General features: G+C 71.4%; 54 protein-coding genes and 1 tRNA gene (1 of these 55 cut by a window edge). 16 read left to right on the top strand and 39 right to left on the bottom strand.

What is annotated here, in order from left to right:
* Window positions 1-91 precede the first annotated feature (91 nt).
* Complete coding sequence (locus NMK44_RS14730) at window positions 92-727, bottom strand: ANTAR domain-containing response regulator (protein ID WP_254742934.1); 636 nt, start codon at window positions 725-727, stop codon at window positions 92-94.
* Between the two features lie 91 nt (window positions 728-818).
* Between NMK44_RS14730 and NMK44_RS14735 the strand changes: the two genes are divergently transcribed.
* Together NMK44_RS14735 and NMK44_RS14740 are read left to right on the top strand one after the other, a co-directional pair.
* Window positions 819-904, top strand: a tRNA-Leu gene (locus tag NMK44_RS14735).
* A 95-nt stretch (window positions 905-999) separates the two neighbouring features.
* Window positions 1000-1788: a helix-turn-helix domain-containing protein gene (locus tag NMK44_RS14740; protein ID WP_254742937.1), complete on the top strand. Its 789-nt coding sequence runs from the start codon at window positions 1000-1002 to the stop codon at window positions 1786-1788.
* Window positions 1789-1818: 30 nt separating this feature from the next.
* On the opposite strand, the gene pyk is transcribed toward NMK44_RS14740, so the two are convergent.
* From pyk to NMK44_RS14755, 3 genes are all read right to left on the bottom strand, one after another.
* Window positions 1819-3249, bottom strand: a complete 1431-nt coding sequence (gene pyk / locus NMK44_RS14745) for a pyruvate kinase (protein ID WP_254742940.1) — start codon at window positions 3247-3249, stop codon at window positions 1819-1821.
* 167 nt (window positions 3250-3416) lie between these two features.
* Window positions 3417-4118, bottom strand: a complete 702-nt coding sequence (locus tag NMK44_RS14750) for an SIMPL domain-containing protein (protein WP_254742941.1) — start codon at window positions 4116-4118, stop codon at window positions 3417-3419.
* A gap of 45 nt (window positions 4119-4163) precedes the next feature.
* A complete protein-coding gene (locus NMK44_RS14755; protein ID WP_254742942.1) occupies window positions 4164-4622 on the bottom strand; it encodes an NUDIX hydrolase in 459 nt (152 codons plus the stop codon).
* A 145-nt stretch (window positions 4623-4767) separates the two neighbouring features.
* On the opposite strand from NMK44_RS14755, the gene NMK44_RS14760 reads away from it, so the two are divergent.
* Both NMK44_RS14760 and NMK44_RS14765 read left to right on the top strand, forming a co-directional pair.
* Entirely contained in the window at window positions 4768-6579 is a 1812-nt protein-coding gene (locus NMK44_RS14760; protein WP_254742944.1) for a bifunctional metallophosphatase/5'-nucleotidase, read from the top strand.
* An 11-nt stretch (window positions 6580-6590) separates the two neighbouring features.
* Window positions 6591-7001: a hypothetical protein gene (locus tag NMK44_RS14765; protein ID WP_254742947.1), complete on the top strand. Its 411-nt coding sequence runs from the start codon at window positions 6591-6593 to the stop codon at window positions 6999-7001.
* On the opposite strand, the gene NMK44_RS14770 is transcribed toward NMK44_RS14765, so the two are convergent.
* From NMK44_RS14770 to NMK44_RS14785, 4 genes are all read right to left on the bottom strand, one after another.
* Window positions 6924-8399: a lysine N(6)-hydroxylase/L-ornithine N(5)-oxygenase family protein gene (locus NMK44_RS14770; protein WP_254742950.1), complete on the bottom strand. Its 1476-nt coding sequence runs from the start codon at window positions 8397-8399 to the stop codon at window positions 6924-6926. The genes NMK44_RS14765 and NMK44_RS14770 overlap by 78 nt on opposite strands.
* A complete protein-coding gene (locus tag NMK44_RS14775; protein ID WP_254742953.1) occupies window positions 8396-9835 on the bottom strand; it encodes a pyridoxal phosphate-dependent decarboxylase family protein in 1440 nt (479 codons plus the stop codon). The genes NMK44_RS14770 and NMK44_RS14775 overlap by 4 nt, the downstream gene beginning before the upstream one ends.
* Window positions 9836-10188: 353 nt before the next feature.
* Window positions 10189-12789, bottom strand: a complete 2601-nt coding sequence (gene pepN / locus NMK44_RS14780; RefSeq protein ID WP_254742956.1) for an aminopeptidase N — start codon at window positions 12787-12789, stop codon at window positions 10189-10191.
* 128 nt (window positions 12790-12917) lie between these two features.
* Window positions 12918-13208 carry a chorismate mutase gene (locus tag NMK44_RS14785; RefSeq protein WP_254743383.1) on the bottom strand — a complete coding sequence of 97 codons (291 nt, stop codon included), beginning with the start codon at window positions 13206-13208 and terminating at the stop codon, window positions 12918-12920.
* A 447-nt stretch (window positions 13209-13655) separates the two neighbouring features.
* On the opposite strand from NMK44_RS14785, the gene NMK44_RS14790 reads away from it, so the two are divergent.
* Window positions 13656-14033: a VOC family protein gene (locus NMK44_RS14790; protein ID WP_254742959.1), complete on the top strand. Its 378-nt coding sequence runs from the start codon at window positions 13656-13658 to the stop codon at window positions 14031-14033.
* A 102-nt stretch (window positions 14034-14135) separates the two neighbouring features.
* Here the strand turns inward: NMK44_RS14790 and NMK44_RS14795 are convergent, their stop codons facing one another.
* Window positions 14136-14933: a S1 family peptidase gene (locus NMK44_RS14795; protein ID WP_254742962.1), complete on the bottom strand. Its 798-nt coding sequence runs from the start codon at window positions 14931-14933 to the stop codon at window positions 14136-14138.
* A 241-nt stretch (window positions 14934-15174) separates the two neighbouring features.
* On the opposite strand from NMK44_RS14795, the gene NMK44_RS14800 reads away from it, so the two are divergent.
* Window positions 15175-16095 (top strand): hypothetical protein, encoded by a 921-nt coding sequence (locus NMK44_RS14800; RefSeq protein ID WP_254742965.1) that lies wholly within the window; start codon window positions 15175-15177, stop codon window positions 16093-16095.
* Window positions 16096-16155: 60 nt separating this feature from the next.
* A complete protein-coding gene (locus NMK44_RS14805) occupies window positions 16156-16638 on the top strand; it encodes a PPOX class F420-dependent oxidoreductase (RefSeq protein WP_254742968.1) in 483 nt (160 codons plus the stop codon).
* A 107-nt stretch (window positions 16639-16745) separates the two neighbouring features.
* Here the strand turns inward: NMK44_RS14805 and NMK44_RS14810 are convergent, their stop codons facing one another.
* The 14 genes from NMK44_RS14810 to hisI all read right to left on the bottom strand — a co-directional run bounded on the left by NMK44_RS14810 (window position 16746) and on the right by hisI (window position 32967).
* Window positions 16746-18206: a glutamate synthase subunit beta gene (locus tag NMK44_RS14810; protein ID WP_254742971.1), complete on the bottom strand. Its 1461-nt coding sequence runs from the start codon at window positions 18204-18206 to the stop codon at window positions 16746-16748.
* Complete coding sequence (gltB, locus tag NMK44_RS14815) at window positions 18199-22749, bottom strand: glutamate synthase large subunit (RefSeq protein WP_254742973.1); 4551 nt, start codon at window positions 22747-22749, stop codon at window positions 18199-18201. The genes NMK44_RS14810 and gltB overlap by 8 nt, the downstream gene beginning before the upstream one ends.
* 298 nt (window positions 22750-23047) lie before the next feature.
* Complete coding sequence (locus NMK44_RS14820; protein WP_254742975.1) at window positions 23048-23779, bottom strand: VIT1/CCC1 transporter family protein; 732 nt, start codon at window positions 23777-23779, stop codon at window positions 23048-23050.
* Between the two features lie 167 nt (window positions 23780-23946).
* Entirely contained in the window at window positions 23947-24939 is a 993-nt protein-coding gene (lgt, locus tag NMK44_RS14825) for a prolipoprotein diacylglyceryl transferase (RefSeq protein ID WP_254742977.1), read from the bottom strand.
* A gap of 72 nt (window positions 24940-25011) precedes the next feature.
* Complete coding sequence (locus tag NMK44_RS14830) at window positions 25012-25806, bottom strand: DsbA family protein (protein WP_254742979.1); 795 nt, start codon at window positions 25804-25806, stop codon at window positions 25012-25014.
* Window positions 25807-25863: 57 nt separating this feature from the next.
* Entirely contained in the window at window positions 25864-26679 is an 816-nt protein-coding gene (trpA, locus tag NMK44_RS14835) for a tryptophan synthase subunit alpha (protein ID WP_254742981.1), read from the bottom strand.
* Window positions 26679-27914 carry a tryptophan synthase subunit beta gene (trpB, locus tag NMK44_RS14840; RefSeq protein WP_254742983.1) on the bottom strand — a complete coding sequence of 412 codons (1236 nt, stop codon included), beginning with the start codon at window positions 27912-27914 and terminating at the stop codon, window positions 26679-26681. The genes trpA and trpB overlap by 1 nt, the downstream gene beginning before the upstream one ends.
* 195 nt (window positions 27915-28109) lie before the next feature.
* Window positions 28110-28262: a tryptophan biosynthesis modulator TrpM gene (gene trpM, locus NMK44_RS42690; protein ID WP_368661717.1), complete on the bottom strand. Its 153-nt coding sequence runs from the start codon at window positions 28260-28262 to the stop codon at window positions 28110-28112.
* Between the two features lie 6 nt (window positions 28263-28268).
* On the bottom strand, window positions 28269-29078 hold the full coding sequence (gene trpC, locus NMK44_RS14845; protein WP_254742985.1) for an indole-3-glycerol phosphate synthase TrpC: 810 nt from the start codon (window positions 29076-29078) through the stop codon (window positions 28269-28271).
* A gap of 157 nt (window positions 29079-29235) precedes the next feature.
* Window positions 29236-29718 carry a DUF2752 domain-containing protein gene (locus NMK44_RS14850; protein WP_374215272.1) on the bottom strand — a complete coding sequence of 161 codons (483 nt, stop codon included), beginning with the start codon at window positions 29716-29718 and terminating at the stop codon, window positions 29236-29238.
* Window positions 29719-29854: 136 nt separating this feature from the next.
* The gene (locus NMK44_RS14855) at window positions 29855-30109 is read right to left on the bottom strand and encodes an HGxxPAAW family protein (protein WP_254742987.1); all 255 of its coding nucleotides are present in this window, start codon (window positions 30107-30109) and stop codon (window positions 29855-29857) included.
* Window positions 30110-30227: 118 nt separating this feature from the next.
* The gene (locus tag NMK44_RS14860; RefSeq protein WP_254742989.1) at window positions 30228-30896 is read right to left on the bottom strand and encodes a TIGR02234 family membrane protein; all 669 of its coding nucleotides are present in this window, start codon (window positions 30894-30896) and stop codon (window positions 30228-30230) included.
* A 156-nt stretch (window positions 30897-31052) separates the two neighbouring features.
* Window positions 31053-32564, bottom strand: coding sequence for an anthranilate synthase component I (locus NMK44_RS14865; protein WP_302888214.1), 1512 nt, complete (start codon window positions 32562-32564; stop codon window positions 31053-31055).
* A gap of 37 nt (window positions 32565-32601) precedes the next feature.
* Window positions 32602-32967, bottom strand: coding sequence for a phosphoribosyl-AMP cyclohydrolase (gene hisI, locus NMK44_RS14870; RefSeq protein ID WP_254742992.1), 366 nt, complete (start codon window positions 32965-32967; stop codon window positions 32602-32604).
* A gap of 422 nt (window positions 32968-33389) precedes the next feature.
* Between hisI and NMK44_RS14875 the strand changes: the two genes are divergently transcribed.
* From NMK44_RS14875 to NMK44_RS14885, 3 genes are all read left to right on the top strand, one after another.
* Complete coding sequence (locus tag NMK44_RS14875; RefSeq protein ID WP_254742996.1) at window positions 33390-34397, top strand: hypothetical protein; 1008 nt, start codon at window positions 33390-33392, stop codon at window positions 34395-34397.
* A 78-nt stretch (window positions 34398-34475) separates the two neighbouring features.
* Window positions 34476-35108: a TIGR03085 family metal-binding protein gene (locus NMK44_RS14880; RefSeq protein ID WP_254742999.1), complete on the top strand. Its 633-nt coding sequence runs from the start codon at window positions 34476-34478 to the stop codon at window positions 35106-35108.
* A gap of 22 nt (window positions 35109-35130) precedes the next feature.
* Window positions 35131-35694 (top strand): GNAT family N-acetyltransferase, encoded by a 564-nt coding sequence (locus tag NMK44_RS14885; RefSeq protein ID WP_254743002.1) that lies wholly within the window; start codon window positions 35131-35133, stop codon window positions 35692-35694.
* Here the strand turns inward: NMK44_RS14885 and NMK44_RS14890 are convergent.
* Window positions 35667-36503, bottom strand: a complete 837-nt coding sequence (locus tag NMK44_RS14890; protein WP_254743004.1) for an endo alpha-1,4 polygalactosaminidase — start codon at window positions 36501-36503, stop codon at window positions 35667-35669. The two genes, NMK44_RS14885 and NMK44_RS14890, sit on opposite strands and share 28 nt — an antisense overlap.
* Before the next feature lie 226 nt (window positions 36504-36729).
* Between NMK44_RS14890 and NMK44_RS14895 the strand changes: the two genes are divergently transcribed.
* Complete coding sequence (locus NMK44_RS14895) at window positions 36730-37167, top strand: HIT family protein (protein WP_254743006.1); 438 nt, start codon at window positions 36730-36732, stop codon at window positions 37165-37167.
* Between the two features lie 30 nt (window positions 37168-37197).
* On the opposite strand, the gene NMK44_RS14900 is transcribed toward NMK44_RS14895, so the two are convergent.
* Genes NMK44_RS14900 through hisD form a run of 9 tightly spaced genes read right to left on the bottom strand, consistent with a single transcriptional unit; the run spans window position 37198 to window position 43468 of the window.
* On the bottom strand, window positions 37198-37653 hold the full coding sequence (locus tag NMK44_RS14900; RefSeq protein ID WP_254743009.1) for a hypothetical protein: 456 nt from the start codon (window positions 37651-37653) through the stop codon (window positions 37198-37200).
* Window positions 37654-37686: 33 nt separating this feature from the next.
* Window positions 37687-38475 carry an imidazole glycerol phosphate synthase subunit HisF gene (hisF, locus tag NMK44_RS14905; protein WP_254743012.1) on the bottom strand — a complete coding sequence of 263 codons (789 nt, stop codon included), beginning with the start codon at window positions 38473-38475 and terminating at the stop codon, window positions 37687-37689.
* Entirely contained in the window at window positions 38472-38882 is a 411-nt protein-coding gene (locus tag NMK44_RS14910; protein WP_254743015.1) for a Rid family hydrolase, read from the bottom strand. The genes hisF and NMK44_RS14910 overlap by 4 nt, the downstream gene beginning before the upstream one ends.
* Window positions 38879-39610, bottom strand: coding sequence for a bifunctional 1-(5-phosphoribosyl)-5-((5-phosphoribosylamino)methylideneamino)imidazole-4-carboxamide isomerase/phosphoribosylanthranilate isomerase PriA (priA, locus tag NMK44_RS14915; protein ID WP_254743018.1), 732 nt, complete (start codon window positions 39608-39610; stop codon window positions 38879-38881). The genes NMK44_RS14910 and priA overlap by 4 nt, the downstream gene beginning before the upstream one ends.
* 40 nt (window positions 39611-39650) lie before the next feature.
* Window positions 39651-40298, bottom strand: coding sequence for an imidazole glycerol phosphate synthase subunit HisH (hisH, locus tag NMK44_RS14920; RefSeq protein WP_254743389.1), 648 nt, complete (start codon window positions 40296-40298; stop codon window positions 39651-39653).
* Window positions 40289-40453 (bottom strand): CG2302 family histidine operon protein, encoded by a 165-nt coding sequence (locus tag NMK44_RS14925; RefSeq protein ID WP_254743391.1) that lies wholly within the window; start codon window positions 40451-40453, stop codon window positions 40289-40291. The genes hisH and NMK44_RS14925 overlap by 10 nt, the downstream gene beginning before the upstream one ends.
* The gene (hisB, locus tag NMK44_RS14930) at window positions 40450-41043 is read right to left on the bottom strand and encodes an imidazoleglycerol-phosphate dehydratase HisB (RefSeq protein ID WP_014059975.1); all 594 of its coding nucleotides are present in this window, start codon (window positions 41041-41043) and stop codon (window positions 40450-40452) included. The genes NMK44_RS14925 and hisB overlap by 4 nt, the downstream gene beginning before the upstream one ends.
* Entirely contained in the window at window positions 41040-42146 is a 1107-nt protein-coding gene (locus tag NMK44_RS14935) for a histidinol-phosphate transaminase (RefSeq protein ID WP_254743021.1), read from the bottom strand. The genes hisB and NMK44_RS14935 overlap by 4 nt, the downstream gene beginning before the upstream one ends.
* Window positions 42143-43468, bottom strand: a complete 1326-nt coding sequence (hisD, locus tag NMK44_RS14940; protein ID WP_254743024.1) for a histidinol dehydrogenase — start codon at window positions 43466-43468, stop codon at window positions 42143-42145. Before hisD ends, NMK44_RS14935 begins: the two co-directional genes overlap by 4 nt.
* A 155-nt stretch (window positions 43469-43623) precedes the next feature.
* On the opposite strand from hisD, the gene NMK44_RS14945 reads away from it, so the two are divergent.
* From NMK44_RS14945 to ybaK, 3 genes are read left to right on the top strand one after another with little or no spacing between them, the layout of a single operon-like run.
* Window positions 43624-45219, top strand: a complete 1596-nt coding sequence (locus NMK44_RS14945; protein WP_254743027.1) for an oxidoreductase — start codon at window positions 43624-43626, stop codon at window positions 45217-45219.
* 34 nt (window positions 45220-45253) lie between these two features.
* A complete protein-coding gene (locus NMK44_RS14950) occupies window positions 45254-45994 on the top strand; it encodes an LON peptidase substrate-binding domain-containing protein (RefSeq protein WP_254743029.1) in 741 nt (246 codons plus the stop codon).
* Window positions 45995-46006: 12 nt separating this feature from the next.
* On the top strand, window positions 46007-46510 hold the full coding sequence (ybaK, locus tag NMK44_RS14955) for a Cys-tRNA(Pro) deacylase (RefSeq protein WP_254743032.1): 504 nt from the start codon (window positions 46007-46009) through the stop codon (window positions 46508-46510).
* 39 nt (window positions 46511-46549) lie between these two features.
* Here ybaK and NMK44_RS14960 read toward each other — a convergent pair whose 3' ends face one another.
* The 5 genes from NMK44_RS14960 to NMK44_RS14980 form a co-directional block, all read right to left on the bottom strand.
* Entirely contained in the window at window positions 46550-47218 is a 669-nt protein-coding gene (locus NMK44_RS14960; RefSeq protein ID WP_254743036.1) for an ABC transporter permease, read from the bottom strand.
* A gap of 59 nt (window positions 47219-47277) precedes the next feature.
* Entirely contained in the window at window positions 47278-48135 is an 858-nt protein-coding gene (locus NMK44_RS14965) for an ABC transporter permease (protein WP_374215273.1), read from the bottom strand.
* 76 nt (window positions 48136-48211) lie between these two features.
* Window positions 48212-49234, bottom strand: coding sequence for an ABC transporter ATP-binding protein (locus NMK44_RS14970; RefSeq protein ID WP_254743039.1), 1023 nt, complete (start codon window positions 49232-49234; stop codon window positions 48212-48214).
* 77 nt (window positions 49235-49311) lie between these two features.
* Complete coding sequence (locus tag NMK44_RS14975; RefSeq protein ID WP_254743042.1) at window positions 49312-50112, bottom strand: IPT/TIG domain-containing protein; 801 nt, start codon at window positions 50110-50112, stop codon at window positions 49312-49314.
* Between the two features lie 150 nt (window positions 50113-50262).
* Window positions 50263-51573, bottom strand: a complete 1311-nt coding sequence (locus NMK44_RS14980) for an NYN domain-containing protein (RefSeq protein ID WP_254743045.1) — start codon at window positions 51571-51573, stop codon at window positions 50263-50265.
* Window positions 51574-51863: 290 nt separating this feature from the next.
* On the opposite strand from NMK44_RS14980, the gene NMK44_RS14985 reads away from it, so the two are divergent.
* Entirely contained in the window at window positions 51864-52037 is a 174-nt protein-coding gene (locus NMK44_RS14985) for a hypothetical protein (RefSeq protein WP_254743048.1), read from the top strand.
* 81 nt (window positions 52038-52118) lie between these two features.
* On the opposite strand, the gene dnaE is transcribed toward NMK44_RS14985, so the two are convergent.
* Complete coding sequence (gene dnaE, locus NMK44_RS14990) at window positions 52119-55649, bottom strand: DNA polymerase III subunit alpha (protein ID WP_254743051.1); 3531 nt, start codon at window positions 55647-55649, stop codon at window positions 52119-52121.
* Between the two features lie 237 nt (window positions 55650-55886).
* On the opposite strand from dnaE, the gene NMK44_RS14995 reads away from it, so the two are divergent.
* On the top strand, window positions 55887-56438 hold the 5' end (the start) of the coding sequence (locus tag NMK44_RS14995; protein WP_254743053.1) for a DUF2252 domain-containing protein. It continues 774 nt past the right edge of the window; 552 of the gene's 1326 nt are visible here — the first part of the coding sequence; it begins with the start codon at window positions 55887-55889; its stop codon lies off the right edge, out of view.

A 56438-nucleotide genomic window follows, 5' to 3' on the forward strand; every position in this document is an offset into this window, starting at 1 on the left:
GTCCCGGGGCGCGCCCTCCGCCCGCCGCAGCATCAGGGCCCCGCCCCCCCCGGGGCGCCGGGGGCGCGCCTCTCCCCTTATGTCCCGGCGGTTACTGCTCCTTGGTCTTCTTCTCCTCGGCGTCCTGGATCACGGCCTCGGCCACCTGCTGCATCGACAGCCGGCGGTCCATCGAGGTCTTCTGGATCCAGCGGAACGCGGCGGGCTCGGTCAGCCCGTACTGGGTCTGGAGGACGCTCTTGGCCCGGTCCACCAGCTTGCGGGTCTCCAGCCGCTGGGAGAGGTCGGCGACCTCCTGCTCCAGTGTCTTCAGCTCGGTGAAGCGGGAGACAGCCATCTCGATGGCGGGCACCACATCGCTCTTGCTGAACGGCTTCACCAGATACGCCATCGCCCCGGCGTCCCGCGCCCGCTCCACCAGCTCGCGCTGCGAGAAGGCGGTGAGCATCAGCACGGGCGCGATCCGCTCCCCCGCGATCCGCTCGGCGGCGGAGATCCCGTCCAGCACGGGCATCTTCACATCGAGGATGACGAGGTCGGGCCGGTGCTCCAGAGCGAGCGCGACGGCCCTCTCACCATCGCCTGCCTCGCCGACGACGGAGTACCCCTCCTCCTCGAGCATCTCCTTGAGGTCGAGACGGATCAGCGCCTCGTCCTCGGCGATGACGACGCGGGTGGTGTGCGGGGGGACGTGCGACTGCTCGTCGACGGGCTCGGTGGCGCTCACGGGGCTCCTCGTTCATGGCAGGTGCTGCACCCCCGAGCCTACCCAGCAGCGCGGGTGCAGCCGCACAGGGTACGCTTATCGAGCGCAACCGGCCCGGTTGGTGGAATAGGCTAGACACGCGGCGCTCAAACCGCCGTGCCCTTTGCGGGCGTGTGGGTTCGAGTCCCACACCGGGTACCTCGTTTTCAATGGTCTCCAAGCGGACCTTCACGTTCTCGTGAAATCACCGTCTTTCCGCCCCACGTGTCGCCCTCTTGACGCAGGGTTATCACATGCACACGCATGGCACTGATGTGCGCCAGAAGGCAATCAAGCTGCTCCGATCCGGAGTCAAGAACGCGGACGTCTCTCGAATGCTCGGCGTACCCGTAGGGACCGTGGGCCACTGGCTCCATCTCGATCGCGCGAAACACGGCACCCTGCCGGGGAAGTCTCGTCGGCCATGTCCACGCTGCGACGGACGTGAACTCGACGGAAGCGCCTATGCATACGTACTCGGCCTCTATCTGGGCGACGGGCACATCATCCAGTACTCCCAGCATCGAGTACCCAGCCTCATGATCGCGTGTAGCGAGTCATGGCCAGGTCTCATCGAAGAGTGCAAAGCGGCGATGCGCACCGTCTTCCCCGACAACTCGGTCTGCCAGGCACGCAGGCCAGGCTGCCGCAACGTGAAGATCTACTCCAAGCATCTGTGGTGCATGTTTCCCCAACACGGGGCGGGCAAGAAGCATGAACGCCCCATCCATTTGGAGCCGTGGCTGCAGCAGATCGTTGACAGGTACCCCTGGAATTTCATCCGCGGGCTCTTCCACTCGGACGGCTGCCGGATCACCAACTGGACCACCCGCATCGTTGCGGGCGAGCGCAAGCGCTATGAATATCCCCGGTACTTCTTCACCAACAAGTCCGACGACATCCGCACGTTATGTTCCAACACCCTCACCAAGGTCGGCGTGGAGTGGACGACGTTGGCGCGCGGCAGCGACCCGTTCAATATCTCCGTCGCCCGCCGCGCCTCCGTCGCCCTCATGGACACCCATGTCGGGCCGAAGTACTGAGCCCAGCACTCCGGCCCCGCAATTCCGCGGCTAGCGCAGATCGTCCGCTCCGATGTAGTGGGCGCGGACCAGGTTGGTGGAGCCGGAGACACCGGGCGGGGAACCGGCGGTGATGATGACGAGGTCGCCCTTCTTGCAGCGGCCGAGGCGCAGCAGTTCCTCGTCGACCTGGGCCACCATCGAGTCCGTGGAGTCCACCCGCGGACCGAGGAAGGTCTCCACGCCCCAGGTGAGGTTGAGCTGGGAGCGGGTGTTGGGCTCGGGGGTGAAGGCGAGGAGGGGGATCGGGGAGCGGTACCGGGAGAGGCGGCGGACGGTGTCGCCGGACTGGGTGAAGGCGACCAGGTACGCGGCGTCGAGGAAGTCGCCCATCTCGGCCGCCGCGCGGGCCACCGCGCCGCCCTGGGTGCGGGGCTTGTTGCGCTCGGTGAGCGGCGGGAGCCCCTTGGCGAGGATGTCCTCCTCGGCCGCGGCGACGATCCGGCCCATGGTCTTGACCGTGGCGATGGGGTACTTCCCGACGCTGGTCTCACCGGAGAGCATCACCGCGTCGGTGCCGTCGATCACCGCGTTGGCCACGTCGGACGCCTCGGCGCGGGTGGGACGGGAGTTGTCGATCATCGAGTCCAGCATCTGGGTCGCGACGATCACCGGCTTGGCGTTCCGCTTGGCCAGCTTGATCGCGCGCTTCTGGACGATCGGCACCTGCTCCAGCGGCATTTCGACGCCGAGGTCACCGCGGGCGACCATGATGCCGTCGAAGGCGTCGACGATCCCCTCCAGGTTCTCGACCGCCTGGGGCTTCTCGATCTTGGCGATGACCGGGAGGCGGCAGTCCTCCTCCTGCATCACCCGGTGGACGTCGATGATGTCCTTCTCGTTGCGGACGAAGGACAGGGCGATGATGTCGGCGCCGGTGCGCAGCGCCCAGCGCAGGTCGTCGATGTCCTTCTGGGAGAGGGCGGGGACGGAGACGGCGACCCCGGGGAGGTTGAGCCCCTTGTGGTCGGAGACCATGCCGCCCTCGATGACGATGGTGTGCACACGGGGGCCGTCGACATCGACGACCTCCAGCGTGACGCGGCCGTCGTCGACAAGGATCCGCTCGCCCCTGGTGACGTCGGTGGCCAGTCCGTCGTAGGTGGTGCCGCAGCGGTGCTGGTCGCCCTCGATCGGTTCGACGGTGATGGTGAACTCATCGCCGCGTTCAAGCAGTACGGGACCTTCATGGAATCGGCCGAGGCGAATCTTCGGGCCTTGAAGGTCGGCGAGGATGCCGACACTGCGGCCGGTTTCCAGCGAGGCCTTCCGCACTCGCCGGTAACGCTCCTCGTGCTCGGCGTAGGTGCCGTGGCTGAGATTGAAGCGGGCCACGTCCATTCCGGCCTCGACGAGTGCCTTGATCTGCTCGTACGAGTCGGTGGCGGGTCCCAGGGTACAGACGATTTTCGCTCGGCGCATGACTCGAGCCTATGACTTACCCGTGGGTAAAGGACCGGGAAGTCCATAGTCCTCGATGGCAATTGCATGGCAGGTTATTGACAACTAATGAAACGTGCATGGCCATGCTCCGATGAGCGGACTTCCGGGGGGTTCCAGGGGCTTACCAGGGGTTCCGGAGGTGTTTTTCAGAGTTCCGGCCGGGTCATGGTGAAGCGCGCGTTCACCTGTGCGTACACGGTCTGGCGCACCGGTTCCAGATCCAGAGCGGGGGCCTGCTCGGCGCCGCCGTAGCCGGAGCGTGACCGTGGGGCGGCCATCGCCGCCGGGGTCATCGTCCCGTTCTCCGCCTCGAGGTCGGCCAGCTCGACCAGAGCGACGAGGGAGGCACCCAGTGCCCCGGCGTATTCGCGGGCACGGCGTACCGCCTGGCGCACCGCCTCCTGGCGGGCCTCGCGGTGGGCGGGCGAGTCGGGGCGCAGTGCCCACCGGGGTCCGTTCACGGTGGTGAGTTCGGTGTCGCCGAGCCGCGTGGTGAGTTCACCGAGCACGGTGAAGTCGGTGACCGTCACGGTGAGGTGGACCCGGCCGTGGTAGGCGCGGACGCGCTCATGGCGGCCCTTGGCGGTGAGTTCGGGGGTGAGGGTGAAGGCGCCGGTCTCCTGGGTCTCGATGGCGTCGCCGTAGGACGTCACCAGGTCCAGGACGTCCTTGTTGCGGCGGGTGAGGCTCTCCAGGGCGGTCCGCCGGTCGGTGCCGCGGGCGGCGACGGTGATCTGGAGACGGGCGAGCTCGGGGTCGACCTCGAGCCGTGCCTCACCGCGGACGGCCAGCCGCGGGGTGTCGGGGGTGCCGTACGGGAGGGGGGCCGGGGCCGCGGGCTGGTCCATGGGACTGCTCCTCAAGAGAAGGGGGGACGGGAAGACGCGGGCGGGTCAGCGCGCGGGGGCGATGAGCCGTCCGTGCGGTGGGCGTTCGGCGTACAGGGCCAGGGCGATGTCCACCAGCGGTACCCGGTCCAGTCCGGGCACCTCGTCCAGGGGGATCCACGCCGCCCGGTCGGTCGAGCCGCCGGTCTCATGGCGCAGCTCCCCGCCGGTCACCCGGGCCGCGTAGAGGATGCGCACCCCGTGGAAGTGGCGGTCGCGGCGGAGCCGCCGGGGAGTGCGCTCGTGGACGGTGTCGATGCCGAGCAGCCGCTCGACCTCCACCGTGTGGCCGGTCTCCTCGCCGACCTCGCGGTGGACGGCGTCGCAGGGGTCCTCACCGTGGTGGAGTCCGCCGCCGGGCATGGTCCACCGTTTGCCGTCGGGGCCGAGCCATCGGGCGAGCAGGACCTTGCCGTCGTCCACGCAGACGGCGTACGCGGCGACGCGCAGATGTCGGTTGGCCATGCCCCCAGGATGCCGGAAGCCACCGGAAGCAACCCGATCGCAACCTGTCAAGGCTGTTGCCGGACGGTCGGGTTGGGCCAGAATCTACGCGCGTTGTGCCTGTTCCGGACACCACGCGCACCAACAGCACAGGGGAGAAGAGACCATGCCGCTCAACCGTAGAACGTTCCTGGGCCGCTCGGCCGCGACGAGCGCCGGGGTAGCGCTGGCCGGCGGCGTGGCCGCCGCTCCGGCCGAGGCGGACGACCGGGAGGACGGGAAGGGCGGCGGACACACCAAGCGGTACGCCTTCACCGTCATGGGTACCACCGATCTGCACGGCAACGTCTTCAACTGGGACTACTTCACCGACGCCGAGTTCGACGACGCCGCCCACAACGACGTCGGCCTGGCGAAGATCTCCACGCTGGTGGAGCGGGTCCGGAAGGAGAAGGGCCGCCGCCACACCCTGCTGATCGACGCGGGTGACACCATCCAGGGCACCCAGCTTTCGTACTACTACGCCAAGGTGGACCCGATCACCGGCGCGAACGGCCCGGTGCACCCGATGGCGCAGGCCATGAACGCCATCGGCTACGACGCGGCGGCGCTGGGCAACCATGAGTTCAACTACGGCATCCCGGTGCTGCGGAAGTTCGAGGAGCAGTGCGACTTCCCGCTGCTGGGCGCCAACGCGCTGGACGCGAAGACGCTGCGGCCCGCGTTCCCGCCGTACTGGATGACCCGGCTGCGCACCCCCTGCGGGCGTCAGGTGAAGGTGGCGGTGCTGGGGCTGACCAACCCGGGCATCGCCATCTGGGACAAGGCCAATGTCCAGGGCAAGATGACCTTCCCAGGGCTGGAGGAGCAGGCGGCGAAGTGGGTGCCGAAGCTGCGGTCGATGGGTGCGGACGTCGTCATCGTCTCGGCGCATTCGGGCACCAGCGGCACGTCCAGTTACGGCGACCAGGTGCCCCACGTGGAGAACGCGGCGGCGCTGGTGGCCGAGCAGGTGCCGGGCATCGACGCGATCCTGGTCGGCCATGCCCATGTGGAGGTCCCCGAGTCCCGGGTGGTCAACAAGGAGACCGGCCATGAGGTCGTGCTCTCCGAGCCGCTCAAGTGGGGTCAGCGGCTGACGCTGTTCGACTTCGAGCTGGAGTGGGCCCGGGGCCGCTGGCGGGTGGAGTCGGTGTCCGCGAAGGTGCTGAACTCGGCCACGGCCGAGGAGGACCCGCGGATCGTGCGGCTGCTCGGCGATGAGCACAAGAAGGTCGTCGGCTATGTGAACCAGGTGATCGGCGACTGCACGGCGGCGATGGCGGCCACCGAGGCGCCGTACAAGGACGCCCCGATCATCGACTTCATCAACCATGTGCAGACGGAGACGGTGAAGAAGGCGCTGGCGGGGACCGAGCACGCCGCGCTGCCGGTGCTCTCGCAGGCGTCCTGCTTCTCCCGGACGGCGAAGGTCCCGGCGGGCAAGGTCACCATCCGGCAGGTGGCGGGGCTGTACCCGTTCGAGAACACCCTGGAGGCACGGGTGCTGACGGGCGCCCAGCTCAAGGAGTACCTGGAGTTCTCAGCGCGCTACTACGTCCGGACGGCGGCCGGCGGTGAGGTGGACCCGGCCAAGCTGACCAACGCCGACAACACCCCGGACTACAACTACGACGCGGTCAGCGGGGTCGCCTACGAGATCGACATCGCCAAGGCGCCGGGCTCCCGGATCGCGAAGCTGACCTTCGACGGCAAGCCGGTCGCCGACGACGCCCGTTTCGTCCTGGCGGTGAACAACTACCGTGCCAGCGGCGGCGGCAACTTCCCGCACGTGGCCAAGGCCAAGCAGGTGTGGGCTAACTCCGACGAGATCCGCAACACCATCATCGGCTGGGTGAAGGCCCAGGGGACGATCGATGTGGCGCGTTTCGCCTCGGTGGACTGGAAACTCACGCGCGAGGGCACCCCGGTGTTCTGAATGATGGACGGATGACCGATGACCTCACCGCCGCCCTCGCCCCGGTGCTCCGCGACCTGCGGGCCACCTGTGCGGTCCAGCCCGTCGTCCGGGAGGGACGCGGGGAGGGGGACGACGGTGAGGACATCGTCTGGCTGTACGAGGCCGACGGCAGCGGCGTCGGCATCATGCTGTGGCCGGGCCACAGCGCGGCCGAGCGGCTGGCACACGTTGCCGACCAGGCGAGCGACTGGGCGGTGGAGGCGCTGTGCGCCGCGCTCAGGCCCGCCGTCTGGCCGGAGTGCCCCGCGCACCCCGACTCCCATCCGCTGGAGCCCGGGGTACGCGGTGGCGTGGTGTGGTGGTCATGTCCGCGTACGCGTCAGCCGGTCGCGCTGGTCGGGGAGTTGGGCAAGGCCCGCCCGGGTGGCGCGGGAGCCTGACGGCTGGAGCCCGAAGCTGGTGAAGGCGGTGCGGGACGGCAGCGGATAGGCCGGTTCCGGCGTCATCGAGTTGAGGATGACGGCGGAGCGCCAGGCCGCGAGCCCCAGATCGGGGGTGCCCACGCCGTGGCTGTGGCGCTCGGCGTTCTGGACGTAGACCGAACCCTTGATCGCCGGGTCCAGGACCAGCCGGTGCTGGGCGTCGATACGAGGGCGTTCGGAGGAGTCCCGGCGGATGTAGGGGTCGAGGGCGGCGAGCAGGGTGTCCACCCGGCGCTCGCGGTAGCCGGTGGCCAGGACGACCGCCTCGGTGGTGTGCCGGGCCCGGGTGCCCTGCTGGGTGTGTTCCAGGTGGAGTTCGAGGCGGGCGGCGGCGATCCGGCCCGCGGTGCGGACGGTGACGCCGGGGGTGAGCACGGCACCGGGCCAGCCGCCGGTGAGCTGGGCGCGGCGGTAGAGCTCCTGGTGGATGGCGTCGATGGTCTCGTGCGCGATGCCCTTGTAGAGCTGCCACTGGCGGGGCAGGAGCTGGTCCCGTACGGGTTCGGGAAGCCCGTGGAAGTAGCGGGTGTAGTCGGGGCTGAACTGCTCGAGCCCCAGCTTGCTGTATTCCATGGGGGTGAACGCGGGGGTACGGGCCAGCCAGTGGAGCCCCTCGGCGCCCAGCGGGCGGTGGCGCAGCAGATCGAGGAAGACCTCGGCACCGGACTGGCCGGAGCCGATGACGGTCACCTGTCCGGTGGCCAGCAGCCGTTCGCGGTGCTCCAGGTAGTCGGCGGCGTGCAGCACCGGCACGTTGGGGGCGTCGGCGAGCGGGCGCAGGGGTTCGGGGACGTAGGGCTCGGTGCCGACCCCGAGGACGACATGGCGGGCGTGGGTGCGGCCGAGGGCCTCGGCCTCGCCGTCGGCGCCGATACGGGTGAAGTCGATCTCGAAGAGGTCGTGGGTGTGGTCCCAGCGCACGGCGTCGATCTGGTGGCCGAAGTGGAGACCGGGGAGCCGCTCGCTGACCCAGCGGCAGTAGGCGTCGTACTCGGACCGCTCGATGTGGAAGCGCTCGGCGATGTAGAAGGGGAACAGCCGGTCCTGGGCCTTGAGGTAGCTCAGGAAGCTCCAGGGGCTCGCGGGGTCGGCGAGGGTGACCAGGTCGGCGAGGAAGGGCACCTGGATGGTGGCGCCGTCGATGAGCAGACCGGGGTGCCACTGGAAGGCGGGCCGCTGGTCGTAGAAGGCGGTGCGCAGCCCGGGGACGCGGTGGGCGAGGGCGGCGAGGGAGAGGTTGAACGGGCCGATGCCGACACCGGCCAGGTCCAGGGGTGCGTCGAGGGGGGAGGCGGCTCCGGGCCGCGGACCGGGGAGGGAGGCGGGGGTCCCGGTGGGGGGTTGTGCGGTGCTCATGGGGTGCTGTCGCCTTCCACGAGTGCGAGCAGCCCGCGCAGATCGGCGGGCTGGGTGTGCGGATTGAGGACGGTGGCCTTGAGCCACAGTCCGTCGGCGGTGGTGGCACGCCCCAGGACGGCGCGTCCTTCGGTGAGGAGGCGGCGGCGCAGGGCGGCCACGGTGGCGGGTCCTGCTCCGGTGGGGCGGAAGAGGACGGTGCTGATGGTGGGGCGCGCGTGGAGTTCGAGGCGGGGGTGGGCCTCGATGAGGTCCGCGAGCTGGTGGGCGGCGGCGCATACGTGGTCGACGAGGTCGCCGAGGCCGCGGCGGCCGAGGGCGCGCAGGGTGACCGCGACCTTGAGGACGTCGGGGCGGCGGGTGGTGCGCAGGGAGCGGCCGAGGAGGTCCGGGATACCGGATTCGGTGTCGTCGTCGGCGTTGAGGTAGTCGGCCCGGTGGTCCAGCGAGGCCAGCGCGGGGGCGTCGGGCACGGTGAGGAGTCCGGCGGCGACCGGCTGCCAGCCGAGTTTATGGAGGTCGAGGGTGACGGAACGGGCGCGGCCGAGCCCGGTCAGCCGGTGCCGGTGGGCGTCGCTGAACAGCAGCGGTCCGCCGTAGGAGGCATCGACGTGCAGGGCCGCGCCATGGCGTTCGCATACGTCGGCGAGGGCCGGGAGGGGGTCGATGGCGCCGCTGTCGGTGGTGCCCGCGGTGGCGACGACCAGGACCGGTCCGGAAGCCGAAGCCGTGTGCCCGGTCTGCGGGGCGAGGGCGTCGGCCAGCCGGGCCGGGTCGAGGACGCCCGCGGGGGTGGGGAGGGTGAGCGGGGCGGACAGGCCGAGCAGCCAGGCACCGCGGTGGACGCTGTGGTGGGCGTTGGCCCCGCAGATGATCCGCGGGCCGCTGGACGGCCCGGCCGGCACCGCGGTGCCGGCGGCCTCGCGGGCGAGCAGCAGGGCGAGTTGGTTGGCCTCGGTCCCGCCGGTGGTGACGAGGGCGTCGGGCGCGGGGCCGCGGGGGTGGACCAGCGCGGCCAGAGCACGGCAGGTGAGCGCTTCCAGTTCGGAGGCGGCGGGGGCCTGGTCCCAGGAGTCGAGGGAGGGGTTGAGCGCGGAGACCGCGAGGTCGGCGGCGGCCGCGACGGCCAGCGGCGGGCAGTGCAGATGGGCCGCGCAGCGGGGGTCGGCCGGGTCGGCGGCACCCGCGGCGAAGGCGCGCACCAGCGTGCGCAGGGCGAGCGGCGCGCCCTCGCCGACGTCGGGGATGAGCGGCTCGGCGACGGCCCGCACGCGGCGCGCGACCGCGTCGGGTCCGCCGGAGGGCAACGGCCCGGAACGGTCGGCGGCACCGTGGGCCAGCGCGTCCAGGACGGTGTCGACCATCGGCCGGAGCGCGTCCGGACCGCGGCCACCGCCCGCGAGCAGACGGGCGGTCCCGGTGGCGGGCACAGGCATGGGTGTGCCCCTCGTCTCGAAGTAGGGGAGGCGAAAGCTGCCTCAACGTACTTCGCGCGCAAGCGGTTCGGCCGGTGGGCCCATGAAGTCCACCCGTACGTGGTACGCCACCGCGCGGCCCCTTGCCGGGGGGCGACGGTGTCGCCCTGGTACGAGCGCGGTCCGTTCCTCCACGGTGGTGGACGAACCGGAACCGGCCCCGGCACCGGCCACCACGCGAAGGGCGTCCTACGCCCCGCTCCCCCGCCCCCGTGCCGAACGCGCGGCTGTCCCCACAGCGCGGGGTACCCGGAGCAGGCGACGGTGTCGGCGCGTGTGGGACCACTTGCCGTGGGGCGGGCGCGCCGCGGGGGCTACGTGTCGTTTCCCCGGTCCCACCGGGTCCGGTGGACGCGCAGCGCGCGGCGGAGGTCGTCGAGTTGGTCGGCGAGGCGGCGGTGCAGGGCGGGGAGCAGGTCGTCGCGGCGCAGGCACTCCTCGCCCAGTTCCAGGGTCCGCTCGTCGACCGTGCTGGGGAAACCGGAGCGGGCGACGGCGTCGGCGATGGCCGGGCCGCGCCGGGCGGCCACCTCGGCGGCGGCCGGGAAGTAGCGCGGGAGGTAGTCGGCGAGCAGTGCGTGGTGCTCGGGCTGCCAGAAGCCGGTGGCGATGGCGGTCACCAGGTAGTTCGAGCCTTCGTCGGCGGTGCCGAACAGGGCCTCCCAGGCGGCTCGTTTGGCCTCCGGGTCGGGCAGCGCGGCGCGGCAGCGGGCGGCGCCCTCCTGGCCGGTGGCGCTGGAGTCGCGGGTGAGTTCGGCGTCGATCTCGGCGGGGCCGATGGCGCCGAGGACGGCGAGCCGTCCGAGGATCTGCCAGCGCAGTTCGGGGTCGAGGACGGGGCCGCCGGGGACGGTGTCGCCGTCGAGCCAGTCGCTGAGCCCGGCCGGGGCGGTGGCGCTGTCGATGTAGGTGCGGACGGCGGCGAGCCGCAGTCCGGGGCCGGAGTTGTCCTCGGTGCGGCGCAGCAGGTCGCGGCAGGTGTCACCGATCGTGGTCAGGGCGGCGGGGCGCTGCTCGGCGGGGAGGTAGCGGTCGGCGATCTGGGTGCGGGCGAAGGCCAGCACGCCCTGGACGATCGCTATGTCGGTCTCGCGCGGGAGGTGGGCGCGGACGGCGTCGAGGTAGTCGGTGGGCGGCAGTTCGCCGTCGCGGACCATGTCGCGGGCGGCGTTCCAGACGACCGCGCGGCTGACGGCGTCGGGGAGGCCGGACAGCGAGCGGACGACGGTCTTCCAGGAGCCGGGGTCGAGCCGGACCTTGGCGTAGCTGAGGTCGCCGTCGTTGAGCAGCAGCAGATCGGGGCGGGGGCCGCTGAAGGAGAGGGTGAGGGTGGGTTCGGCACCGCTGAGCTCGGCTTCGACGCGCTGGCGCAGCACCAGTTGGTGCGCGGCGGCCGGTTCGTGGTCGTACAGCCCGATGGCGATGCGATGCGGTCGGGGGATGGCGGCGGCGCCCTCGGCTCCGGCGCCCTCGGCTCCGGCGCCGTCGGCTCCGGCGTCGTGGCGGATCTCGGCGGTCCAGCGGTCGCCCTGGGCGGTGACGACGGGGGTGAGGGTGTCGACGCCGGTGGTGCGCAGCCAGCGGTCGGCCCAGGCGTGGACATCGCGGTCGGAGCCGTGGGCGAGGGAGTCGAGGAAGTCGGCGAGGGTGGCGTTGCCGAAGCGGTGGCGGGCGAAGTGCCGGTTGATGCCCGCGAGGAAGTCCTTCTCACCGAGCCAGGTGACGAGCTGGCGGAGGGCGGAGGCGCCCTTGGCGTAGGAGATGCCGTCGAAGTTGAGGCGGGCGGCGGCGGTGTCGGGCACCTGGTCGGGCGTGGGGGCCACGGGGTGGGTGGAGGGGCGCTGGTCGGCGTCGTAGCCCCAGTTCTTGCGGCGGACGCCGAAGTCGGCCCAGGTGTCGGTGTAGCGGGTGGTCTCGGTGAGGACCTGGTAGCCCATGTACTCGGCGAAGGACTCATTGAGCCAGATGTCGTCCCACCAGGTCATGGTGACGAGGTCGCCGAACCACATATGGGCCATCTCATGGGCGATGACCATGGCACGGGTCTGCCGCTCGGCGTCGGTGACGGCGGAGCGGTAGATGAACTCGTCGCGGAAGGTGACCAGACCGGGGTTCTCCATGGCGCCGGAGTTGAACTCGGGGACGAACGCCTGGTCGTAGGAGTCGAAGGGGTACGGCTCCTCGAAGATCTCGTGGTAGCGGTCGAAACAGCGCCGGGTGATGTCGAAGAGCTCCTCGGCGTCGTCCTCGAGATGGGGCGCGAGGGAGCGGCGGACGTGCAGTCCGAAGGTCAGTCCGGCATGTTCGGTGCGCACCGAGTGGTACGGCCCGGCGGCCAGGGCGACCAGATAGGTGCTGATGGGCGGAGTGGCGGCGAGCTCCCAGCGGCCGTCGGCGGGGTCGCCGACGCGGGTGGCGGTGCCGTTGCCGAGGACGGTCCACTCGGGCGGGGCGGTGACGCGGACGTCGAAGACGGCCTTGAGGTCGGGCTGGTCGAAGGCGGCGAAGACGTCGTCGGCATCCGCCATGCAGCACATGGTGTAGAGGTAGGTCTCACCGTCGGCGGGGTCGGTGAAGCGGTGCATGCCCTCGCCGGTGTGGGAGTAGCGCATGTCCGTCTCGACGCGCAGCTCGTGCTCGCCCGCGGCGAGACCGGTGAGCGGGAGCCGTCCGTCGGCGAGGGAGGCGGCGACGGCGGTGAGGTCGAGCTGCTGTCCGTCGAGGACGGCGCGGTGCAGCATCGCCGGGTTGAGTTCGACGAAGGTGTCCGCACCCGCCTCCCGGGCGGTGAAGCGCAGGGTGGTGGTCGAGCCGAAGAGTTCGTCACCACGGGTGAGGTCGAGGTCGATCGTGTAGCGGTGGACCTCGATGAGGCGGGCTCGGGTCTGCGCTTCCTCGCGCGTCAGTACGGACATGGGGACATGCTGCCCTACCTCCCGTGGGCGGCACACGGGTGGGAAGCGGTTGCGGGGTGCGGACGGGGGCGGAGCGCGCCACCGGAGTGCGCCCCTCCGGGGCGGCGCCGCGGTCCGGGCGCCGGGGCTCAGGAGCGGGCGATGGTCTCGTGGTGCCGGATGACCTCGGCGATGATGAAGTTGAGCAGCTTCTCGGCGAAGGCCGGGTCGAGTTTGGCGCTCTCCGCGAGCTGGCGCAGCCGGGCGATCTGGCGGGCCTCGCGGCCGGGGTCGGCCGGGGGGAGCCGGTGCTCGGCCTTGAGGTGGCCCACCTGCTGGGTGCACTTGAAGCGCTCGGCGAGCATATGGACCACGGCCGCGTCGATGTTGTCGATGCTGTCGCGCAGCCGGGCCAGTTCGGCGAGGACGGCGTCGTCGATGTCCCGGGCGGCGCCGGGGGTGTGTTCGGTGGGGGTTCCGGTTCCGCCGGGGGCGTGGTCCGTACCGGGGGCGCCGCCGTGATCGGACCGGCCGGCGCGGGGTGTCTCGCTGTGCCTCATGGCCCCCGACCCTATGTCAGGCTCGCGGGGCCGCCCCGACCCCGATGGGGGGTTCGGAAGGGGGCGGGGCGGTCCGCGTCGGAGGGGCCGCCCCCGGCGCGGCTCCTCCACCGTGAAAGAGCGATCCTCCTGGGAGGAGGTTCCACTTCTTGGCGGACTTTCGCACTCCGGCCCCGGACTTTTCCCTCCGTGCCAGGGATTTTTCGCTCCGTGACCATGATGTGTCCCCACTGATCGGGTCATATCCGTCTCGCGAGGGCACCGCGGGCATGTGCGGGATCGGATCCATCAGGCCCCTCGGGGCCGACCGGCGCCTAGGGTCTGGTCATGATCGCGACTCTGCAGTGCACCGTCATCGACTGTCCCGACCCCGCCGCGCTGGCCGCCTTCTACGGCCGGATCCTCGGCTGGCGGCTGGACGACAGCGACCCCGAGTGGGCGACGCTCACCGCCGCGGACGGCCGGCGGCTCGCCTTCCAGGCGGCCCCGGACCACCAGCCGCCGCGCTGGCCGGACCCGGCCCATCCGCAACAGTTCCACCTGGACTTCGACGTGCCCACCCGGGCGGACGCGGAGCGGGCGCAGCAGGAGGTGATCGAGCTGGGGGCGATCTTCCTGCACGACAGCGGGGGTGAGCGGTCGGGGTTCCGGGTCTTCAGCGATCCGGCCGGGCACCCGTTCTGCATCTGCTACGGCCAGAGCTGACACCGCGGCCGGAGCCGGCACCGCGGAGCGCACCGGGGCCGGACGGCACGGAACCGGGACCGGCCGCTGGCGGCCGGCCCCGGTCCGGGGGTGGGTCGGGGATCAGCCGCCGAGCTGGTCCGCGCCCGCCTTGATGTCCTTGGCGAAGGTGCTCACCTCGGTGTAGACGCCGGGCTTGCCGGGCCGCGCGCAGCCCTCGCCCCAGCTCACGATGCCGACCTGGATCCACTGGTCGTTGTCGTCCTTGCGGAACATCGGGCCGCCGGAGTCGCCCTGGCAGGTGTCGACGCCGCCGGTGTCCATCTTCCCGGCGCAGAGCTCCTCACCGGGGACGAGCTCGCTGTAGGCGCTCTTGCAGGTGGCGTCGTCCACGTACGGAACGGTGGCCTTGAGCAGGTAGCGCTGCTGGCCGCCGCCTTCCTTGGCGGCGCCCCAGCCGGCGACGGTGAAGTCGCCGTTGTTGTAGGCGTCGGTCTCGGCGATCTTCAGGGTGGGCTGGTCGATCGGCTGGGCCAGCTTGATGAGGGCCCAGTCCTTGCCCGTGCCGTTGTAGCCGGGGGCCTGGAGGACCTCGGTGGACTTCACCTTGGTGGCGGAGGAGTCCTGGAGGTCGACGACGCCCGCGGTGGCGGTGATGGAGGTGTTGGGGCCGCTGCCGTCGACACAGTGGGCGGCGGTCAGCACGATGTCGTTGGTGTAGAGGGCGCCGCCACAGCCCATGGACAGCCGCACCATGAAGGGGAACTCGCCCTGGGCGGCGGGGGTGCCGCCGACGACGGTGGGGCCGGGCTCGGGGTCGCGGGGCAGGGCCGTCGCCGTACCGGGGGTGAGGCTGAAGGCGGCGAGGGCGACCGCACCGAGGGCAGTGGTTCTCTTGAGGTGCTTCAGATGGTTGCGCAACTGATTTCCTCTCGTGGGGGGTTGGTGCGCCGATGTCAGGCTCATGCCAAACCGGAAATCGGAAACGCTCGCCGAAGCCCAGTGGGGTGAGCCAGCGAAACACCCTGTGATTATGTGGAGCGGGTGAACCGTGTGACAAGGGGCGCGTTCCGGCCAGCGCGGCCTACCGGCCAGTGGGAAATACGTCCGTAACGTGGAATTCTGACACGGTCTCGGCTGAATACGGACTCGGGGTGACGGCGTGGCGGCACCGGGCAGTGACATCAAGCACGGATTTCCCCATCTGGACACCGTCCGGGCCTCGATCACCGCCCTCTACCGGCGGCTGTCCCGGGACTCGGTCGAGCGGTTCGGCGTCAGTGTGGTCCCCGGTGACGTGGCCTTCTCCGACCAGGACGATCTCTGTCTCGGGGTGCAGCGGGTCGCCCGGGTGATGGTGCGCCATCTGATGCTCCCCGACGCCCGGATGATCGTCAGCTTCCGCGAGATGGAGCACGCGGGCAATGTCGATCTCGCGGCGGGTCCTGAGTACTTCATCGAGCTCAACTCACGTTTCAAGGACCACCGGCGGGACATCGGCGCGGCCCTCGCCCACGAGGTGACGCATGTGTATCTGCACCGGCTCGATCTCGGCTTTCCGGGCACTCGCGACAATGAAATCCTCACCGACACCACCGCCGCCTATCTCGGTACCGGCTGGCTGCTGCTGGACGCCTACCGCCAGGACCGGCTCACCAGTCAGAAGCTCGGTTATCTGACCCCGGAGGAATTCGGTTATGTCCTGGCCAAACGGGCGATGCTCTTCGACGAGGACCCGCGGCCCTGGTTCACCAGCCCACAGGCTTACGAGGCGTATACAAAAGGGCTGGAACTGGCCGAGCGGGACCAGCGGCAGCCACCGCTGGCCGCGGCCGGATGGGCGGGCCGCCGCCGCTACGCCCGGGACCGCCGGTCGGCCCGTTCCCTGGCCGAGGCCGGAGCACGCACCGGGGGACCGCCCGAACCACTGTCCACCGGCGGCGACTACACCTTCGAGGGCGGCCGTGCACTGCATGTCTCCTTCCCCTGTCCGACGTGCCGCCAGCGCATCCGGGTGCCGGTGCGCGGACGGCTGCGGGCCCGCTGCGGACTGTGCCGTACGGTCCTGGAGTGCGACACCTGACGCGGATGCCCGGTGGAACGCTGCCGCCCGCACCGGGCCCCGCGTCGTACGCTCGGCCGTATGAGCCCCTCCATCGCCACCAACACCCCTGTCGGCATCGATGAGCTGCTGGAGTTCGTACGTCCCCGCCACCGCGCCCTCCTGATGACCCGCCGGACCGACGGATCGCCCCAGGCATCCCCGTTGACCTGCGGCGTCGATGACTCCGGACGGCTCGTCATGTCCACCTACCCCGAACGCGCCAAGGTCCGCAACGCCCGTCGCGATCCGGCGGTCGGTCTGGTGGTGCTCTCCGACGAGTGGAACGGCCCCTGGGTCCAGATCGACGGCACCGCCGAGGTGCTCGACATGCCCGACTCCGTCGAACCACTGGTCGAGTACTACCGCAACATCGCCGGTGAGCACCCCGACTGGGACGAGTACCGCTCCGCCATGCGCAAGCAGGGCAAGTCCCTGATCCGTGTCACCCCCACCCGCTGGGGCCCGATCGCCACCGGCGGCTTCCCGGCCCGGCTGGTGGAGGGCGACCAGCAGCAGGGGTGAACGCCACGCGGCGCCCGCCCCCGGTCGAGATGGGGGTGGGCGCCGCGCGGCCGGTTCCGTACGCCGTTGTACGGGCGGAAACCTGGGGTGTTCCGGGTGCCGGGACCTCAGACCATGAGGGACCGGTCGGTGGGACGGATCGGGGCGGGCAGGGCGCTGGCCCCCGCCAGGTAGCGGTCCACACCGCGGGCGGCGGAGCGGCCCTCGGCGATGGCCCAGACGATCAGCGACTGGCCGCGGCCCGCGTCACCGGCCACGAAGACCCCGTCCACATTGGTGGCGAAGTCGGCGTCGCGCGCCACGTTGCCGCGCTCGTCCAGCTCCAGACCGAACTGCTCGACCAGGCCGTTCTCCCGGTCGGTGCCGGTGAAGCCCATGGCCAGGGTGACGAGCTGGGCGGGGATCTTCCGCTCGGTGCCGGCCTTCTGCTCCAGCTTGCCGTCCTTGAACTCCACCTCGATCAGGTGCAGCCACTGGACATTGCCCTCCTCGTCACCCTCGAAGTGGCTGGTGGAGACGGAGTAGACCCGCTCACCGCCCTCCTCGTGGGCCGAGGTGACCTTGTACAGCATCGGGAAGGTGGGCCACGGCTGACCGGGGCTGCGCTCCTCACCGGGCTTGGGCATGATCTCGAGCTGGGTGACCGAGGCCGCGCCCTGGCGGTGGGCGGTGCCCACGCAGTCCGCACCGGTGTCACCGCCGCCGATCACCACGACATGCTTGCCCTCGGCGCTGATCGGCGAGGTGACGAAGTCGCCCTCCTGCACCTTGTTGGACAGCGGGAGGTACTCCATCGCCTGGTGGATGCCGTTCAGCTCCCGGCCGGGCACCGGCAGGTCGCGCGCGGTGGTGGCACCGGCCGCGATGACCACCGCATCATAGCGGCGGCGCAGCTTGGCCGCCTCGATGTCGCGGCCGATCTCCACCTCGGTGCGGAACTTGGTGCCCTCCGCGCGCATCTGCTCGATGCGGAGGTTGATGTGGCGCTTCTCCATCTTGAACTCGGGGATGCCGTAGCGCAGCAGTCCGCCGATGCGGTCGGCGCGCTCGTACACCGCGACCGTGTGGCCCGCCCGGGTGAGCTGCTGGGCGGCGGCCAGGCCCGCCGGGCCGGAGCCGATGACGGCGACGGTCTTGCCGCTCAGCCGCTCCGGGGGCTGCGGGGTGACATCGCCGGCCTCCCACGCCTTGTCGATGATGGTGACCTCGACGTTCTTGATGGTCACCGCCGGCTGGTTGATACCGAGGACACACGCCGACTCACACGGGGCCGGGCACAGCCGCCCGGTGAACTCCGGGAAGTTGTTGGTGGCGTGCAGCCGCTCGCTGGCCTCCCGCCAGTCCTCGCGGTAGGCGTACTCGTTCCACTCGGGGATGAGGTTCCCCAGCGGACAGCCGTTGTGGCAGAACGGGATGCCGCAGTCCATGCAGCGCCCGGCCTGCTTGCTGATGATCGGCAGCAGGGAGCCGGGAACGTAGACCTCGTTCCAGTCCTTGACGCGCTCCTCCACCGGACGGGTCTCGGCGACCTCGCGATCCGTGGTCAGGAAGCCCTTGGGGTCAGCCATTGGTCGCCGCCTCCATCATCTTCTCGGTGGTCTCGGACTCGGAGAGCCCGGCTCGCTCGGCGGCGTCCTTGGCGGCGAGCACGGCCTGGTAGGTAGCGGGGATGATCTTGCTGAACCGGGTGAGGGCGGTGTCCCAGTCCTCGAGCAGCGCGCTCGCGACGGTGGATCCGGTCTCCTCCTGGTGGCGTCGCACCGCGTCGTGCAGCCACTGCTTGTCGGTGTCGTCCAGCTCGCCGACGGCCGAGACCAGCTCACCGTTGACGTTGTCCCGGTCGAGGTCGATGACATACGCGATACCGCCGGACATCCCGGCCGCGAAGTTGCGCCCGGTCGGGCCGAGCACGACCGCGTGACCACCGGTCATGTACTCACAGCCGTGGTCGCCCACGCCCTCGGAGACCACGGTGGCACCCGAGTTGCGGACGCAGAAGCGCTCGCCGACCCGGCCGCGCAGATACATCTCACCGCTGGTGGCACCGTAGGCGAGGGTGTTGCCCGCGATGGTGGAGTACTCGGCGAGGTGGTCGGCGCCGCGGTCCGGGCGGACCACCACCCGGCCGCCGGACAGGCCCTTGCCGACGTAGTCGTTGGCGTCACCCTCCAGCCGCAGGGTGACCCCGCGCGGCAGGAAGGCGCCGAAGGACTGACCGGCCGAACCGGTGAAGGTGATGTCGATGGTGTCCTCGGGCAGTCCGGCGCCGCCGAACTTCCGGGTCACCTCGTGGCCCAGCATGGTGCCGACGGTCCGGTTGATGTTGCGGACCGCGACCTGGGCGCGGACCGGCTGCGCCGCCTCGGCGGAGTCGGCGTTCAGCGCGTCGGCCGCCAGCTTGATCAGCTCGTTGTCCAGCGCCTTGGCCAGTCCGTGGTCCTGCTCGACCGCCTGGTGGCGGACGGCGCCCTCGGGCAGCTCCGGCACGTACAGCAGCGGGGCCAGGTCCAGGCCCTGCGCCTTCCAGTGCTGGACGGCGCGGGTGGTGTTCAGCAGCTCGGCGTGGCCGATGGCCTCGTCGAGGGTACGGAAGCCCAGCTCGGCCAGGAGCTCGCGGACCTCCTCGGCGATGAACCGGAAGAAGTTCACCACGAACTCGGCCTGACCGCTGTAGCGCTCGCGCAGCACCGGGTTCTGGGTGGCGATGCCGACCGGGCAGGTGTCCAGATGGCAGACGCGCATCATCACACAGCCGGAGACCACCAGCGGGGCGGTGGCGAAGCCGAACTCCTCGGCGCCCAGCAGCGCGGCGATGACCACGTCACGGCCGGTCTTGAGCTGACCGTCGGTCTGCACCACGATCCGGTCGCGCAACCCGTTGAGCAGCAGGGTCTGCTGGGTCTCGGCGAGACCCAGCTCCCAGGGGCCGCCCGCGTGCTTGAGCGAGGTCAGCGGGGAGGCGCCGGTACCGCCGTCATGGCCGGAGATCAGCACCACATCGGCATGGGCCTTGGAGACACCCGCGGCCACGGTGCCCACACCCACCTCGGAGACCAGCTTGACGTGAATACGCGCCTGGGGGTTGGCGTTCTTCAGGTCGTGGATGAGCTGGGCCAGGTCCTCGATGGAGTAGATGTCGTGGTGCGGCGGCGGGGAGATCAGACCGACGCCCGGGGTGGAGTGCCGGGTCTTGGCCACCCACGGGTAGACCTTGTGGCCGGGGAGCTGACCGCCCTCACCGGGCTTGGCGCCCTGGGCCATCTTGATCTGGATGTCATCGGAGTTGACCAGGTACTCGCTGGTCACACCGAAGCGGCCGGAGGCGACCTGCTTGATGGAGGAGCGGCGCGCCGGGTCGTGCAGCCGCTCGGAGTCCTCGCCGCCCTCACCGGTGTTGGACTTGCCGCCCAACTGGTTCATGGCGATGGCGAGGGTCTCGTGCGCCTCCTGCGAGATGGAGCCGTACGACATGGCGCCGGTGGAGAACCGCTTGACGATCTCGCTGACCGGTTCGACCTCCTCGATCGGGATCGAGGGCCGGTCACTCTTGAAGGAGAACAGACCGCGCAGCGTCATCAGCCGCTCGGACTGCTCGTTCACGCGCTCGGTGTACTTCTTGAAGATGTCGTAGCGACGGGCGCGGGTGGCGTGCTGGAGCCGGAAGACCGTCTCGGGGTCGAACAGGTGCGGCTCGCCCTCGCGGCGCCACTGGTACTCGCCGCCGATCTCCAGCGCCCGGTGGGCGGAGGGGATACCGGTGGCCGGGTACGCCTTGGCGTGGCGGGCGGCGACCTCCTTGGCCACCACGTCCAGACCCGCGCCGCCGATCTTGGTGGCGGTGCCGTGGAAGTAGGTGTCCACGAAGGACTCGTCCAGGCCGACGGCCTCGAAGACCTGGGCGCCGCGGTAGGAGGCGACGGTGGAGATGCCCATCTTGGACATCACCTTCAGCACGCCCTTGCCCAGCGCCTTGATCAGGTTGCGGATGGCGGTCTCGGCCTCCATACCGGGCAGGAAGGTGCCCGCCCGGACCAGGTCCTCGACCGTCTCCATCGCCAGGTACGGGTTGACCGCCGCGGCGCCGTAACCGATCAGCAGCGCGACATGGTGCACCTCGCGGACGTCGCCCGCCTCGATCAGCAGCCCCACCCGGGTGCGCTGCTTGGTGCGGATCAGGTGGTGGTGGACGGCCGAGGTGAGCAGCAGCGAGGGAATCGGCGCATGCTCGGCGTCGGAGTGCCGGTCGGAGAGGACGATCAGCCGGGCGCCGTCCTCGATGGCGGCGTCGGCCTCGGCGCAGACCTCGTCCAGCCGGGCGGCGAGCGCCTGACCGCCACCGCCGACCCGGTACAGACCGGAGAGTGTGGCCGCCTTCAGACCGGGCATGTCGCCGTCGGCGTTGATGTGGATGAGCTTGGCCAGCTCATCGTTGTCGATCACCGGGAAGGGCAGGGTGACGCTGCGGCAGGAGGCCGAGGTGGGATCCAGCAGATTGCCCTGCGGGCCCAGCGAGGAGATCAGCGAGGTGACCAGCTCCTCGCGGATCGCGTCCAGCGGCGGGTTGGTGACCTGCGCGAAAAGCTGGGTGAAGTAGTCGAAGAGCAGCCGCGGCCGCTCGGAGAGCGCGGCGATCGGCGAGTCGGTGCCCATCGAGCCGATCGGCTCCGCACCGGCCTTGGCCATCGGCGCGAGCAGGACGCGCAGCTCCTCCTCGGTGTACCCGAAGGTCTGCTGGCGGCGGGTGACCGAGGCATGGGTGTGCACGATGTGCTCGCGCTCGGGCAGGTCGGCCAGGTCGATCAGACCGGCCTCCAGCCACTCGCCGTACGGCTGCTCGGCGGCGAGCTGCGCCTTGATCTCGTCGTCCTCGATGATCCGGTGCTCGACGGTGTCGACGAGGAACATCCGGCCCGGCTGGAGACGGCCCTTGCGGACCACCTTGGACGGGTCGATGTCCAGCACGCCGACCTCGGAGGAGAGCACCACCAGGCCGTCGTCGGTGACCCAGTAGCGCCCCGGCCGCAGACCGTTGCGGTCCAGCACGGCGCCGACCTGGGTGCCGTCGGTGAAGGTGACACAGGCCGGGCCGTCCCAGGGCTCCATCATCGTGGAGTGGTACTGGTAGAAGGCGCGCCGGGACGGGTCCATGGAGGGGTGGTTCTCCCACGCCTCGGGGACCATCATCAGCACGCTGTGCGGCAGCGAGCGGCCGCCGAGGTGCAGCAGCTCCAGGACCTCGTCGAAGGTCGCGGAGTCGGAGGCGTCCGGGGTGCAGACCGGGAAGATCCGGTCCAGCTCCTTCTCCCCGAACAGCTCGCTCATGAGCTGGGACTCCCGGGCACGCATCCAGTTGCGGTTGCCCTGGACGGTGTTGATCTCACCGTTGTGGGCGACGAACCGGTAGGGGTGGGCCAGCGGCCAGCTCGGGAAGGTGTTGGTGGAGAACCGGGAGTGGACCAGCGCGATGGCCGTGGCGAAGCGGCGGTCGGACAGGTCCGGGAAGAAGGGCTCGAGCTGACCGGTGGTCAGCATGCCCTTGTAGACCAGGGTGCGGGAGGACAGCGAGGGGAAGTAGGTCCCGGCCTCGCGCTCGGCGCGCTTGCGCAGCACGAACGCCTTGCGGTCCAGGGCCACCCCGGTGCTGACACCGTCGGTGACGAAGAGCTGGGAGAAGGCGGGCATGGTGGTGCGCGCGCCGTTGCCCAGCAGGTCGGGGGCGACCGGCACCTCGCGCCAGCCGAGGACGGTCAGGCCCTCCTCGGTGGCGATCCGCTCGATCTGCTCGATGGCCGTAGCGCCCTCGGCCTCCCCCTCCGGGAGGAAGGCGATGCCCACCGCGTATGCGCCCGCCTCCGGCAGTGCGAAACCGGTGACGGTCTCGCGCAGAAAGGCGTCCGGGACCTGCACGAGGATGCCCGCGCCATCGCCCGAGTCGGGCTCCGAACCGGTGGCCCCGCGGTGCTCGAGATTGCGGAGAACGGTGAGAGCCTGCTCCACGAGTTCATGGCTGGCCTCGCCGGTGAGGGTCGCCACGAAGCCGACGCCGCAGGCGTCGTGCTCATTGCGTGGGTCGTACATTCCCTGGCGGGCGGGGTGGGATGCGGAACGCATCGGCTCTCCCGTCGTCGTCATGGCATCTGAATGTGCCGAGGGACGACGTTGGCCCTCCGCGAGAATTTCGTGCAGGTTACATGATGAGGTGATTCTCGGGAACTGGTCATTCCGTTTCATCATGCGGACACCCCTGCACCGGGGTGATCAAGGCAATGGGTACCTGGCGACGACCGTCGCCTCGGCGGGAGGCGGGCGACATTGCCCGCGCGTTACGGCTTTATGCCCCGCGACGGAGGTTCGAAACCGTCGAGTAACGGAATAGTGATGCGGAAGGCCGTATGACTACAGTGCGGCGCTAGCCTATGGCGGTACCGAAGAAGGTGCCCAGGGCGTAGGTCACACCGGCCGCCGCGCCACCCAGCGCAAGCTGCCGCAGCCCGCTGTACCACCAGCTCCGGGCGGTCACCCGGGCCACCACCGCACCACAGACGAACAGCCCGATCAGCGCCAGCACCACCGCGGGCCACAGCGCGACCGCGCCCAGCAGATACGGCAGCACCGGCAGCAGCGCGCCCAGGGCGAACGAGCCGAACGAGGACACCGCGGCCACCGTCGGTGACGGCAGATCGTCCGGGTCCACGCCCAGCTCCTCACGGGCGTGGATCTCCAGTGCCTGCTCGGGGTCCCTCGAGAGCTGCTCGGCCACCTCACGGGCCAGCTTCGGCTCCACCCCGCGCGACTCGTACAGCGCGGCCAGCTCCTCCAGCTCGTCCACCGGGTGCTTGCGCAGCTCGCGCCGCTCCACCTCCAGCTCGGCCTGGACCAGCTCACGCTGGGAGGCGACCGAGGTGTACTCCCCCGCGGCCATCGAGAACGCACCGGCCGCGAGCCCCGCGAGCCCGGTGATCACGATGGTCTGGCGGTCCACCGCACCGCCCGCGACACCGGTCATCAGCGCGAGGTTGGAGACCAGACCGTCCATCGCCCCGAAGACGGCAGGGCGCAGCCAGCCGCCGTTCACATCCCGGTGGGTGTGGTTGTCACGGTGGGCGATATGCGGTGACGTGGCGCTGTCGATGACGGACATCTGGAACGTGCTCCCTTCGCGGAGGGCTCCCCGCCCTCTCCCCAACAGTTCGAAGGTACGCGCGAATTCCCCTCTCCCGCCAGCAAGGAAGGCCGAACTTACCTCTCTGACCTGCGAAAACGCGAAGGCCGCCGAACCCGGTGGGTTCGGCGGCCTTGCGGGGAGCACTACTTGGAGGGTTTCGCCTCCGCGGTGACGGCGGACCCGGCGCTCTTCGGGGCGTCCTTGCCGGAGCCGTCCTCACGCTGCGCGTCACCGTCGCTGGTGTCGGCGGTGTCGGTGGTGTCGGCGGCGTCGGTGGTGTCCAGGGCGTCGGCGTCGTCCGCCGCCCCGTCCTCCACGGCCGCGGGCTCGACCACGGTCTCCCGGCCCGGGGCCCGCTTCGCGGAGATCACCATGTAGGCGACCGCGCCGAGGAAGACCACGATCGAGGTCCAGTTGTTGAGCCGCATCCCGAGCACATGGTGGGCGTCGTCCACCCGCAGGTACTCGATCCAGAAGCGGCCCACCGTGTAGCTGGCGACGTAGAGCGCGAACGCCCTGCCGTGCCCCAGCTTGAAGCGCCGGTCCGCCCAGATCACCAGCAGCGCGACACCGACGCACCACAGCGACTCGTACAGGAAGGTCGGGTGGTACGTACCGGCGGCCCGCCCGGTCTCCGGGTCGGCGTCGATCTTCAGACCCCAGGGCAGGGTGGTGGCCTTGCCGTAGAGCTCCTGGTTGAACCAGTTGCCCCAGCGGCCGACGGCCTGGGCGAGGGCGATACCGGGCGCGATGGCGTCCGCGTAGGCCGGGAGCGGGATCCCCCGGCGGCGGCAGCCGATCCAGGCGCCCAGCGCACCGAGCGCGACGGCTCCCCAGATCCCGAGGCCGCCCTCCCAGATCTTGAACGCGTCGACCCAGTTCCGGCCGTCCGTGAAGTACAGCTCGTAGTCGGTGAGGACGTGGTAGAGCCGTCCGCCGACCAGGCCGAAGGGCACCGCCCAGACGGCGATGTCGGCGACGGTGCCGACCCTGCCGCCCCGGGCCACCCAGCGCCGGCCGCCGAGCCAGACCGCCACGAAGACACCGATGATGATGCAGAACGCATAGCCGCGCAGCGGGATCGGACCGAGGTAGATCACGCCGGACGACGGGCTGGGAATGTAAGCGAGGTCCATGACAGGGTCGACGCTACCGTGCCGGGCGGCGAATACCACAACCCACCCGGCACAACGGCTGCGTAACGGGGCTCAGCCCCGTCCCTCCGCGGCGACCATCCGCTTGAGCTTGTCGGGGCTCAGCGGCTTGTTCGGGTCGCCGTAGACCGACTTCCCGTTGAGCAGCACGGTCGGGGTCGAGGCGAAGCCCGAGCGGTTGAAGGTCTCGCTGGACTTCTTCACCCAGCCGTCGTGGCGCCCGTCCTTCACACAGGCGCGGAAGGCGGGGGTGTCCAGCGCCGGGACCTTGCCCGCCAGCTTGATCAGCCGCTTCTTGTCGGCGTAGGTGTCACGGGTCTCGTCGGGCTGGTGCTGGTAGAGCACATCGTGGTAGGCGCGGAACTTCCCCGCGTCCTGGGCGCAGCCGGCCGCGTTCGCCGCGTGCAGCGAGCCGATGCCGCCCATGTTGCCGTCGATGATCGTCACCAGGTGGTACTGGACCTTCAGCCGTCCGCTGTCCTGGAGCTGGTGCAGGGTGGTGCGGAAGGCGTCCTCGAACTGCTTGCAGCCGGGACAGCGGAAGTCCTCGTAGACGGTCAGCGTCGAGGGCGTGGGGCGGCCCGGTTTGGCGTCCCGGCCGGTCTCGATCACCAGTCGGCCCTTGCCGACCGCGCCGCGCGGCGCCTCCACCGCACCGCCGGACTTGCCCGAGTCCTCTTTGGCCTTGGAGGCGAACAGACCCACTCCGGTGGCGACCCCGAGCACCACGACCACCGCCCCGACGGCGGCCATCGTCCGCTTCCGCTTGTCGCGCGCCCTGTCCTTCTCACGCTGTTCCTGCAGCCGCTCACGGGCGCTGCGCTTTCCCTCACGGTTTTTCTGGCTCACGCCCACGCCTAACGAGGCGGAGGAGCACCGTCGGGCTCCTCCGCCCCGCGATTCCCTCTAACGAGCGACGCGAACGCCCTCGGCGAGCTCACCGGCCAGCTCGCGCACCGCGCGGAGCCCGGCCTCGTGGTCATCGGCGTCCAGCAGCCGCTGGACGAACGCCGAGCCCACGATGACCCCGTCCGCGAAGGCCGCGACCTCCCGCGCCTGCACGGCGTTGGAGACCCCGAGGCCCACGCACACCGGCAGCTCGGTGGTGGTACGGGTCCGCTCCACCAGCTCACGGGCCTCCTGGCCGACCGACTCCCGGGTGCCGGTGACACCCATCAGGGAGGCGGCGTAGACGAAGCCGCTGCCCGCCGCCGTGATCTTCGCCAGCCGTTCGTCCCGGCTGCTGGGCGCCACCACGAACACGGTCGCCAGACCGTGCTGCTCGGCGGCCTTCCGCCACACCTCGGACTCCTCGACCGGCAGATCGGGCAGGATGCAGCCCGCTCCCCCGGCCTCGGCCAGATCGGCGGCGAACCGCTCGGGGCCGTAGCGGTCCACCGGGTTCCAGTAGGTCATGCACAGGATCGGGGCGCCGGTGGCGGTGTGCACCTCGCCCACGGTCCGGATGACGTCGCGGATCTTCACGCCACCGCGCAGGGCGATGTCGTCGGCGGTCTGGATCACCGGTCCGTCGAGCACCGGGTCGCTGTGCGGCAGTCCGACCTCGACGACGTCACAGCCGCCCTCGATCATGGCCGTCATGGCGGCCACCCCGCCGTCCACGGTCGGGAAACCGGCGGGCAGATAGCCGACGAGCGCGGCGCGTCCCTCGCTCCGGGCCCGGCCCAGGACCGATGACAGCAGCTCCAGGTTTCCGGCCATCACTTCGCTCCCTCGTCGTACAGCCCGAAATACCGCGCCGCGGTGTCCATGTCCTTGTCACCGCGTCCGGAGAGGTTGACGACGATCAGGCCGCCCTCGCCCAGCTCACGGCCGAGGTCCAGGGCCCCGGCCAGCGCGTGGGCGCTCTCGATCGCCGGGATGATGCCCTCGGTCTGCGACAGCAGCCGCAGCGCCTGCATCGCGCCGTCGTCGGTGACGGCCCGGTACTCGGCGCGGCCGACGTCCTTGAGATAGGCGTGCTCGGGGCCGACCCCGGGGTAGTCCAGACCGGCCGAGATCGAGTACGGCTCGGTGATCTGCCCGTCCTCGTCCTGGAGGACATAGGACCGGGAGCCGTGCAGGATGCCCGGCTCGCCCTCGCTGAGGGTCGCGGCATGTTCACCGCTGTCCAGCCCGTGTCCGGCGGGCTCGAAGCCGACGATCCGCACGCTCTCGTCCGGCAGGAACGCGTGGAACAGACCGATCGCGTTGGAGCCGCCGCCCACACAGGCCGCCACGGCGTCGGGCAGCCGTCCGGTGCGCTCCAGGATCTGCCGCCGCGCCTCCACCCCGATGACCCGGTGGAAGTCGCGCACCAGGGCCGGGAAGGGGTGCGGTCCGGCGACGGTGCCGAAGAGGTAGTGGGTGCGGTCCACATTGGCGACCCAGTCGCGGAACGCCTCGTTGATGGCGTCCTTCAGGGTGCGGCTGCCGGACTTCACGGCGATGACCTCGGCGCCCAGCATCCGCATCCGGGCCACGTTGAGGGCCTGCCGCTGGGTGTCCACCTCGCCCATGTAGATGGTGCACTCAAGGCCGAACAGGGCGCAGGCGGTGGCGGTGGCCACCCCGTGCTGTCCGGCCCCGGTCTCGGCGATGACCCGGGTCTTGCCCATCCGCTTGGTGAGCAGCGCCTGGCCGAGCACGTTGTTGATCTTGTGCGAACCGGTGTGGTTGAGGTCCTCCCGCTTGAGGAAGATCCGCGCACCGCCCGCGTGCTCGGCGAACCGCGGCACCTCGGTCAGGGCGCTGGGCCGCCCGGTGTAGTTGACCAGCAGGTCTTCGAGTTCGGCGGCGAACGCCGGATCGGACTTCGCCTTCTCGTACTCGGCGGCGACCTCGTCCACCGCGGCGACCAGCGCCTCGGGGATGAACTTGCCGCCGAACGCGCCGAAGTACCCCTCGGCGCTGGGGACCTGACCCTCGGGGTCCGGAATGAAGAAATCAGAGGACATTCGCTGTACTCCGCATGTCTCGATGGATGACGACCACAACGCGGGACGGGCACACCGCCGCCGGAGCGGGGGCCGGTGCGTCACGGCCGGGGTCGCGCGGACGCCGGACGGCGGGGAGAGCCCGGGAAGGGGTCTCCGGCGCCCGTACGGTCACCCGACCGCGGCACGGTACGGCCTACGGCACCTCTGCCGGTGTCAGCGGTGCGCCGTGCGCCGCCATCGGCGCCCGTTGATCTGCCCCGGTTCGCATCCGATGTGGTAGCGCACGCGCCGTCCGCGCACCCGGCGTGCGGGCGCGCGGCAGCCCCGGGGACGGCACCCCCGGGCCAAGCGTGCGTACGTCTCCATGATCCGTCAGTCCCGCCCGTGGCGCAGCGCCGGATGGGCACCGGCCGCGACCAGATCGGCGACGGCGGCCTTGGGGTCGCGCCCGGTCACCAGGGACTCGCCGACCAGCACGGCGTCCGCGCCGTCGTTGGCGTAGGCGATCAGGTCGTGCGGACCGCGCACCCCGGACTCTGCGATCTTGACGATGTTGTCCGGGATCTCGGGCGCGACACGGGCGAAGTTGCCGCGGTCCACCTCAAGGGTCTTCAGGTTGCGCGCGTTGACGCCGATGAGCTTCGCCCCGGCGTCCACCGCCCGCGCGACCTCCTCCTCGTCGTGCACCTCGACCAGCGGGGTCAGCCCGATGGACTCGGCCCGCTCGATCAGGGAGACCAGGGCCTCCTGGTCCAGCGCGGCGACGATCAGCAGCACCACGTCCGCGCCGTACGCCCGCGCCTCCCAGAGCTGGTAGGAGGTGACGATGAAGTCCTTGCGCAGCACCGGGATGTCGACCTTGGCGCGCACCGCCTCCAGATCGGCCAGCGATCCGCCGAAGCGGCGCTGTTCGGTCAGCACGCTGATCAGGGCGGCGCCGCCCGCCTCGTAGTCGGCGGCGAGCCCGGCGGGGTCGGCGATGGCGGCCAGCGCGCCCTTGGACGGGCTGGACCGCTTGACCTCGCAGATCACCTTGACGCTGTCGCCCTTGAGGGCCGCGACCCCGTCCTTGGCCGGCCGCGCCTTGGCCGCCCGCTCCTTGAGCTCGTCGAGGGTGACGCGCGCCTGCCGCTCCGCGAGGTCGGCACGGACTCCGTCGATGATCTCGTCGAGCACACTCACGCGAGCGGCCCCCTTCCCGGGTGGGCATGAAGCAGATGGTCGGCGCCGGTGGGGCGGACAACCGCTGCACCAGGCACTGCGATGGTAGCTGTCAGAGGACCCAGGTCTCGCATCCGGTTGACGTCGAGTCCCACGACATGGACATACACAACAGCGGTCACGGCGTCAGTAGTCCCTCGAACGGGAAATTCCGGACGATCGTGAAGATCACTGCGAGCCCGAGGAACGCCCCGATCTGCCAGCCGCGCGGGCCGTACGGCCGCCCCCGCGCGGTGGCGGGGAACCGTCGCCCCGCGACCGCCCGCGCGCACCACACCAGCCAGCAGACCGCGAGCAGGGCGTAGGCGAGGACCGCGAGCGCGTTGTCGCGCAGCGCGGCGGGCAGATCGCCGTGGGCGAGGGCGTGGGCGCCGCGCAGCCCCCCGCAGGCCGGGCAGTACAGCCCGGTGAGCCGCAGCACCGGGCAGACCGGATAGTGGCCGGGCTGATGGGGGTCGACGGCGGCGACGTAGCCGAAGGCGGCGACGGCGCCCGCGAGCACCCCCAGCGGCCCGAGCAGCCGCCGTACCGCACCGCCCGCGCCGCTTGGCGTGGCGGCCGGCGGAACCGGGTCGGGGACGATCGGCGACGGTGCGCTCACACCGCCGAGTCTGCATGCGGCACGGCGAAGGCGCAGCTCAGAAGCGAGACACCTGCCGCCGTACGGGTCGCGGCCCGGGGACCGGCCGCGGCGTACGCCGATGGCACGGACCCCGGGCCGCGCCCGGCGTCATGTCCTACTGCTGGGTCTGCGCCTCGGGGCGGGGCCGCGGGGCCGGACGGGCCGGGGCCAGGGCGGCCTTCGGCATGCCGAGCCCGGCCGCGCGCATCGCGGCACCGACCACACCACCGAGGACGACGATGACCATGCCCGCCCAGAAGCCGACCGGACTGGCCAGCACGGTGAAGGCACCGGAGACGCAGAAGCCGATGAAGGCGATGGTGACACCGGTCCAGGCGGCCGGGGTGTGTCCGTGGTTGTGACCCGCCATGAATACTCCTCGTAGCTGTACTGCGCCTGGTCCGGGCGCCCGGGGGCGAACGCTCCCAGGCCATTGTCCCCGACGCGCAAAGTTGCCTTGAGCGGGGGTGCCGCTGGAGGCGTCCGGTTCACGCCCCCTGTCGGGCGGTGGGGTCCTCGCCCCGGTCCAGCGCCTTCCACAGCTCCTCGGGACGGTCCGGGTCGGGCGCCGTGCGAGCACCGCGGCGGCCCCGGGGGCGCCCTTCGGTGCCGGAGCGCTCGTACCGCCCGGACATGGCGGGCCAGTGGCGGCCGTAGCCGAGCGCGAGCACCCCCGCGAGCAGCAGCAGCACCCCGCCGGCCAGGGCCACCCAGGGCCAGGGGGTGTACGCCACGTCGTGGATGGCGCTGTCGGAGAGGCCGGTGGCCTTGGACGCCTTCTCCTCCAGCGCCGCCTTGTCGGACGCGCCGAGCGCCGAGGCGACGACGATGCCCGCGCCGGTGAGGGCGAGCAGTCCGGAGACGACGACCCGCCCGGCCCGGCGCACGGCGAAGACGGCGACCAGCGCGGCCAGACCGACGACCGCGAGCGCGCCGGGCAGTCCGGTGATGTCATCACCGTCGGCGCGCTGGGGCAGGGTGCCCTGGGCGACCATGGCGGTGCCCTCGGCCCAGGTACGGCTGGTGGCCAGCAGGACGAGTGCGGCACCGAGCGCCCCGGCGAGCAGGGCGACGGCGAGGCTCGTCCGGCGGCCGCGCGGGACGGAGGCGGAGGGCTCGTTCTCGGCCCGGGGCTGGGGTACGGCTGCTGCGCTCACGCGTACCACTATCCCCCACGCGCCGCGGCACCTGGGTCCCGGGTATGCGGGATGACCCGTTCCGCACCGATACGCCCGGCGACGGCCGGGGAGATTCCCCGGGTCGCGCGGGTCACGCCCGGGGTCGGGTGGGGTTCCGGCGGGGTGCCGCCGGGGTCAGCGGCCGAGCCGGTTGGCCGAGTGCACCGCCCGCAGCACCGCCGCCGCCTTGTTGCGGCACTCCGCGTCCTCCGCCGCCGGATCGGAGTCGGCCACCACACCCGCGCCGGCCTGGACGTACGCCGTGCCGTCCCGCAGCAGGGCGGTCCGGATGGCGATGGCGGTGTCGGAGTCGCCCGCGAAGTCGAGGTAGCCGACACAGCCGCCGTACAGCCCGCGGCGGCTGGGCTCCAGCTCCTCGATGATCTGGAGGGCGCGCGGTTTGGGGGCGCCGGAGAGGGTGCCCGCGGGGAAGCACGCGGTGAGCACGTCGAAGGCGGTACGGCCGTCGGCGAGGGCGCCGGTGACGGTGGAGACGATGTGCATCACATGGCTGTAGCGCTCGATCGACATGAAGTCGACGACCTCGACGCTGCCCGGCAGGCACACCCGGCCCAGGTCGTTGCGGCCGAGGTCGACCAGCATCAGGTGCTCGGCCCGCTCCTTGGGGTCGGCGAGCAGCTCCTCGGCGAGCGCCGCGTCCTCCTGCGGGGTGGCGCCGCGGGGGCGGGTCCCGGCGATGGGGTGCACCATCGCCCGGCCGTCCTCCACCTTGACCAGGGCCTCCGGGCTGGAGCCCACCACATCGAAGCCCTCGAACCGGAACAGGTACATGTAGGGGCTGGGGTTGGTGGCGCGCAGCACCCGGTAGACGTCGAGGGCCGAGGCCGTACAGGGCGTCTCGAACCGCTGCGAGGGGACGACCTGGAACGCCTCGCCCGCGCGGATGCGCTCCTTGATGTCGTCGACCGCCACCCGGTAGTCCTCGCCGCCCCACAGCGCGGTGTACTCCGGGAGTTCGGAGGCGGGCAGCGCGGTGGGGTCGGTGGCCATCGGGCGGACCAGGTCGGCGGCCATCGCGTCGAGCCGCGCCACGGCGTCCGCGTACGCCTCGTCCACCCCGGTGTCGAGGTCGTTGTGGTTGATCGCGTTGGCGATCAGCAGCACGGTGCCGTCCCAGTGGTCGAGCACCGCGAGGTCCGAGGTGAGCAGCATGGTCAGCTCGGGCAGCCGCAGATCGTCGCGGCCGTGCTCGCCGACCTTCTCCAGACGGCGGACCACGTCATAGCCGAGGTAGCCGACCATGCCGCCGGTGAACGGCGGGAGGTGGACCAGTCCGCCGAGATCACGCGGGGTGTGCAGGGCTTCGACCGTGGCGCGCAGCGCCTGGAGCGGATCGCCTTCGGTGGGGACGCCGACGGGCGGGGTGCCCAGCCAGTGGGTGCGCCCGTCGCGTTCGGTGAGGGTGGCGGCGCTGCGGACGCCGATGAAGGAGTACCGGGACCAGGAGCGGCCGTTCTCGGCGGACTCCAGGAGGAAGGTGCCGGGGCGCTCGGCGGCCAGCTTGCGGTAGAGGCCCACGGGGGTGTCACCGTCCGCCAGCAGCCGTCGGCTGACGGGGATGACGCGGCGGTCGGCCGCCAGCTTGCGGAAGGTCTCGAGATCCATCGTGGCAGCGTCCTGGGTCATGGCTGAGGAGCCTAGTGGGGGCGGGGCCGGGGCCCGGTTACTGGCCGAGCGGGAGGACGTCGGCGTCGAAGCAGGTGCGGTCGCCGGTGTGGCAGGCGGCCCCGACCTGGTCGACCTTGACGAGGACGGTGTCGGCGTCGCAGTCGAGCGCGACGGACTTGACCAGCTGGACGTGGCCGGAGGTATCGCCCTTGACCCAGTACTCCTGGCGGCTGCGGCTCCAGTAGGTGCAGCGGCCGGTGGTGAGGGTGCGGTGCAGCGCCTCGTCGTCCATCCAGCCGAGCATCAGCACCTCGCCGGTGTCGTACTGCTGGGCGATGGCGGGGACGAGCCCGTCGGCGCCGCGCTTGAGGCGGGCGGCGAGGGCCGGGTCGAGGGCGGAGGGGCGGTCGGAGCCGGTCATGTGACCATTCTGCACGGCCGGGCGGGTGGTCCCGCGAACGGTCTCATGTGGTGATCACGGCAGGGGCGCGCCACGGGACGGCGAACGCGCCGAGGGGTGCGCGTGCGCGAGGATGTCGCCGACGACGGCCCGGAGCCCGCCGGGAGCGACGGCCCGGTGACCGGCCCGCGCGCGGGGCCGGGCCGCGCCCGGGCCGGGGAAGCGGAGGCGGGCGGGCGGACGTCCGGCGAGCCCACCCGCGACCAGCGTGCCGCGAGCGGTGTCGTGGCCGCCCCGCCGCAAGCGGGTACCGCGGCGCCGCGCCGCGGGCGGCGAGCGCGGCCGTCGTGGTGGACGCGGCGACCGGCCGTGCGGAGCGGGCGATGGCCGGTATCGCCGGGGCCGATGGCCGGGATGTCGGTGGGATGGGGCATGCTTCGGACATGACGTTTCCGCCGCCGAACGACGCCAACCGGCCGGGAAACGGCGGGGGGTTCGGTCCGCCGCCGCAGGATCCGCAGCGGCCGGCACAGCCACAGCAGGCACCGCCTCAGCAGCAGCCGCAGGGCCAGCAGCCACCGCAGGCTCCTCAACCGCCGCAGACCCCGCAGCCACCGCAGGGTTTCGGCCCGCCACCGCCGCCGTCCGGACCGTCCGGTCCGCCCGCGCTGCCGCCGGGCGGCGGGTTCGGCGCGTTCGGCCCGCCCTCGGCGCCGTCCGGCGGTCCGCTCCCCGGCGGTTTCCCGCCCGGTTCGCTCCCGCCCGGGTCCCTGCCGCCCGCTCCGCCGCGCGGCTCGGGCGCCAAGGTCGCGGCGATCGTCGTGGCGTCGGTGGTGGCCGTCGCGGTGGTCGCCGGCGCGATCGCCCTCGGCTCCGGGGGTGACGACGACGGCGAGCGGGCATCGGCCGACGAGACCCCGCGCGCCTCCGCCTCCCACAGCACCGCACCGTCCCCGTCCGCCTCGCCCTCCGTCCCCTCGGGCACGGAGGACCCCGGCCAGGGCGCGCCGTTCGACGACGTACCCAAGGGCGATCCCGACTCCGGGACCTCACCGTCGGCCTCGGCGTCCGGCGACCCCGGTGCGCGGGTGCCCTACGTGGCGCTCAAACCGGGCACCTGCTTCGACCACCCCGCGATGGACAGCAGCGTCACCAAGATCGAGAAGCGGCGCTGCTCGGGCGCGCACGACGGCGAGGTGATCGCCAACGAGAAGCTGACCGGTAAGTTCTCCTCCGAGAAGGCGATCCAGAAGAAGGCCCTCGCACTGTGCGCGGTGGACGCCAGGGCCCGGCTGAAAAAGATCCCCAACGACGGGCGGAATTACTACTACTACGCGCTCTACCCGGCGCTGGCCACGTATTCCGTCCAGGGCGAGGACACGGTCTCCTGCGCGCTGACGCTCAGCTCGGGCCTGGACGGCACCAAGCTGCGCAAGCCGCTCCCCGAGTAGGCACCGGTGCCGCGGGCCCGGCGCGCCGTCCGGCCGTTGGCGTGGCGGGGCCCGGACCGCGGTCGTAGGGTGGGCGTTATGTCCACTCACGCCCAACGCGAACGTCTGCTCCTCGCCGACCTCTTGGAGAGCGCGGGCCCCGACGCCCCGACGCTGTGCGAGGGCTGGACCACCCATGATCTGGCGGCCCACCTCGTGGTCCGGGAGCGCCGCGCGGACGCGGCCGGCGGTCTGGTGATCAAGCCGCTGGCCGCGCGGCTGGCCCGGGTGCAGGCCGAGTTCGCGGCCAAGCCGTACGGGGAGCTGCTCCAGCTCTTCCGCTCCGGTCCGCCGCGGATGTCGCCGTTCGCGCTCAAGCAGGTGGACGAGGCGGCCAACAGCCTCGAGTTCTATGTGCACGCCGAGGACGTCCGCAGGGCCCGGCCGGAGTGGGAGCCGCGCGAGGTGGATCCGGTCTTCGCCGACGCGCTGTGGTCCCGGATCGAGCGCGCCGCCCGGATGTTCGGCCGCAAGTCGCCCGTGGGCCTGGTGCTGCGCCGCCCCGACGGCCGTACGGCGGTGGCGCACCGCGGCACCCCGGTGGCCACGGTCACCGGTGAACCGGGCGAGCTGGCGCTGTTCCTGTACGGCCGTCAGGGCGCGGCCCGGGTCGAGCTCGACGGTGACAAGGCGGCCGTGGAGACGGTCCGGTCCGCCCCGCTCGGCATCTGAGCCCGACGCTCCGGAGCCACTGATGTCGTCCTCCGAACGCCCCCGCCCCTGGCCGGTCTCCCTGACCACCGAGCGGCTGCTGCTGCGCCCGATCGAGCCCGCCGACGTCCCCGCCGTGTCCCGGCTGTGGACCGACCCCGAGGTGCGCCGCCATCTCGGCGGCCCGGTGCCCCCGGAGACGGTCCGCGCCCGGGAACGGGGCTGTGTGGGCGTCTTCGGGGTGTTCAGCGTGGTGTCGCGGGCCGACGGGTCGGTGGTCGGCGCGGTGACGCTGGAGCCGGAGTCGCGCCACGGCGGCCGTACCGAGGTGTCGTACCAGCTACTGCCCGAGCACTGGGGGCGCGGTTACGCCCGTGAGGCGGTCTCGGCGGCGGTCTCCTGGGCGTTGGACGCGCTGGCCCCCGGACCCGGCGGCCGGCCCGAGGTCATCGCGGTCACCCAGGAGGCCAACGCCCCGTCCCGGCGGCTCCTGGAGGCGCTCGGGATGCGACGGGTCGAGACGTTCACCGAGTTCGGCGCGGCACAGGTGATGTACGCCCTCAGCCCGCTTCCGGAGCCTCAGTCCCGGCAGGTCCCGCGCAGGTAGTCGCCGTCGCCGCGGGGGGTGACACCGATGTCCCGGCGTACGATGCTCAGCCGGTCGCCCCATGCCGCACAGCCCTTGGCGAGCCCCTTGGCGGTGTACTCGACGACGACCACATGGCGGCCGAATGCCTTCACATAGCCGCCGCACTCGTCGTACGCGCCGCACTCCTCCACCACGGCGAAATCCAGCCCCGTCTCCTCGCGGCGACCGGCGAGTTCGACGGTGTTCTTCTGGCCGATGGCCAGGCCCCGGGCGTGCGCGTGCGCGGCGAGCAGGGTGATGAAGGCGGTGGCGTCGGCGGCCGACAGTCTGCCGCCGGAACGGGTGTAGCTGTCGTAGTTGTCCGGCTCCACGGCGTCGTAGCCCTGGTCCGCGCAGCCGTCGGTCCACCGGTTGACCCGGGCCGCGATCCGCTTGCGCTTGGCGGGGGTGCCGATGTCCAGCAGGGGTTCGTCCCAGTCCTTGTCCATCACCACGTCCCCGTCGTCATCGCGCAGCAGCAGCCCGGCGGGCCACTGACCGCGCTCCTCCGGCTGGGCCTGGAAGGCGTTGACGTAGCAGATGTTGTACAGGCCGTCCGCCGGCTCGGCCGCGCGGTCGCGGCTGACGATCCGGACGCCCTTCGGCGGGGGGTACGCACCGCCCAACTGGTAGTCGAATCCGGCGTGGACGGGCGGCAGCGACACCGAGGAGCGGTCCCCCGTCCCGGATCCGGACGGTCCGGCTGATCCGGACGGCCCGGAGGACGACGTACAGCCGGTCAGGGCCAGCAGGGCGGCGACGAGGGCGGTGCGACGGCGGACGGACATGGCGGACGCTCCAGCGTTCACGGGTAGCGGCCCCGCCTCGGACGCGGTGTCTGCGGCGTCCTGGCGACTGGGGCCGGGCTGGGGACGGTTCCCGTACCGGCTGGGCGCACCTCTGGGCTCCGGGCGGTCTCCCCGGGCCGACTGCCGCGATCCAAGCGCCCCCGGGAACACCCCGTCAAGTCCAGCCCGTCCGTACCGGGCCCGGGGGGTGCGGGATGATCGCGTCATGTCCCCGAACCCTGAGACCCCCGAGTGCGTCTTCTGCCGGATCGCGGAGGGGCTCGAGCCCGCCCGCCTGGTCCACTCCGACGCCCGCACCCTCGCCTTCCTGCCGCTCCACCCCGCCGTGGACGGCCATGTCCTGGTGGTCCCGCGCCACCATGTGCGGGACGCCTGGGAGCTGGACGAGCCGACGAGCCTGGAGCTGACCCGCGCGGTGCGGCGGGTGGTCCGGGCGGTGCGGTCGGCCTACGCACCGGAGGGGATGAACATCATCACCTCCGTGGGGGCGGTGGCCACGCAGAGCGTGATGCATCTGCACATCCATGTCGTCCCGCGCGACGAGGGCGACCGGATGGGTCCGATCTGGCCGTCCCAGCGGACGGTGGCCCCCGTCGCGCTGGACGAGATGGCCGACCGGCTGCGCGGCGCCCTGACCTCCTGACGCCGTGCCGCCCCGGCTGCCCCGGCCGTCTCAGGCGAGCAGGACCGCGCCCAGCACGGCGAGATGGGCGACGCCGATCCCGCCGTAGAACAGCGCCAGGGTGACCGAGCGGGCGGCGTTCCACCACCGCACCCCCGCCGTGTGGGGGCCCGGGTCCATGGCGAAGGGTTCCACCCCTCCCCCGCCCGGTGTGCGGACACGGTCGTAGAGCGCGCGGAACAGCCGTTCCTGCCAGAGGAAGTAGCCGTCCAGCAGCCAGAACGCCACCAGCGGCACGAAGGCCGTCACCGCCACCGATATCCGTGACCCCTCGGCGGCGAACGCCAGCAGTCCGGCGGCCAGGGTCAGGCACCAGCCCTTGACGAGGAAGGAGTTGTTGCCGAGCCGGGTGATCACTGCCTGGATGAACTCCAGGTGGGTGACCTGTTCCTGAGAGAGCGTCGGCCGGGCCGTGAGCAACGGTTGCGGTTCCGCTTCGCTAGTCACCGACGTGAGTGTAATGGCCCCGCCGCCGATCCCTCATCGCACCGGGTGGCCCGCCCCGCGCAGCGCGTCCTTCACCTCGCTGATCCGCAGATCGCCGAAGTGGAAGACCGACGCGGCCAGCACCGCGTCCGCGCCCGCCGCGACGGCCGGGGGGAAGTGGGCCAGCTCGCCCGCGCCGCCGCTGGCGATGACCGGGATGGCGACATGCTTGCGGACCGCCTCGATCATGGCGGTGTCGTAGCCGTCCTTGGTGCCGTCGGCATCCATGGAGTTCAGCAGGATCTCGCCCGCGCCCAGTTCGGCCGCGCGGTGGGCCCATTCGACGGCGTCGATACCGGTGCCGCGGCGGCCGCCGTGGGTGGTGACCTCGTAGCCGGACGGGGTGACCGCGGCCGGTTCACCGCCGGCGCCGGGCACACAGCGGCGGGCGTCGACCGAGAGGACCAGGACCTGGCTGCCGAACCGTTCGGCGATCTCACGGATCAGCTCGGGGCGAGCGATGGCGGCGGTGTTGACACCGACCTTGTCCGCCCCGGCGCGCAGCAGCTTGTCGACGTCCTCGGGGGTGCGGACGCCGCCGCCGACCGTGAGCGGGATGAAGACCTGCTCGGCGGTGCGGCGGACGACGTCATAGGTGGTCTCACGGTTGCCGGAGGAAGCGGTGATGTCGAGGAACGTCAGCTCGTCCGCGCCCTCCTCGCCGTAGACCTTGGCCATCTCGACCGGATCGCCCGCATCGCGCAGGTTCTGGAAGTTGACCCCCTTGACGACCCGGCCGTTGTCGACGTCCAGGCAGGGGATGACTCGGACCGCGAGGGTCATGGCTGTCGGGCTCCTCGGAATGCTTCCAGTTCGACTTCGACCAGGACGCGCGAGTCGACGAAGCCGGAGACCACGACGAGGGTCGCGGCCGGGCGCACGGCGTCGAACAGCTCCTTGTGGGCACGGCCCACCTCGTCCACGTCCCGGGCGTGGGTGATGAACATCCGGGTGCGGATGACGGATTCGACGCCCAGGTCGAACGGGGACAGCGCGTCCAGGGCGTGGCGGAAGGCGGCCATCGTCTGCTGGTACGGGTCGCCCTCGCCCTCCAGGACGCCGCGGTCGGCCAGCGGCATCGTCCCGCTGACGACCACCAGGTCACCGGCTTGCACGGCCCGTGCGAAGCCGATGGTCTCCTCCCACGGACTGTCGGTCTGGATCCGTCGTGCGATCTCGGGTGAGGTCATGCGGATACCGCCTCCAACGCCTCTTCCAGGGTGAACGCCTTGGCGTAGAGCGCCTTCCCGACGATGGCACCCTCGACGCCTTCCGGTACCAGGGTCGCAAGGGCGCGCAGGTCGTCGAGGGAGGAAACGCCGCCGGAGGCGACGACCGGCTTGTCCGTCGCCGCGCAGACATTGCGCAGCAGCTCCAGGTTGGGGCCCTGGAGGGTGCCGTCCTTGGCGATGTCGGTGACGACGTAACGGGCGCAGCCCTCGGAGTCCAGCCGTGCCAGGGTCTCGTACAGATCGCCGCCGTCCCGGGTCCAGCCGCGGCCGCGCAGGGTGGTGCCGCGTACGTCGAGGCCGACGGCGATGCGGTCGCCGTGCTCGGCGATGACCTTGGCGACCCACTCGGGGGTCTCCAGCGCCGCGGTGCCCAGGTTGACGCGGGTGCATCCGGTGGCGAGCGCGGCGGCCAGCGAGGCGTCGTCGCGGATACCGCCGGACAGCTCGACCTTCAGCTCCATGGCCGCGGCGACCTCGGCGATCACCCCGCGGTTGTCACCGGTGCCGAAGGCCGCGTCGAGGTCCACCAGGTGCAGCCACTCGGCGCCCGCCGCCTGCCAGGCGAGGGCGGCCTCCAGCGGGTCGCCGTACGACGTCTCGGAGCCGGACTCGCCGTGCACGAGACGGACGGCCTGGCCGTCCCGGACGTCGACGGCGGGGAGGAGTTCGAGGCGGTGCGTTGGCATGCGGGAACCTTACGGTGAGTGCTGAGCTGATGCGGGCCGGTCAGAGCGTGTCGAGCCAGTTGCGGAGCAGCCGCGCCCCGGCGTCGCCGGACTTCTCGGGGTGGAACTGGGTGGCCCACAGCGGGCCGTTCTCCACGGCGGCGACGAACGGCTCGCCGTGGGTGGTCCAGGCGACCTTGGGGGCGGGCATGGCCGGGTTGGCCACCTCCAGCTCCCAGGTGCGGACCGCGTAGGAGTGGACGAAGTAGAAGCGCTCGTCCGCGCCGACGCCGTCGAACAGCCGGGAGTCGGCCGGGGCCTTGACCGTGTTCCACCCCATGTGGGGGACGACGGGCGCATGCAGCCGCTCGACGGTGCCGGGCCACTCGTCCAGGCCCTCGGCCTCGACGCCGTGCTCGATACCGCGCTCGAACAGCACCTGCATACCGACGCAGATCCCCATCACGGGGCGGCCGCCGGAGAGGCGGCGGCCCACGATCCAGTCGCCGCGGGCACCGCGCAGCCCCTTCATACAGGCGGCGAAGGCGCCGACACCGGGGACCAGCAGACCGTCGGCGGTCATGGCCTTGTCGTAGTCACCGGTGATCTCGACATCGGCGCCGACATGGGCGAGGGCGCGCTCGGCGGAGCGGACGTTGCCGAAGCCGTAGTCGAGGACGACGACCTTCGGGGCCGTGCTCAATTCCAGACCTCCAGCCGCATGACGCCCGCCACCAGGGCCATCGAGGCGCCCAGGCTGAGCAGCACGATCACACCCTTGGGCAGCCCCTGCTTCACGAAGGAGACCACCCCGCCCAGCAGGAAGAGTCCCAGGACGATGAACGCGGTCGACGTCCCGTTCACAGCGCGCCCTTCGTGGAGGGGAGAATCCCGGCAGCCCGCGGGTCGCGCTCGCTCGCATAGCGCAGCGCCCGTGCCAGGGCCTTGAACTGGCACTCCACGATGTGGTGCGCGTTGCGCCCGTACGGCACGTGGACATGCAGGGCGATCTGCGCCTGCGCCACGAACGACTCCAGTATGTGGCGCGTCATCGTGGTGTCGTACGTGCCGATCATCGGCGCGATGTTCTCCGGCTCGGTGTGCACCAGGTACGGGCGGCCGGAGAGGTCGACGGTCACCTGGGCCAGGGACTCGTCGAGCGGCACCGTGCAGTTGCCGAACCGGTAGATGCCCACCTTGTCGCCGAGCGCCTGCTTGAACGCGGCACCCAGCGCGAGGGCGGTGTCCTCGATGGTGTGGTGGGTGTCGATGTGCAGGTCGCCCTCGGTCTTGACCGTGAGGTCGAAGAGGCCGTGGCGGCCGAGCTGGTCGAGCATATGGTCGTAGAAGCCGACACCGGTCGATACGTCGACCTGTCCGGTGCCGTCGAGATCGATCTCGACGACGACCGAGGTCTCCTTGGTGGTGCGCTCCACGCGTCCCACGCGGGTCATGCGCTCTTCTCCTTCATCAGCTCGCGTACCGCGTCGAGGAACGCGTCGTTCTCGGTGGGAGTGCCCGCGGTGACCCGCAGCCATCCCGGTACGCCGTTGTCACGGACCAGAACCCCCCGGTCCAGCAGTTCCCGCCATGCCGCGTGCGCGTCCTCGAAACGGCCGAACTGCACGAAGTTGGCGTCCGAGTCGGTCACCTCGCAGCCGATGCTGCGCAGCTCGTTCACCAGCCGGTCGCGCTCGGCCTTGAGCGCCTCGACGTACCCCAGCAGCGTATCGGTGTGCTCCAGGGCGGCCAGCGCGGTGGCCTGGGTGACCGCGGACAGGTGGTACGGCAGCCGGACGAGCTGGACCGCGTCCACCACGGCCGGATGCGCGGCGAGATAGCCGAGCCGCAGCCCGGCGGCGCCGAACGCCTTGGACATGGTCCGGGAGAGAACCAGCCGCGGACGGCCCTCGATCAGCGGCAGCAGCGAGGGGTGGTGGCTGAACTCCCCGTACGCCTCGTCGACCACGACGACCGAGGGCCCGGCGGCCTGCGCCGCCTCGTACAGCGCCAGCACCGTGTCCGCGGCGACGGCGGTCCCGGTGGGGTTGTTGGGGGAGGTGATGAACACGACGTTGGGCCGGTGCGCGGCGATGGCCGCGCGGGCGGCGTCCACATCGATGGTGAAGTCCGCGTTCCGCGGGCCGGAGATCCAGCCGGTGCCGGTACCGCGGGAGATCAGCGCGTGCATCGAGTACGAGGGCTCGAAGCCCATCGCGGTGCGCCCGGGGCCGCCGAAGGTCTGGAGGAGCTGCTGGAGCACCTCATTGGAGCCGTTGGCCGCCCAGACGTTGGCCACGCCGACCTCGTGCCCGGCGGTGCGGGTGAGGTAGCGGGCCAGCTCGGTGCGGAGCTCGACCGCGTCCCGGTCCGGGTAGCGGTTGAGGTCGCGGGCCGCCTCGGCGACCCGCTCGGCGATCCGGGCCACCAGGGGCTCCGGCAGCGGATACGGGTTCTCGTTGGTGTTCAGCCGTACGGGCACATCGAGCTGGGGAGCTCCGTACGGGGACTTGCCACGGAGCTCTTCCCGGATCGGGAGATCGTCAATGCCGGTCACTTGCTCGGTGGCACCTTCCAGTCGAACCTTGCCTTCACCGCGGCGCCGTGGGCGGGCAGGTCCTCCGCCTCGGCGAGCGTCACCACATGGCCCGCGACCTCGGCCAGCGCCTCGCGGGTGTAGTCCACCACGTGGATGCCGCGCAGGAAGGACTGCACGGACAGCCCCGAGGAGTGGCAGGCGCAGCCACCGGTGGGCAGGACGTGGTTGGAGCCCGCGGCGTAGTCGCCGAGGGAGACGGGGGCGTACGCCCCGACGAAGACCGCCCCGGCGTTCCGCACCCGGGCGGCGACCGCCGCCGCGTCCTCGGTCTGGATCTCCAGGTGCTCGGCCGCGTACGCGTCCACCACGGCCAGGCCCTGCTCGATCCCGTCGACCAGCACGATGCCGGACTGGCGGCCGGAGAGCGCCGGGCGGATGCGGTCCTCGACGTGCCGGGTGGCCGCGATCTGGACCTCGAGCTCCTTCTCGACCGCGGTGGCCAGCTCCTCGGAGTCGGTGACCAGCACCGAGGCGGCCAGCGGGTCGTGCTCGGCCTGGCTGATGAGGTCCGCGGCGACATGCACCGGGTCGGCGGTGTGGTCGGCGAGGATGGCGATCTCGGTGGGCCCGGCCTCGGCGTCGATCCCGATCCGGCCCTTGAGCAGGCGCTTGGCGGCGGCGACCCAGATGTTCCCCGGTCCGGTCACCATCGAGACCGGACGGCACTCCTCGGTGCCGTAGGCGAACATGGCCACCGCCTGGGCGCCCCCGGCCGCGTAGACCTCGTCCACGCCGAGCAGGGCGCAGGCCGCCAGGATCGTGGGGTGCGGCAGTCCGCCGAACCCGCTCTGCGGCGGGGAGGTGACGGCCATCGAGCCGACCCCGGCCTCCTGCGCGGGCACCACGTTCATCACCACGGAGGAGGGGTAGACCGAGCGGCCGCCGGGCACGTACAGCCCGACCCGCTCGACCGGCACCCAGCGCTCGGTGACGGTCCCGCCGGGCACCACCTGGGTGGTGTGGTCGGTGCGCCGCTGGGCGCGGTGGACCAGCCGGGCGCGCCGGATGGACTCCTCCAGGGCGGCCCGCACGGCCGGGTCCAGCCCGGTGAGGGCGCTCCGGAGGGCCTCGGCGGGCACCCGCACCCGGTCGAGGGTCACACCGTCGAACCGCGCCGCGTAGTCGATCAGCGCCGCGGTGCCGCGATGCCGTACGTCCTCGCAGATCGGGCGCACCTTCTCCAGGGCGGCCTCGACATCGAGCTCGGCACGGGGCAGCAGGTCACGGTCGATGCCGCCCTCGGGGAGGGCGGCGCCGCGCAGATCGATACGGGAGATCACGCGATCAATTGTCTCAGACCCGATACGGCCGCCCTCCCCCCGTATCAGTCAGTGATACGCACCGCCTAAGTTGACCCTGACCGTTGGCGTTCAACCGGTTACTCAGCGGGAATGTGGTCCGTACGGGGATACGGAGAACAGGAGGGGACACGGCTGTGACCGAGCCGCACGATGGCGATCCGCCCCCGGGTCTCGATCTGACCACCGCCGAATGGGGTATGTGGCAGGCCTTCCGCAACGGCAGCACCCACGATCTGCGGACCTCCCACCCCCAGCGGAACGACCCCTCCGGCCCCTACGCCTGGGGTCCCGAGCGCAGTGTCCGGGCCCGGGTGGTGGCGCTGCTGCTGCTGGACGGACCTGCCGCCCAGCCGGGCCGGGTCGCGGCGCTGAAGCTGAACGGGGTGCACATCACCGGCACCCTGGACCTGGCCGGCGGTGTGATCAACCCGTATGTCGAGCTGAAGAACTGCCGCTTCGAGCGGGAGGTACTGCTCCCCGAATCGCATTTCGCCACCCTGCGCCTGGTGGGCTGCGCACTCCCCCGGCTGGAGGCGGCCCGGCTGCGCACCGAGGGCGATCTGCATCTGCCCCGGTGTGTCGTGGAGCACGGCATCCGGCTCACCGACGCCCACATAGGCACCGACTTACTCCTCAACCAGCTCATCGTGCGCCGGGACCGCCGCGGCATGTCGATCAGCGCCGACGGGCTGACCGTCGCCCAGGACTTCCAGGCCGACATGATCGAGTCGTACGGGGAGCTGAGCCTGCGCGGGGCACAGGTGGGCGTATCGCTCAGTCTGCGCGGCTCCCGGCTGCGCAACCCCTACGGCCGGCGGGCGCTGAACGCGCCGCAGCTGACCGTCGAGCGCAGCCTCTATCTGACCGGCGGCGGGATATCCGCCTACGGCCCCGGCTCCACCCCGGCCTACGGCACCACCGACACCCCGACCCGCGGCACCCGGATCCAGCGCTTCGAATGCGAGGGCGGTATCCGTCTGGACGACGGGCGGATCGGTGACGCCATCGACTTCGACCAGGCCCGTTTCATCATGGAGAACGACCAGGAGCTGTCGCTGCGCCGGGTGCAGACCCCGGAGCTGCGGTTCGTCGGGGAGCGTCCGCAGCGCGGCCGGGTGATCCTCTCCGGCGCCCGGGTGGTCAACCTCGTCGACAAATCGGTGAGCTGGCCCGGCCCCGGCGGACTGACCATGGCGGGCTTCTCCTACGAGAACCTGATCCCGCGCGGCCACTTCCCGCTCACCCGGCGGCTGGAGTGGGTGGCCGCCGCGACCCCGGAGTACGCGCCCGAACCGTACGAGATGCTGGCCAACTCGATGCGGGCCAGCGGGGAGGACGCGGACGCGCGCGAGGTGCTGCTCGCCAAGCAGCGCCGCCGCCGGGAGACGCTGCCGCTGGCCGGGAAGCTGTGGGGCTACCTCCAGGACTGGACGGTGGCCTACGGCTACCGCCCCGGCCGGGCCGCGGTGTGGATGGCGGTGCTGTGGGCGGTGGGTTCGGTGTTCTTCGCGCACAACCGCCCCGAGGCGCTGAAGGCCGGGGAATCCCCGCACTGGAACGCCTCGCTGTACACGCTCGACCTGCTGATCCCGGTGGTCAATCTGGGCCAGGACGGCTACTGGAATCCCGGCGGTGCGGTGCAGTGGGCGGCCATCGTGATGATCCTGCTGGGGTGGGTGCTGGCGACCACGGTCGCCGCCGGTGCCTCCCGGCTATTGCGCCGCCAGTGAAGTGGAACGCGCGGGGCCATTAGGCTTACGCCCCGTGACCTCCGCGCGCCTTCCGCTCTTCCCGCTGAACACGGTGCTGTTCCCGGGGCTCGTCATGCCCCTGAACGTCTTCGAACAGCGGTACCGCTCCCTGATGCGCGATCTGTCGGCGCTTCCCGAGGACGCGCCGCGCCGGTTCGGGGTGGTCGCGATCCGGGACGGCCACGAGGTCGCGCCCAGCGCGCTCGGGCTCCCCGAGACCGTGACGCTGCCCGACCGCGGGCCCGCGTCGGGCTTCGGCCCCGACCCGGTGAAGTCGTTCTACCCGGTCGGCTGTGTCGCGGACGCGGCCACCATCCGGGAGCAGGAGGACGGCACCTTCGAGGTGCTGGCCACCGGCACCACCCGGTTCGAACTGCTCTCGGTGGACTCCTCGGGCCCGTATCTGACCGCCGAGGTCAACGAGCTGGAGGAGGAACAGGGCGAGGGCGCCGGGGCGCTGGCCTCCGGGGTGGTGCGCGCGTTCCGCACGTATCAGAAGCGGCTCGCGGGGGCGCGGGAACGCACCCTGGCCGCCGAACAGGACCTGCCGGGCGAACCGTCCGTGCTCTCGTACCTGGTCGCGGCAGCCGCCGTGCTCGACACCCCGGCCAAACAGCGGCTCCTCCAGGCGCCGGACACCGCCAGCAGACTGGCCGAGGAGCTGAAACTCCTTCGCGCCGAGAGCGCGGTCATCGGTAAGCTCCCGTCGCTTCCGGCGGTCGATCTGACCCGCCGCCCGACCAGCCCCAACTGACGCGCGAGAGACATGGCCAAGAAATCCAGGAAGAACTCCGCCGGAACCCCGGCCACCACCGCGCTCACCGCGGCGGGCACCCCGTTCACCCTGCACTCGTACACCCATGACCCGGCGGCCCCGTCCTACGGCGAGGAGGCCGCGCAGGCGCTCGGGGTGGAGCCGGGCCGGGTCTTCAAGACCCTCATCGCCAGTGTGGACGACCGGCTGACCGTGGCGATCGTGCCGGTCTCCGCGTCACTGGACCTCAAGGCCCTGGCGACGGCGGTCGGCGGCAAACGCGCGGTGATGGCGGATCCGGCGGCGGCGGAGCGCACCACGGGCTATGTCCGCGGCGGGATCTCCCCGCTCGGCCAGCGCAAGCGGCTGCCCACGGCCCTGGACGCCTCGGCGGCCGGACATCCGACGGTATGCGTCTCGGCGGGCCGCCGCGGTCTGGAGGTCGAGCTGTCCCCCACCGATCTGGCGGCGCTCACCGAGGCCGTGGTGGCCCCGATCGCACGTCACGACGGATAGGGACCCGCGAGGGTCCGGACGGGCGCGGGAGAGGCCGGATCAGGCGCGGTGGATTCCCGCGCCCGGCAGCGGCTCGGGGTCGCGCGGGCCGAACAGCCCGGTGAGCGTCAGATGCACCACCATCGCCGCGACCGACCAGGACAGCAGGGCGCCCTTGGCGCGCAGCTTCAGCGGTCCGTCGAAGGCGACCCCCTTGCCGACCTCCTTGGCGTGCGCGGCGATGTCCGCGCTGGGGCCCAGCCATACGCCCAGCCGCCAGGCGATCACCGAGGCGAGCACCCCGCCCACGGCCAGTCCGATGACCAGCGCGATCCCGCCGTGCCGGAAGAGCAGGAAGACCACGAGCGCCGAGAGGGCACCGAAGGCCAGGGCGAGCAGCACGAACATCCCGTCCGCGCCGATGGCGTCCTCCGCCTCGGAGTTCTTCAGATAGACGGCGTTGTCCCCGGCCCAGACCAGCGGCACTCGCGGTGCCAGCCACAGCCACAGCAGGCCCAGCAGCACCCCTGACACCGCCACCGCGATGGCGACCAGCGACGCCTGCACCATCTCCGCCCGCAGCTCGGGGCCCGGCTCGGACGGGTCGCCGTGCTCGGTGCAGGCGGCAGGGTCAGGGTGTTCGGGGTGGTGCGGTTGTCCTGAGTGATGCGCCTCGGCGGACTCGTCGTGCGGCGAAGGCTGATCTTGTGGCGTCAACGGTGCGGTCACCCCGTCATCGTGCCAGGCGGACGGCGTACTTCGGTCGGCGGGAGGTCCGCTGCGGCGCGTCACCGCACGGCCGCCCGACGGTAGGCCCAGGTCGCGGCGGCGAGCGACACCACGGCCACCCCGGCACACACCCCGAGGTCGGCACCGACGGCCAGCCAGTCGGGCTGGGCGTCGAAGGACCGCGCCAGGGCCTCCACACCGTACGTCGACGGCAGCAGATCCCGCGCGTACGACACCACTTCCGGCATCCGCTCGGCAGGCAGCACTCCCAGCAGCAGCGCCGCCGACATGCCCAACTGCCCGCAGAGGGTGGCCAGTTCCTGGCGCGGGGCGAGCAGTCCCAGGGCCGCGCCGAGTCCGGCGAGCGCCGCGCCGGAGAGCGGGATCACCGCGGCGAGGATCCACAGGTGCGCCATCGGGAGCTGGAAGAGCACACTGCCCACCACGGCGGTGACGGCCGTCCCCGGCACGGTGAACGAGGCGTACGCGGCGGCCGCGCCGAGCACCACCGCGGAGGGCGGCACCGGCAGGGTGGCGTAGTGGTCGAGTCCGCCGCTCGCCCGTAGCTGCCCGAAGTACTGGGCCAGCAGGTTGAGCGCCACGAACGCCACGACCAGCACACTGGACCCGGCGACCACCGAGCGGGCCTCCGCTCCGCCGTCCACCACCCCGCGCATCAGGACCATGATCCCGACGGACTGGAAGGTCGCCACGAACAGCAGCGGGATCCGGGCCACCCGGGCCCGGCTGAGCTGGGCCCGGTAGACCGCGACGAGGGCGGGGAACAGCCGCGCGCCGGCCGCCAGCGGGGCGGGCACGTCGGCGCCACCGGCCTCACCGGCCGGCGCGGCGGCCTTCGCCGGGGCGCTTCCCCCGGTGATGCCGGACGGCCTGGCCTGCGCGGGCACGACACTCACGTTGTGCTGCTCCTCTTCACCGATGACGGCTTCGGTCGCCTCACGGACTTCACTACGGACGGGGTCGCGGTTGCGTTCACGCCTTCACCAGTCCCTGCGTCCCCTCCGCACGGCCGCCCAGCGCGAGGTACACATCCTCCAGGCTGGGGGTGGCGAGAGTGAAATCGTCCAGCGCAGCGAAGGCGGGACCGCCGGTCACGGTGGCGATGGCGGCGCGCGCCGCGTCCGGGGCGAGCCGCAGCGTCCAGCGGCGCCCGGAGACCGCGTCGGCGGACTCCCGCAGCGCGGCGATCCCGGGGGCGTCCAGCGGTGGATCGGCGCGCCAGACCAGCTCCACCCGCACCTCGTCGGCGACCATCGCCTTCAGCCCGGCGGGGGTGTCGCAGGCGATCACCCGGCCGCGGTCCATCACCGCGACCCGGTCGAGCACGGTCTCGGCCTCGATGACGTTGTGGGTGACGAGCAGCACCGTCACACCGCGCTCGGCGCGCCGGCGGTCCACGGCGGCCCACACCGCCCGCCGGGCGACCGGGTCCATCCCGGTGGTGGGCTCGTCCAGCACCAGCAGCGGACGCTCCCCCACCAGGGCGGCGGCGACACACGCCAGCCGCCGCTGACCGCCGGAGAGCTTCTTCAGGGCACGTCCGGACAGCTCGCCGAGGCCCAGCTCCTCCATCACCGCGTCCCGCTCGGCGCGGGCCGCGCGGGCGTCGAGGCCGCGCAGCCGTGCCGTGGTCTCGGTGGCCAGGGCGACGGTCAGCTCGTCCAGCGCGGTGGAGTCCTGGCCCAGATAGCCCAGCAGCCGGGCGGCGCGCTCGGGGTGGCGGACCAGATCGTGGCCGAGCACCCGGACGGTGCCCTCGTCGGGCCGCAGGAGTCCGGTGAGCTGGCGGACCAGGGTGGACTTCCCGGCGCCGTTGGGTCCCAGCAGCCCGAAGACCTCACCGCGCGCCACGTCCAGGTCGATACCGTCGCTGGCACGCACCGCCGGGGTGGCGGGGGTGCCGCGGCGTGCGCGCGCGGCGGGATAGGTCTTGACCAGGCCGCGCACGGTGCACACCACATCGCCACTCGTCGCCTGTTTCGCGCCCGTCCTCACGAGCTATGAGGGTACGCGCCCAAACACCCGCTCCCGCCCTCGGGTCCCCTCACCGGGCGCCGCCGCGCACCGCACGTTCAGAGGATGAGGGTGACGGAGGGCGGTGAGGCGGTGTCCGTCCCGCCGGGGGTGGTGACGAGGACCTGGTACGTGCCCAGCGAGAGGGAAGGGACCACGGCCAGGATCTGGGTCGCGGAGATGTTACTGAAAAGGGTGGAGACCGAGGTGATCCCGTTGGTGAAGACCACCGAGGTGGTGCCGGCCAGACAGGTGCCGGTGATGGTCACGTTCCGCCCCAGCACCTGGAGCGCCGGGGTGGCGGAGACCGCGTTGGGGACGGCGTAGTAGGTGTACTGGCCGTCGTCCGACGGCGCGCTGGTGCCGCCCAGCGAGGCGACGGTGATGTCCACGGTGTCGGTGCAGCCGGTGATGGGGGCCGTGTGGGCGGGGGCGGTGACCGTCATGGCGGTGTCCGTCGGGGGCGGGAAGGTGCCGGTGGCGGCGCCCACGGAGCCGAAGGTGACTCCCGTCGCGGTCAGGAAGCCCTCGCCGAACAGCGTGACGCTGACCGCTCCGGCCGGTCCCGCGCTGCGGCTGAGCCCGGTGACGACCGGCTGGGGCACGAGGAAGAACGGCAGCGCGTTGCTGGTGGCGTTGTTCGCCGAGGTCACGCTGACCGCGTGCTGCCCGGTGCACAGGGCCGGGACGACGGCGGTGACCGTACCGGGGGCCACGCTGGTCGGGGTGACCGTGGCGCGGCCGATGTTCACCCGGGTGGTGCCGCCGAGACCGGACCCGGTGAGGGTGAGGGTGTCCCCGGCCTTGCCGCGGTTGCTGCCGGTGGCCGCGTCGACCAGTGAGGTGAGAGTCGCCGCCATGACCGTCCTCCGTCGGGTGCCCGCCCGGCCACCGCGCCGGGCCGCCCGGTGAGGCCGATTGAACCAATCGGGTGAACGCGGCGGCAGGCGTGTGCGACGGCACACGGGAGGGGACGGCCGCCCCGGGCGCGGGCCGGTTTCCCGCGCCGCCTAATCGGGCGCCGGTGCGTGCTCGGCGGCCGTCCGGACGTCGATCTCGCGCCAGAACCCGGCTCGGATCGCGTAGCGGTCGTGCTCGTCGATCTGGTCGTCCTTGTGGGCGAGCAGACCGAAGCGGGCGGCATACCGCAGCAGTTCGCCGTCGATGCGGTGCGGGATGCGCGGGTACTCGGTGGACAGTTGCGGGAGGTGGCCGGGCTCGGAGAGCCGCTCGATCCAGCGGCGGGCGAAGACCTGGCCGACCTCGAAGGGGTCACCGGAGACGGTGGTGATGTCCTCCTCGCGGTCGGCCCAGCGCTGCTCGGCGCTGGTGAGCTGGGCCAGCATCGGGAGGTTGGCGGTCTCCGGCGGCTCGCCCACCCCGGTGCCCGGGCCCCGGTCGACCCAGCCCCGGTCGGAGGACCAGCGCAGGGTGGCGCTGGGGACGGGGTGCTGGGCCGCGGGACCGGCGTGGGCCCGGCCGAGGCCCGCGAGGTCCTTGGGGGTGGGCACGCCCTTGGCCGTGCCCGTGGTCCCGTCGGCGGCCGTACCGGAGCCGGTGGCGGCCGCCGCGCTCCCGGCGCCGTCCGTCGCGCCACGGGTGACCACGCCCGCGCCGGGGCGGGCGGTGCCGTTGCGCCGGGAGGGGGCGTCGGCGCCGGATCCGGCCGCCGCGGCGGCTGCGGCGGCGGCCGCCGTCTCGGGCAGCGGGGCGGACAGGATGGCGGCGATCTCCGGACGCGGCGCGGAGGTGGGGGCGCAGGTGCCGGGGGGCTCCTTGGCGCGGACCGCCCCGGTGATCCAGGCGCGGTCCAGCACCCGGCGCTCATCGGCCTCGGCGACCAGGTCCTCGGACTGGTTGTAGTCGCCGTCCGCGGCCTGGACGGCCCACAGGTGGACGGCGACCCCGTGCTCCTTGGCCGACATCAGTCCGGGCAGCAGATCGCCGTCCCCGGTGACCAGCACGATGTCGGAGCAGGCGCGATTGCGGGCGAGTTCGGTGAGTTCGGCGTGCATGGCGGCGTCCACGCCCTTCTGCGCCCAGCGCCCGTCGCTGCGGGTCAGGGCACCGAGCCGGACGGTCACCCGGGGCATCACCCGCAGCCGGCGGTGCTCGGGCTGGGGTACGCGGTCGGGGGCGCCGTCGAACCAGTAGATACGCAGCAGGGGGCGCTCGGTCTCGGCCTCGGCGCGCTCCCGCAACCTCTGGATGAGGGTCGCGTGGTCGACGGAGATACGGGACCGGGCGGGTTCCCCGGCCAGCAGGCTCGCGGCGGCGCCCAGCAGATAGCCGGCGTCCACCAGGACGACGCAGCGGTCCACGTTCCACCCTCTTTCAGACGGTCCAGTCCTCGGTGTCGCCCCCGTACACAGCCGTGCCCCGGAAATTCAGTTGCGCTTTCTTTCGAGTCTGCCCGACCGCGCGGGGGTTATCAGTCCGAACTGGATCACCGGCGTGGCGGATACGGCCTACCCGCGAAGACCCCCCTTCTCACTCACGGTAATTGCCCGAAATGCACGGGTCCCTGAGGCATGTCACTGTTCTTCCCGGAGGGCTTCCTCTCCGGAGGGCCCTTCACCGGGGGGCTGATTCCAACTGGAGGCACACCACCATGGGCAAGAACAAGAACCGCGATCGCAAGCAGCCGCAGGCGCGCCAGGACCGCCCCGTGGACCGCCCCGCCGAGCAGACGCAGACGTCCTCGCAGGAGGGGCAGGCGATGCGACCGGAGGGCGCCCCGGCGGCGGGCCGCAAGGACCGGCAGAAGAGTTTCGGCCACAACTGACGACCGCCTGAGAGCGGTTGAGGGGCGCGCCCGGACGGGCGCGCCCCTCATAAGGCGACCCGGCCGGGCTCAGCCGGCCCGTCAGGTCCCCCCCAGCAGCACCTTGAGATCGCCGAACAGGGCCGGGTCGGCGGTGACCCGGTGCCGGTCGAGCCTCAGCACCGTGGTCTTGCGGGCCCCTTGGAGCTTGATCCGCACCTCGGTGGCACCGCGGTGGTGGCTGAGCACCTCGCCCAGCTTCTCCACCAGCGGCGGGGTGACCTTGACCGTGGGGATGGTGATCGTCACCGGGGCGTTGGCCGACGCCTCGGACAGATCGGGGACCATCAGCTCCATCGCGACCAGCCGGGGCACGTCCTCGCGCTTGTCGAGACGGCCCTTGACGAAGACCACCGCGTCCTCGACCAGCTGGGTGGAGACGAGCTGGTAGGTGGCCGGGAAGAACATGCACTCGATGGAACCGGCCAGGTCCTCGACGGTGGCGATGGCCCAGGCATTGCCCTGTTTGGTCATCTTGCGCTGGAGGCCGGAGATGATGCCGCCGATGGTGACGATCGCGCCGTCGCTGTGCTCACCGCCGGTGAGCTGGGCGATGGCGGCATCCGCCTTCTCGTTCAAGACGTGCTCGATACCGAAGAGCGGATGGTCGGAGACATAGAGGCCGAGCATCTCCCGCTCCTGGGCGAGCAGATAGGTCTTCTCCCATTCGACGTCGGAGAACTCGATGTCCAGACCGAAGCCCGGGCCGTCGCCACCGCTGTCGTCGCCCATCCCGCCGAAGAGGTCGAACTGTCCCTCGGCCTCCTTGCGCTTCACCGCCACCACGTTGTCGATCATCGTCTCGTAGTGGGCGGTGAGCCCCTTGCGGGTGTGGCCCATCTCGTCGAAGGCGCCCGCCTTGATCAGCGATTCGGTGGTGCGCTTGTTGCAGACGACCGCCTCGACCTTGTCCAGGTAGTCGGGGAAGGAGCTGTACTTCCCCTTGGACTTACGGCTGCGGATGATCGCTTCCACCACGTTCTGGCCGACGTTCCGCACGGCGGTGAGACCGAAGAGGATCACGTCATCGCCCTGCGCGGTGAAGTTGGCCTCCGACTCGTTCACATTCGGGGTGAGGACCTTGATGCCCATGCGGCGGCACTCGTTGAGGTAGACCGCCGACTTGTCCTTGTCGTCGCGCACCGAGGTGAGCAGCGCCGCCATGTACTCGGCCGGGTAGTTGGCCTTGAGGTAGGCGGTCCAGTAGGTGACCAGGCCGTACGCGGAGGAGTGCGCCTTGTTGAACGCGTATCCGGCGAACGGGACCAGCACATCCCACACCGCCTGGATGGCCTCGTCCGAGTACCCCTTGTCGCGGGCGCCCTTCTGGAAGTTGACGAACTCCTTCTCCAGCACCTCGGGCTTCTTCTTGCCCATCGCCCGGCGCAGCAGGTCGGCCTGGCCCAGCGAATAGCCCGCGAGCACCTGGGCGGCCTTCTGCACCTGCTCCTGGTAGACGATGAGGCCGTAGGTGATCCCGAGGACCTCCTTGAGCGGCTCCTCCAGCTCGGGGTGGATCGGGGTGATCTCCTGCTGGCCGTTCTTCCGCAGCGCGTAGTTGATATGCGAGTTCATGCCCATCGGACCCGGCCGGTACAGGGCCGAGACGGCGGAAATGTCCTCGAAGTTGTCGGGCTTCATCATGCGCAGCAGGGAGCGCATGGGGCCGCCGTCGAACTGGAAGACGCCGAGGGTGTCACCGCGGCAGAGCAGTTCGAAGGTCTTGGGGTCGTCCAGGGTCAGATCGAGCATCGTGAGGTCGACACCCTTGTTGGCCCGCACCATCTTCACGGCGTCATCCATGATGGTGAGGTTCCGCAGACCGAGGAAGTCCATCTTCAGCAGGCCGAGCGACTCACAGGTGGGGTAGTCCCACTGGGTGACGACCTGGCCGTCGTTCTTCGGCGAGAAGACCGGGACATGGTCGGTGACCGTCTCGCTCGACATGATCACGCCCGCGGCGTGCACGCCCATCTGGCGCACCAGGCCCTCGATACCGCGCGCGGTGTCGATGACCTTCTTCACATCCGGCTCGTTCTCGTACATCCCGCGCACTTCGCCCGCCTCGCTGTAGCGGGGGTGCTTCTCGTCGGTGATACCGGACAGCGGGATGCCCTTGCCGAGCACATCGGCGGGCATGGCCTTGGTGATGCGGTCGCCCATCGCGTACGGATAGCCGAGCACCCGGGCCGAGTCCTTGATCGCGTTCTTGGCCTTGATGGTGCCGTAGGTGCCGATCTGGGCGACCTTGTCGGCGCCGTACTTCTCGGTGACGTACCGGATGACCTCACCGCGCCTGCGCTCGTCGAAGTCGATGTCGACATCGGGCATGGAGACGCGCTCGGGATTGAGGAACCGCTCGAAGATCAGCCCGTGCTCGATGGGGTCGAGGTCGGTGATGCCCATCGCGTACGAGACGATCGATCCGGCCGCGGAGCCACGGCCGGGGCCGACCGCGATGCCGTTGTTCTTCGCCCACATGATGAAATCGGCGACCACGAGGAAGTACCCCGGGAACCCCATCTGGATGATGACGTCCATCTCGTACTCGACGAGCTTCTGGCGGTCCTCGGGGATGCCGCCGGGGAAGCGGCGGGCCATCCCCTTGCGGACCTCCTCCTGGAACCAGGTGACCTCGGTGAACCCCTCGGGGACGTCGAACCGCGGCATCAGGTCGCGCTTGTCGAACCAGCCGGTGGCATCGACCTGCTCGGCCACCAGCAGCGTGTTCCGGCAGCCCTCCTGCCAGGCGTCCGAGGAGTCGATGGCGTACATCTCGTCGGTGGACTTCAGGTAATAGCCGGTGCCGTCGAAGCGGAAGCGGTCGGGGTCGGAGAGGTTCTTGCCGGTCTGGACGCACAGCAGCGCGTCATGGGCCACGGACTCGCGGGAGTAGGTGTAGTGCGAGTCATTGGTGACCAGCGGGGGGATGCCCAGCTTCTTGCCGACCTCCAGCAGCCCGTCCCGGACCCGGCGCTCGATCTCGATGCCGTGGTCCATCAGCTCCAGGAAATAGCGGTCCTTGCCGAAGATGTCCTGGTACTCGGCGGCGGCCTTCACGGCCTCGTCGAACTGGCCGAGCCGCAGCCGGGTCTGGAGCTCGCCCGAGGGGCAGCCGGTGGAGGCGATCAGCCCCTCCGACCACTGGGCGATGGTCTCCTTGTCCATCCGGGGCCATTTGACGAAATAGCCCTCCATATAGGCGTCGGAGGAGAGCCGGAAGAGATTGTGCAGACCGGTCTTGTTCGCCGCCCAGATGGTCTTGTGGGTGTAACCACCGGAACCGGAGACATCATCGCGCTTCTGGTGCGGCTGGCCCCACTGCACCCTCCGCTTGTAGCGGCGGGACTCCGGCGCCACATACGCCTCGATGCCGATGATCGGCGTGACCCCGGCACCCGTCGCCTGCTGGTAGAAGTCGTACGCCCCGTGCAGGTTGCCGTGGTCGGTCATGGCGATATGGGTCATGCCCATCTCGTTGCACGCGTTGAACATGTCCTTGAGCCGCGCGGCACCGTCCAGCAGCGAGTACTGGGTGTGGACGTGCAGGTGCGTGAAGGGCGGCTTGGTCACGGTGGCAGACCTCCGGGAGCGGTCGACGGCGGCAGGGCGGGGCCAGCTCCGAAGGTTACCCCTCCGCACTGACAGCGGACGGGCACTCGCGAGTAGCCTCAGGCGTTGGTCCGGACGGGCCGTCCCCTCCGCCGGGCGAATGCGCGCACGCCGGGGCGGGACGGAAACTACCCTGTCGGTTCCTGTTCGGTTCCATCCACCCCGGCCAGATCTCTCATGCCCCAGGAGGCGTTCCGCATGTCGACCCAGCAGAGCCTGGCGGAACAGCGCGGCGAGCACATCCTCGCCGTCTTCGACACCGCCTTCGGCGAGCTGCTCGCCGCCGACCCGGCCGCCTTCCGCGTCAAGTTCCGCAAGATGGCCGCCTCGGCGTTCGCCTTCTACCGCGGTACGGCGTGTCTGTTCTACGCGGACGCGGAGCGGGAGCGCGCGGGCGGCCCCTATCTGGACGAGCGCACCAGCCGGGTCTGGATCCACGGTGATCTCCACGCGGAGAACTTCGGCACCTACATGGACGCCAACGGGCGGCTGATCTTCAATGTGAACGACTTCGACGAGGCGTATGTCGGCCCCTTCACCTGGGACCTCAAGCGCTTCGCCGCCTCGGTCGCGCTGATCGGCTACACCAAGGCGCTCAGCGACGAGATGATCGCCGACCTGGTGCGCACCTACGCCGCCGCGTACCGCGAGCGCATCCACGCCCTGGCCACCGGCGCCAAGGACGACGAGGTGCCGCCGTTCACCCTGGAGACCGCCGAGGGCCCGCTGCTGGACGCGCTGCGCGACGCG

It is taken from the genome of Streptomyces cucumeris, assembly GCF_024295805.1.
GTDB classification, from domain to species: domain Bacteria; phylum Actinomycetota; class Actinomycetes; order Streptomycetales; family Streptomycetaceae; genus Streptomyces; species Streptomyces cucumeris.

What these genes read in the sequence shown, in the direction of transcription:
- NMK44_RS14810 (WP_254742971.1), bottom strand. Translation starts at nt 18,206, where the DNA reads ATGGCTGACCCCAAGGGCTTCCTGACCACGGATCGCGAGGTCGCCGAG.
- NMK44_RS14875 (WP_254742996.1), top strand. Translation starts at nt 33,390, where the DNA reads ATGACGTTTCCGCCGCCGAACGACGCCAACCGGCCGGGAAACGGCGGG.
- NMK44_RS14910 (WP_254743015.1), bottom strand. Translation starts at nt 38,882, where the DNA reads ATGACCTCACCCGAGATCGCACGACGGATCCAGACCGACAGTCCGTGG.
- pepN (WP_254742956.1), bottom strand. Translation starts at nt 12,789, where the DNA reads ATGTCCGTACTGACGCGCGAGGAAGCGCAGACCCGAGCCCGCCTCATC.
- NMK44_RS14820 (WP_254742975.1), bottom strand. Translation starts at nt 23,779, where the DNA reads ATGTCCGTCATCGACAGCGCCACGTCACCGCATATCGCCCACCGTGAC.
- NMK44_RS14740 (WP_254742937.1), top strand. Translation starts at nt 1,000, where the DNA reads ATGCACACGCATGGCACTGATGTGCGCCAGAAGGCAATCAAGCTGCTC.
- gltB (WP_254742973.1), bottom strand. Translation starts at nt 22,749, where the DNA reads ATGCGTTCCGCATCCCACCCCGCCCGCCAGGGAATGTACGACCCACGC.
- NMK44_RS14790 (WP_254742959.1), top strand. Translation starts at nt 13,656, where the DNA reads ATGATCGCGACTCTGCAGTGCACCGTCATCGACTGTCCCGACCCCGCC.
- trpB (WP_254742983.1), bottom strand. Translation starts at nt 27,914, where the DNA reads ATGTCCTCTGATTTCTTCATTCCGGACCCCGAGGGTCAGGTCCCCAGC.
- hisI (WP_254742992.1), bottom strand. Translation starts at nt 32,967, where the DNA reads ATGACCGGCTCCGACCGCCCCTCCGCCCTCGACCCGGCCCTCGCCGCC.
- NMK44_RS14885 (WP_254743002.1), top strand. Translation starts at nt 35,131, where the DNA reads ATGTCGTCCTCCGAACGCCCCCGCCCCTGGCCGGTCTCCCTGACCACC.
- NMK44_RS14775 (WP_254742953.1), bottom strand. Translation starts at nt 9,835, where the DNA reads ATGCCTGTGCCCGCCACCGGGACCGCCCGTCTGCTCGCGGGCGGTGGC.
- NMK44_RS14805 (WP_254742968.1), top strand. Translation starts at nt 16,156, where the DNA reads ATGAGCCCCTCCATCGCCACCAACACCCCTGTCGGCATCGATGAGCTG.
- NMK44_RS14890 (WP_254743004.1), bottom strand. Translation starts at nt 36,503, where the DNA reads ATGTCCGTCCGCCGTCGCACCGCCCTCGTCGCCGCCCTGCTGGCCCTG.
- NMK44_RS14895 (WP_254743006.1), top strand. Translation starts at nt 36,730, where the DNA reads ATGTCCCCGAACCCTGAGACCCCCGAGTGCGTCTTCTGCCGGATCGCG.
- NMK44_RS14855 (WP_254742987.1), bottom strand. Translation starts at nt 30,109, where the DNA reads ATGGCGGGTCACAACCACGGACACACCCCGGCCGCCTGGACCGGTGTC.
- NMK44_RS14760 (WP_254742944.1), top strand. Translation starts at nt 4,768, where the DNA reads ATGCCGCTCAACCGTAGAACGTTCCTGGGCCGCTCGGCCGCGACGAGC.
- NMK44_RS14880 (WP_254742999.1), top strand. Translation starts at nt 34,476, where the DNA reads ATGTCCACTCACGCCCAACGCGAACGTCTGCTCCTCGCCGACCTCTTG.
- hisF (WP_254743012.1), bottom strand. Translation starts at nt 38,475, where the DNA reads ATGACCCTCGCGGTCCGAGTCATCCCCTGCCTGGACGTCGACAACGGC.
- trpA (WP_254742981.1), bottom strand. Translation starts at nt 26,679, where the DNA reads ATGGCCGGAAACCTGGAGCTGCTGTCATCGGTCCTGGGCCGGGCCCGG.
- NMK44_RS14770 (WP_254742950.1), bottom strand. Translation starts at nt 8,399, where the DNA reads ATGAGCACCGCACAACCCCCCACCGGGACCCCCGCCTCCCTCCCCGGT.
- trpM (WP_368661717.1), bottom strand. Translation starts at nt 28,262, where the DNA reads ATGGAGACGTACGCACGCTTGGCCCGGGGGTGCCGTCCCCGGGGCTGC.
- NMK44_RS14750 (WP_254742941.1), bottom strand. Translation starts at nt 4,118, where the DNA reads ATGGACCAGCCCGCGGCCCCGGCCCCCCTCCCGTACGGCACCCCCGAC.
- NMK44_RS14755 (WP_254742942.1), bottom strand. Translation starts at nt 4,622, where the DNA reads ATGGCCAACCGACATCTGCGCGTCGCCGCGTACGCCGTCTGCGTGGAC.
- lgt (WP_254742977.1), bottom strand. Translation starts at nt 24,939, where the DNA reads ATGGACCTCGCTTACATTCCCAGCCCGTCGTCCGGCGTGATCTACCTC.
- hisB (WP_014059975.1), bottom strand. Translation starts at nt 41,043, where the DNA reads ATGACCCGCGTGGGACGCGTGGAGCGCACCACCAAGGAGACCTCGGTC.
- NMK44_RS14865 (WP_302888214.1), bottom strand. Translation starts at nt 32,564, where the DNA reads ATGACCCAGGACGCTGCCACGATGGATCTCGAGACCTTCCGCAAGCTG.
- NMK44_RS14975 (WP_254743042.1), bottom strand. Translation starts at nt 50,112, where the DNA reads ATGGCGGCGACTCTCACCTCACTGGTCGACGCGGCCACCGGCAGCAAC.
- priA (WP_254743018.1), bottom strand. Translation starts at nt 39,610, where the DNA reads ATGCCAACGCACCGCCTCGAACTCCTCCCCGCCGTCGACGTCCGGGAC.
- NMK44_RS14985 (WP_254743048.1), top strand. Translation starts at nt 51,864, where the DNA reads ATGGGCAAGAACAAGAACCGCGATCGCAAGCAGCCGCAGGCGCGCCAG.
- pyk (WP_254742940.1), bottom strand. Translation starts at nt 3,249, where the DNA reads ATGCGCCGAGCGAAAATCGTCTGTACCCTGGGACCCGCCACCGACTCG.
- NMK44_RS14765 (WP_254742947.1), top strand. Translation starts at nt 6,591, where the DNA reads ATGACCGATGACCTCACCGCCGCCCTCGCCCCGGTGCTCCGCGACCTG.
- ybaK (WP_254743032.1), top strand. Translation starts at nt 46,007, where the DNA reads ATGGCCAAGAAATCCAGGAAGAACTCCGCCGGAACCCCGGCCACCACC.